The following is a 48,890-nucleotide window of genomic DNA, read 5'->3' on the forward strand; positions in this document are numbered from 1 at the left end:
CCCCCCAGCGCCGTGGCGCTGGCGGTTTCCATGGTGTTCACCCGCGGCTGGGCAGCACGACCACGCCGCCGCCCACGGCGGACTGTTCGCCGTCCTGGTTCTGCGCTTCCTGCTCGATCTCCACCAGGTGCTTGCCGTTCTCCACGAACTTGCGCGTGACCCGGCCCTTGATGAACACCATGTCGCCTTCGGGGTTGTGGCGGCGCACCTTGCAGGTGGCCTTGTGCAGGAAGCCGGCGTCGCCCATCCAGTTGGTGAGGTGGTGCGTCATCCACGAGGTGCGCTCCGGGCCGTAGTCGTAGGCGCCGGGGGCGCCGACTTCGAGGGCGAAGTCTTCTTCCCAGTGCACGCGCTCTGGCACGTCGGGGATGCCGAAGCGGTTCTTGATGCCCACGCCCGGGTGGGCGTCGATGAGCTTCCAGGCCAGCTTGTTGGCGCGGATGTACAGGCCGCCCCAGCCCTGTGCGTAGGCGACGAAGCCGGTCACCGTCATGGGGCCCTTGAACATGGTGGGCAGTTCGTCACCCACGTTCACGTCTTCCCAGTAGCGGGGCACGGCGCCGCGCACCTCTTCGTCGCGGTAGAGCTTGTAGGCTTCGGCCAGCTCTTCGTCGGTGTAGCGGCGCACGCCGCGTGCGCGTACTTCGCTGTACTTGGTGCCGCTTTCACGGGCGTGGTCGCGCTCGGTGCGAAAGCACCAGCTGTCGGCCTCGGCCACCTTGTCGCCGCTCTGGTTGAAGAAGTCCACGTGGTAGATCTGCTGGATGGCGCGGCCGGCAAAGCGCGTCTGGTGCTCGACCAGGTCCTTGAGGTAGGCCTCGGTGGAGATCACGTCGTTGCGGCGCACTTCCTTGTGCCAGGTCCAGTCGGCGCCGGACCACATGGCGTGCACGCCCGGCAGCCCGCCGACGTAGCCCGAGATGATGCGGCTGGTGGAGAACAGAAAGCTGGGCAGGGCGACGATGCCGCCATAGTGGCTCTTGGCCGCGTAGTCGGGGTCGCACCACAGGGGGTTGTCGTCGCCGATGCCATGGGCATAGTGGCGGATGTTGTCGCGCGTGGCCTCGTAGCACCAGGGCTCGGCGGTCTGGCCGATCTTCATGCCGATGCGCTGGCGCAGGTCATCCAGCCCGCTGTCGGTGATCTTGGGAAAGGTGCGCTGTGTTTCGCTGGACATGCTGTCTCCTTTTTTACAGGTGGTTGAAAGTGAACTGAAAAGGGGCGGGGGAAGGGAAAGGGGGCGACGCCGGACTCAATGCACGGCTGCCGCCAGGGCTGCGGCCTCGCGCTCGCGCAGCACCTTGCGGTGCACCTTGCCCGCGGGGGTCTTGGGCAGCTCTGCCACGAAGGCGATGTGGCGCGGGTATTCGTGCTGGCTGAGCTTGGTCTTGACGAGGCTTTGCACCTCGTCGGTGAAGGCGTCGCTGTGGGCCCGGTTCGAGACCACGAAGGCCTTCACGACCTGGCCGCGGATGCCGTCGGGCACGCCGATGACGGCAGCCTCGAGCACGTCCTCGTGCATCAGGATCACGTTCTCGATCTCCACTGCGCTCATGGTCCAGCCGGCGGAGATGATCACGTCGTCGGCGCGGCCGCCGTGGTAGAAGTAGCCGTCCTCGTCAGTGCGACCCAGGTCCTTGGTGGGCACCCACTGGCCACGGCGCAGCACCATGAGCTGGCCGGTGGTGCCGGGGGGGCAGACCTTGCCGTCGGCGTCGTGGACCTCGACCACCGTGCCGGGCACGGCCTTGCCCAGCGAGCCGCGCTTGACCGGGAAATCGGTGGCCCCGGGGTAGCTGGCCAGCACCACGCCGATCTCGGTGGTTCCATACATGCTGCACACCGGCAAGCCGAACTGCTGCTGCACGAAGTCGGCGGTATCGTCGTCGATGGGCTCGCCGGTGAACGACAGTTTCTCGAACTGGTAGCTGTGGTCGCCCGCCTTGCCGCAGTTCTTCATCATGCGGTAGTGGGTGGCGGCAGCGGACATGTTGGTGAAGCGGTGTGCCGAGAGCGCCGCGAGCAGCCGTTCGGGGTTGAAGCGGCCGCTGTAGCAGCCCACCGTGAGGCCCAGCGCCAGCGGGGCCAGCGTGCCGTGCCACAGGCCGTGGCCCCAGGCAGGGGAGGAGGGGCACATGAAGCGGTCACCCGGGCGCAGGCCCGTACCGTACAGCGCGGCCACCATCAGCGTGACCAGGGCCTTGTGCGTGTGCTTCACGGCTTCGGGCAGCTCCCGCGTGGTGCCTGAGGTGTACTGGAACACCGCCAGGTCTTCCGGGGCCGACTGGACCTGGTACTCGCCGGGAAGGGCCGCCAGCTGCTGCCACAGCCCTTCGTTGAACACCTGGAACGGCGTGTTGCCCAGGTTGGCGACCACGTCGCGCTTGTCCTGGTTGGTGACCAGCAGGCTGGGCTTGCAATCACCCACCCGCAGGCGCACGCCGTCGGGGCCGAACAGGGTGAACAGCGGCACGGCGATGGCGCCGCGCTTGATCACGCCGAACATGGCTGTGTAGAACTCGCGCGAGGGCTCCAGCATGATCGCCACGCGATCACCCCGGTCCACCCCCTGGGCCTGCAGGAAGTGAGCGAAACGCGACGAATCGCGGGACAGTTCGTCGAAGCTGATCTTCTCGTCCACGCCGTCCGCGCGGCAGACGATCACTGCATCGCGGCCCTGGCCTGCATGGCGGTCCACGCACTCGTGGGCGATGTTGAAGGACTGGCGGTTTCCATCAAATAGGTCCCACAGCCGCTCGCTCGAAAAATGGCTTTGTGCGTCGGCGTAACTCGTGTTGTCGGTAAGTCGGTTCATGGCTGCATGTGCTCTCTGTGGCGGTGCATGCAGTCTCGGCATTCGTCAAATAATTGTCAAATGACACTATTGATTGTACATAGACAAATAAAAATGGGATTGATAGAAGGCCGCATGGGGGGTATCCGGGTGCGCGAAGGGGCCTGCCGGGCCTGCCGGGCGAGCGGGGCGAGCGGGGCGAGCGGGGCGAGCGGGGCGAAGGGGGGCGGTGGTGCGCAGGGGCGTGGTGCAGGCGCATGCCGGTGCGCAAGCAGGCGCGCATGGCGACCCTGCCTCTGGCCGCTGTCCCGCCCGGCGGGCGCACTGCAGCTGGCCACGCAGGCCAGATGTTGCGCCGGGTGGCGTGGGCACTGGCCGGTGAGGCCTGGGGCTTTGTCGAGAATTGTCTATAAACAATTCAAATCTGATTTTGACAATGTTGGGCCGGGCTTCCGACAATGGTGGATTCTTCCCACCGACACGGCCTGTCCATGAACCGTCAACTGAAAACCTTTGAACAACTCCGCTCGCTGCTCGCGCAGGAGGTGCTGCAGCAGCAGAAATTCGGTGCCGTCCAGCCCCGCCTCATCGCGTTGTCCGAGCGCGATGCCAGTGGCTGCAATTGGAGCGTGGGCGGCTGGGTCGCGCCGCGTGGCCCTGAGCGCCAGTCTTGCCCCGAGCTGCTGCAACTGGTGCGAACCTACCAGTCGCGCTTCAACGCGGTGGGCCGGTCACCGGGCAATGCCACGGCCTTGCTGCCGCCCGCTGCGCAGCGCGCTGGCAAGGCGCCGCTCAAATCCGGCGCTTGAGCCAGGCCGCGCCTGCAGGCCATGGAAGACTGGGCAAGGCCGTGTGACCCCGCAGTCCAAGGCACTGTCTCAGGAGAACTCGATCCCCTTGGCCGTGAGGCCTACGAGGTCGATACGCACGGCATTGGCATCCAGATTGGCCGCCATCACCACCAACTCCCCGGCCGACACCCCACCGGCCATCAGGTCGGTAAGCAGCTTGAGCTCGCCCTCCGTGCCCGCCCGGCCCACCACATTGGTCCACAGCGTCTGCGCAATCTGCGTGGGCGTGTTCGCCCCCAGGAGCTGCAGCCCCAGCCCCGCAATGGTCTGGCTGGTGGCCCCGGCATCGAGCAGGCGAATCACCTCGCCCACCACGCCCTTGTTGGCCAGCATGCCAGGGCCGCCCAGGGCGCCGAGCAGCTTGGCCGCCTGGCCGGCGTTGCCATCGAGGTCCAACGCCAGTTTGGTGTCGTTGAGGGTCAACCGCTCCACCCGGGACGTGTCCAGCATCGCGCCATCGGTCAGGCGCTGCAGGGTGAACGATCCATTGCCGTGGGCCTGCACATGGGTCTGGCCCAGCGTGGCAGGGATCACCACCGTATCGGTGCCGGCACCGCCGTCCACATACCGGGCCAGGCCCAGCGTGGGGCTGATGGTGTTGTTGCCCGCATTGCCCGTGACGGTGACCTCCCGGATGGCATCCACGCGCACAGCGCCTGCGGCGCCCATGCCATCGAGCAACTGCGCTGGCGTCTTGCCCGCGCTTTGCTGCGGGAAGAACTGGGCAAACAGGGTGGCCACCTCCAGCGCCGACGTGCTGGTGAAGGGTTGGATGATGGCCCCCTCGCCCTGCGTGAGATCGCGCCCCAGCCACTTCTGGAACAGGAAGGCGGCAGCCTCCTCGGCGGCACTGTGCGCCACCGTGAGGCTTGGGCCCGTCGCAAAGCGCACCTGCTCGACATCGACCAGCCAGTCAGACACGCCACTGGCGGTATGGGTCAGCTTGATACCGGCTCCTTCCAGAGTCACGGTGTAGTCGCTGCGCGCCCCTTCCTGCATGGCCACATCGAAGCCCGTGCCGCCATTGAGTTTGTCGCTGCCCGTGCCGCCCGAGAGCAGGTCATTGCCCGCGCCCCCAAACACGATGTCGTCCCCCGCATCGCCGTAGACCTGGTCATCATCGCCCTCGCTGCCCACGGTGTCATTGCCCCCACCGCCATGGATGGTGTCGTCATCGGGCCCGAGGACGATCCATTGGTTCGCACTGTCACCGCTGGCCGCATTCTGGCCCGCGCCACCAATGATGCGCACGGCACCCACGACCGCCAGAAACTCCACATCATCCACCTGGATGACCGTGCCCGAAGGCAGGCTGCGCGCATCCACGATCACCGCCTGCTTGCCATCGGCGGGGTTGGCGCTGCCCGTGATCACCAGCGGCACGTTGGGGTCGAACCCCGCGCCTGCCGTGGGCTTGATGATCTGCACCGACAGGGGCTCATTGGGCGCCAGCGTGGCGTAGAACACCTGGCCGGCGTTGGTCAGCTCGGGGTTGTCGCCGGCAATGCGCTCGATGCGAAAACCCAGTTCGACCAGCGCTGCGGCACCGCTGGTGCTGGAAGAAAGGCCCTCGGCCTGCAGGCCTACGCCGGGAGGTACGCCGACCTGCAGGATGGGGCGGCCGTCCGGCGCGGTGACGATGGGGATGTCGGCCAGCGGGCTGGGCGTGCCCGGCGTATCGGGCCGGGTGGGCGGCACCACCGGGATGGTGATGATGGTGGAGCCACCGGGGCCGGGCTCGGTGACGACGGGCACGCCGTCGATGGGGGTGGAGGGCGGTGTGCCCGGGCCTGGATCGGGGGGCGGGGTGTTGTTGGTGACCGCCGTGGCCGCCAGCGTGGCGGCGTCGTTGCCGGCTGCGTCCTGGATCGCGCTGGCATCGTTGCCCCCCGTGGGGTCGGCATAGGCCACGGTCACCACCTGGCCGTTGGCCACCTGCGTGGTCAGGGTCAGCGTGACCGTTCTGGAGGCGGCATTCACGGCCACCGCCGTGACCACGTTCGGGACCACACCCACCATCACCGTGAACGCGCCGGACGAAGCTGCATTGACCGCATCGAGCGCGCCCGCATCGGTATAGGTCAGCACCAGCGTGCTGCCGTTGACGGTGGCCGAGGTGAACACCGGGGCGGTGGGATCGATGGTCACGCCCAGGGACAGCGATGCCGTGCTGAAGTTGCCCGCCGCATCCGAGGCCTTGGTGGTCAGGGTATGGGTGCCTGCTGCCAGCGCGGTGCTGGTGATGGACCAGTGGCCCGCGCCATCGGCCGTGGTGCTGCCCAGCACCGTGGTGCCGTCGGTGTCGTACAGCGTCACGCCCGCGTTCAGCCCCGCCGTGCCCGAGAAGGTGGGCGTGGTGGCGCTGGTGATGTTGTCGGTGCTGGAGGCGCCGGTATCGCTGGCGGCATCGAGGTCGGGTGGGGACGAGGCTGCGGGGGCAACGGTGTCGATGGTGTAGGCCTCGCCCGCGGTGTAGCCGCCCGTGATGGCCATGCCCAGGCCGTTCTCTATGCCCGTGCCGCTGGCGTTGAGGTCCAGGCGCAGGGTGCCGTCGCCGCTCACGCTGCCGACCGTCACGGTGTAGGTGCTGCCCGCGCCGCTGATGCCGGTCACGGTGCCGGCGGCGCCGACGCCTGTCGCGGTGAAGTCGCCGATGTCCACGCCGCTCACCGATTGGCTGAAGGTGACGGTGTAGTCCACGCTGGGGGCATTGGTCAGCGCCGAGCCACCCGTGCGCACGATGCTGCTGACCGAAGGGGCGGCAGTGACCACCAGGGCAAAGGTGTCGCTGGTGCTCAGGCTGCCATCGCTGGCCGTGACCCGGACCTGCAGCGTGCCCGCATCGCCCACAGCCGGGGTGCCGCTGAAGCTGCGCGTGCCGGGGTCAAAGGCAAGCCATCCGGGCAGGGCGCCACCGCCGTCGAGCGTGGCCGTGTAGGTCAGCGTGGTGGCGGCATCGGGATCCTGGAAGGCATTGGATGCGAAGGTGAAGTTGAAGGCCTGCGTGGCCGTGGCTGCCTGGTCGGCCAGCGGGGTGGCCACCGTGGGCGTCTCGTTGACGTTGCTCACTGCGACCGTGAAGGCCTTGTCGGTGAACAGGCCGCCGCTGTCGGTGGAGCGCACGGTGACGGCGTAGCTGGCCTTGGCCTCGTAGTCCAGCGTGGTGCCGGCCTTGAACTGCAGGTTGCTGCCGCTGATGGCAAAGTCGCCCGCGTCCGCGCCGCCAAAGATGCTGTAGGTGAAGCTGTCGCCCGCATTCACGTCGGTGGTGGTGAGTGCGCCAATGCTCAGCGGCGTGGCGGTGGAGGTGTTCTCTGCCACGCTGGCGGCCGAGAGCGCGATGTTGGTGGGCGCCTCGTTGACCACGCTGACGGTGCTGCCCGCGCCGTTGGTCACCGCCGCCTGCCCGCTGGCCATGCGCGTACTGCCCGCGGCGAGCGTGAGGTCGGTGTCGCCATCGATGGACAGGATGTAGGTCTGCCCGTTGGCGAGCCCGGTGCGGTCGTTGTAGAAGCCGCTGACCTTGTAGGTCTCGTTGCCACCGCTGGCCACCGAAATGGACAGCCCCGCGAAGGTGATCTCGTTGGTGCCGGCGTTGTAGGTGCCCACCACGTTGGTGGCGTCGGGGCCGCTCAGGCGCCAGGTCACCTTGCTGAAATCGCCGCTACCCGAGGTATGCACCTTGAACTGCGACACCCCGAGCGCCAGGCCGTCGCTGCCGCCCCCGTCGGTGAGTCGGAAGTCGAACACATCGACCGCTTCTGCCGCCGTGTCTGCCGTGCTGGGCAGGCCCACGGGCTCGCTCACCCCCGTGCCCGCAGTGAGCGTGCCATCGGTGTTGGTCGCCGGCACGGCATTGTTGAGCAGCAGCTTGACGGCCCCCGCGTAGATGGGAACCGTCCAGTCGCCGGCATAGAAGGCCACTGCCATGTCGAGGTCGCCGTCACCGTCCACGTCGCCGGCCGCCAGGGCTTGGCCGGTCACCGGCGTGCCCTGGTACATGAAGGCCGGGTCCTGCAGCACCACCCCGGAGTCGGTGAACGCGCCGGTCCCGTTGTTGAGCATGATCTTCTGGCCCAGGCCGTCGAGGTCGCCATCGCCATCCACGTCGGCGAAGGCGCTCGGCGCCTCGGCCCGGGTGAAGGCCTGCAGCTGGGTTCCCAGCGCGCCGCTGCCATTGTTCTGGAACAGGATGAGGTTGGCGGCAACGCCGTTCACCCCGCTCACCAGGGCGTCGGCATGGCCATCGCCCGTCAGGTCCGCAGACAGGGCCGCGCCGCCGAAGGCGTCGCCAAAGCTGCTGTGCTGGGTGAAGCCGCCGCTGCCATCGTTGGTCAGAATGCGCACGGCGTTGTCTTCGACGAGCACGGCATCCTTGTCTCCGTCCCTGTCCAGGTCCACCAGCGTGGCGGCCTGGGGGTCCGAGACCTTGGCCGGGCTGGACGACAGCGTGAACGCGCCGGCGCCATTGTTCTTGTAGACCGCGTAGTTGCCCTGGAAGATGCCGACGAAGACATCCAGGTCGCCATCGCCATCGAGGTCGGCGATCTCGGCGGTCTGCACGCTGCCGCCGATGGTGCTGCCCGCCGTGAAGGTGCCGGTGCCGTTGTTCTGCCAGATCTGCAGTGGCTCCTGGTAGGAGCGGGTGACCAGCTCCAGCTCGGGGTCGGCGTCGAGGTTGAGCAGCCAGGACTGGACGATGCGCGCCGCCGGCAGGCTCTGGTGCAGGCTGAAGTTGCCGGCGCCATCGTTCTTCCAGACCTGGCTGGGCTGGTTGCCTCCCGCCTTCTCCACGCCGATGAAGATGTCCAGGTCGCCATCGCCATCGAGGTCGGCGAACCGGGCCGTGCTGGCGTTGGAGTTGTCGCTGGTGTTGGAGTAGGACCAGAGGCTTTGGCCGGAGGTGTAAGCAAGTGCCATGGGGGCTTTCCTGGATCAGTTCGCGGTGGGCTTGATGACGCTGGCCATGCTGCGCGTGTCAGTACGCCAGAAGGCCATGTCCTGGTACTTCTCGAAGATGTCGGGCGGCAGGATGGTCTGGCGGTCGCGGGGCGCCACCTTGCGGTGCACCTGGTGCATGCCCGGCATGCCCAGGGCTTCGTCGAATTGCGGTGCGTCGTACTCGACGTTGTCGAAGTCATGGCCGTCGTACCAGGGCTCACCGATGAACCGATAGACCAGCTCAAGCACCTTTTGCGGTGCACGCACCATCAGGTCGTAGTCCACCAGCAGCAGGTTGCCTGCATGCGGTCCGTAGTACGCCTCCTTGAGGGCAGCCCAGGGAAAGCCGATGAGCCGGTCGTGCCGTGCCAGCGCGGCCATGCGGCTGTAGATGGTCAGGCGCTCGTTTTCGCTGGAGAACAGCTTGGTGTTCTCGAACGGGTTCTTGTGCAGCTGGTTCTCGATGCTGTCCATGATCCAGGGGATGTCGCGCACGCAGGCAATCATCTTGGCCTGTGGAAACATGTCGGCCACCAGCGGCATCTTGGCGCACCACATGCGGTTGGTGTCGAAGACGACTTCCTTGCCGACGTCGCCGTAGAACGCGTCGAAAAGGCCCTGCAGGATCTTCTTGCGCAGCGCTGGGTCGATCAGCAGCGACAGCTCGCCGCCCGCGCTCATCAACCGCAGGATGGCCGAGACCAGCCCGCCCACCGGGCTGGTCATGCCTGCATGGAAGCGCGGGTTCTGCAGCAGCAGTGCGGACAGCAGGGTGGAGCCTGCGCGTGGCAGGCCGGTGATGAAGTGGTACTTGTGCACAGATTTCCAGGGGCCCAAAAAACGCAGCGCACCCGCGCAAGTGCCGGCGGGCGCCGCTTCGTTTTTTTCACGTGTGTGATCAAGGCGCCAAGCCTGGCGATGCGGTGCCAGGCCTGCCGACAGCGTCGCCAAAGATTGGCAACACATGACACGGTTTGTAGCCGGGCCTTACCAACTGGTAAACCCTACCGAGGTAGGGAGCCGGCTGGGCAGGGGCCTGTGCAGACCGGTGCCGCCTGCGCCCCTGGCGGGCGTGACAAGGGAAGGTGTACCCGGCAGGGAGTTGCGCTTGCCGGGGGCGGGGCAGGTCTCAGGTGAAACCTGAAGCGCTCACTTTCACGCGAACTCGATCCCCTTGGCCGTGAGGCCTACGAGGTCGATACGCACGGCATTGGCATCCAGATTGGCCGCGATCACCACCAGCTCCCCGGCCGACACCCCACCGGCCATCAGGTCGGTGAGCAGCTTGAGCTCACCGTCCGTGCCCGCGCGGCCCACCACGTTGGTCCACAGCGTCTGCGCGATCTGTGTGGGAGTGTTCGCCCCCAGGAGCTGCAGCCCCAGGCCTGCAATGGTCTGGCTCGTGGCCCCGGCATCGAGCAGGCGGATCACCTCGCCCACCACGCCCTTGTTGGCCAGCATGCCAGGCCCGCCCAGGGCACCGAGCAGCTTGGCCGCCTGGCCGGCATTGCCATCGAGGTCCAGCGCCAGTTTGGTGTCGCTGAACGTGACCCGCTCCACCCGCGTGGTGTCCAGCATCGCGCCATCGGTCAGGCGCTGCAGGGTGAACGATCCATTGCCGTGGGCCTGCACATGGGTCTGGCCCAGCGTGGCAGGGATCACCACGGTATCGGTGCCCGCACCGCCATCCACGTAGCGCGCCAGGCCCAAGGTGGGGTTGATGGTGTTGTGGCCCGCATCCCCGGTCACGGTCACATCGCGGATGGCATCCACGCGGACCGCTCCTGCTGCCGCCATGCCTTCCAGAAGCTGCGCCGGCGTCTTGCCAGCACTCTGCTCGGGGAAGAACTGCGCGAACAGCGTCGCCACCTCCAGGGCCGTCTTGCCTGTCAGGCTCTGGATGATCGCCCCCTCGCCCTGGTTCAGATCGCGCCCGATCCACTTCTGGAACAGGTAGGCCCCGGCTTCTTCGGCGGCACTGTGCGCCACCGTGAGGCTCGGGCCGGTCGCAAACCGCACCTGCTCCACATCGACCAGCCAGTCGGAGACACCCGAAGCGGTATGCGTGAGCTTGATCCCGGCCCCTTCCAGAGTCACGGTGTAGTCCGTCTTCTGCCCTTCCTGGATCGCCACGTCAAATCCCGTACCGCCATTGAGCTTGTCGCTGCCCGTACCGCCCGAGAGCAGGTCATTGCCCGCGCCCCCAAACACGATGTCGTCCCCCGCATCGCCATAGACCTGGTCATCACCGCCTTCGCTGCCCACGACATCATTGCCACCACCGCCATGGATGGTGTCGTCATCGGGCCCGAGGACGATCCACTGGCCTGCGCTATCGCCGCTGGCCGCATTCTGGCCCGCGCCGCCGATGATGCGCACGGCACCCACGACCGCCAGAAACTCCACATCATCCACCTGGATGACCGTGCCCGAAGGCAGGCTTCGCGCATCCACGATCACCGCCTGCTTGCCATCGGCAGGGTTGTTGCTGCCCGTGATCACCAGCGGCTGCGATCCGTCGTAGCCTGCACCGATGGTGGGCTTGAGGATCTGCACCGACAGCGGTTCATTGGGCGCCAGGGTGGCATAGAACACCTGGCCGGCGTTGGTCAGCTCAGGGCTGTCGCCGGCAATGCGCTCGATCCGAAAACCCAGCTCGGCCAGGGCGGCAGAGCCCGTGGTCGTGGTGGTCAGCCCCTCGGCCTGCAACCCGACGCCGGTGGGCACACCCACCGAGACGATGGGGGTACCGCTGGGCGAAGTGACCAGGGGGATATCTGCCAGTGGGGAGGGCGTACCAGGGGTATCGGGCCGGGTGGGCACCACCACCGGGATGGTGATGATGGTGGAGCCGCCAGGGCCCGGCTCGGTGACGACGGGCACGCCATCGATGGGGGTGCCGGTGGGCGGGGTGGGGGTGCCGCCCCCGTCGTCCGAAGGAAAGCCCGCAGCCGTGACCGCATTGCCCGTGAGATCGGCGATCACCACGGCCGCATCGGCCCCGGCATTCCAGTCTTCGGCCAGAGCGATGTTGTAGGTGGTGTTGTCCACCGAGCTGGTGCCGGCCTTGTCCAGCAGCAGGTTCACGCCCGCCTTGTCGGTGGTGCTCAGGGTCAGGCTGAAGGCCGTGGCGCTGGTGACATCGGCATTGGCGGTATCTGTCAGCGTGTAGGTGCTAGCCGCCTTGCCGGTAAAGGTCAGCCGGTTGGCGAGGATGTCGTTGGCAGCGCCATGGGCGCCCAGCAGCCCGGTGCCCGTGACCACCAGCACGCCGGTGGCCACGTTGTAGGTGGCGCTGGTGACGGTGGGTGCGGCCACATTGGCCACCGTGACGCCATTGCTGGCGTCGGCCACCGCCACGACGGCATCCGTCCCGGCGGCCCAGTCCTCGGCAGCAGCCAGGTTGTAGGTATTGGCGCTGGTAGAGCTGGTGCCGTTCTTGTTGGCCAGGGCATTGACGGCGGCCTTGTCCGCAGCGCTCAGGGTCAGCGTGAACGACGTGGCGCTGGTGATCTCCACATTGCCGGTGGTGGTCAGCGTGTGGCTGGCGCCGCCTTCGCCCTGCAGGCTGAACCGGTTGGCCACGATGTCGTTGGCGGCCCCGGACGCCCCCGAGAACCCGGTGCCCGTGACCACCAATGCGCCGGTGGCCGCGTCGTAGGTGGCACTGGTGATGGTGGGCGGGGGAACATTGCTGACCGTGATGGCCGACGTGGCGTCGGCGATGCTGCCGCCGGTGACCACGCTGTTCCAGTCGTCGGCCGCAGCCAGGTTGTAGGCGGTGCCACCGGTGGAGGTGCTGCCGTTCTTGTTGAACAGGGCCTCGACGGCAGCGACATCGGCACCGGCCAGGGTCACGGCAAAGCTGGTGGCCGAGAGCACCTCCACATTGCCCGTGGTGGACAGGGTGCGGGCAACACCGCCCTCGCCGGTGATGGACAGGGCACTGACGGTGATGTCGTTGGTGGCGCCCAGGGTCTTGACCAGTCCCGTGCCGGTCACGGTGAGGATGTGGGTGGTGGCGTCGTAGGTGGCACTGGTGATGGTGGGAGCACTGACATTCGATACCGTCACCGCATTGCCGGTGGGGTCGGCACCGGTGGGACGGCTGGCATTCCAACTGGCCAGGGCGGCCAGGTTGAAGGCGGTGGCATCCACGGCAGAGCTGCCGTTGGTGTTGAGGATGCCGCCCACGGCCAGTTGGTCTGCCGCGTTCAGCGTGATGGAGAACGCCGTTGCGTTGGTCGCCGTGGTGTTGGCGGTGGTCAGGGTGTAGGAGCCCCCGGCCTGGCCGACGAGCGACAGTTGGGAGACATCGATGGTGTCGCCCGCGACCATGTTGACGGCCGAGACCGAGAGGATGCCGGTGGCGGCATCGTAGGTGGCGCCCACGATGCTCGGCGCCGCGTTGCTGACGGTGATGCCGTTGCCCGTGAGGTCGGCGATATCGCCGCCCGTGACCACGCTGTTCCAGTCGTCGGCGGCGGCGATGTTGTAGGTGGTGGCGCTGCTGGCCGAGGAAGTGCCGTTCTTGTTGAGCAGCGAGGCCACGGCCGATGCGTCGGCACCGGCCAGCGTGAGCGTGAAGCTGGTGGCCGAGGTGACTTCGACATTGCCCGTGGTGGACAGGGTGCGCGTGGCGCCGCCCTCGCCGGTGATGGTCAGGGCGCTGACGGTGATGTCGTTGGTGGCGCCGATGGTCTTGACCAGGCCCGTGCCGGTGACCACCAGGGTGTTGGTGCTGCCGTCGTAGCTGGCGCTGGTGATGGTGGGGGCAGCCACGTTGCTGACGGTGACGGCGTTGCCGGTGAGGTCGGCACCTGCTCCTGCCTGCCAGTTGGCGGCGGCTGCCAGGTTGAACGGGGTGGGGCCCGTGGCCGAAGAGGTCCCGTTGTTGTTGAGCAGGCCGTTGACGCTGAGCTGGTCGGCGGCGTTGAGCGTGACCGAGAAGTCGGTGGTACTGCTGGCGGTGACGTTGCCCGTGGTCAGCGTGTAGGTGGCGCCGCCCTGGCCGGTGAGGGTGAGGTTGCCGACGACGACATTGCCGCCGCTGGCCAGGTTGACGCCGGTGGCGGTGAGCACGCCCGTGGCGGCATCGTAGGTGGCCGAGAGGATGCTGGGCGCCGCGTTGCTGACGGTGATGCCGTTGCCCGTGAGGTCGGCGATATCGCCGCCCGTGACCACGCTGTTCCAGTCATCGGCGGCGGCAATGTTGTAGGTGGTGGCGCTGCTGGCCGAGGAGGTGCCGTTCTTGTTGAGCAGCGAGGCCACGGCCGATGCGTCGGCACCGGCCAGCGTGAGCGTGAAGCTGGTGGCCGAGGTGACTTCGACATTGCCCGTGGTGGACAGGGTGCGCGTGGCGCCGCCCTCGCCGGTGATGGTCAGGGCGCTGACGGTGATGTCGTTGGTGGCGCCGATGGTCTGGACCAGGCCCGTGCCGGTGACAGTGAGGATGCCGCTGGTGCCGTCGTAGGTGGCGCTGGTGATGGTGGGGGCGGTGACGTTGCTGACCGTGACCGCGTTGCCGGTGGTGTCTGCCGCTGCACCGACGGTGGAGTTCCAGCCCGTGGCACCGGCCAGGTTGAAGTTGGTGGTGTCGATCGCTGTGGTGCCGTTGTTGTTCAGGATGCCGTTGATGGCCAGCTTGTCTGCGGCGTTCAGCGTCACGGCGAACGCCGTGGAACTGCTGGCCGTGACACTGGCAGTGGTCAGCGTGTAGCTTCCGCCCTGGCCCGTGATGGATAGCTTGCTCACATCGATGGTGTCGCCACCGACGATGTTCAGGGCCGAAACCGAGAGGGTGCCGGTGGCTGCATCGTAGGTGGCACTGGAAATGCTCGGCGCAGCGTTGGAGACCGTGATGGCGTTGGTCGCATCCGTGATGTCGCCGCCGGTGACCACGCTGTTCCAGTCGTCGGCAGCCGCCAGGTTGTAGGCGGTGGCGCTGCTGGCCGAGGTGGAGCCGTTCTTGTTGAGCAGGGCATCGACTGCGGCGATGTCGGCACCGGCCAGGGTGAAGGTGAAGCTGGTGGCGCTGGTGACTTCGACGTTGCCCGTGGTGGACAGGGTGCGCGTGGCGCCGCCTTCGCCGGTGATGGTCAGGGTGGACACCGTGACGTCGTTGGTGGCTCCGACGGTCTTGACCAGGCCCGTGCCGGTGACGGTGAAGACGTGGGTGGCGCCATCGTAGGTGGCGCTGGTGATGGTGGGGGCGGTGACGTTGCTGACGGTGACGGCGTTGCCCGAGAGGTCGGCCGACGCCGAGGTGGTGACTTCCCAGTTGGCCGCAGCGGCCAAGTTGAAGGTGGTGCCGCCTACCGCGACCGTGCCATTGTTGTTCAGGACACCGTTGACCGCCACCTTGTCTGCGGTGTTCAGTGTGACCGAGAAAGCCGTGGTGCTGCTGGCCGTGACGTTGGCCGTGGTCAGCGTGTAGCTGCCCGCCTGGCCGGTGAGGCTCAGCTTGCTGACATCGATGGCGCCCCCATTGGTGAGGTTGATGCCGGTGCCCGTGAGGATGCCGGTGGCAGCGTCGTACGTGGCACTGGTGAGGGCGGCAGGGAGGACATAGGCCGTGTTGTTGGTGCCGGTGCCCCCGACCTTGGTGATCGCCGTAGGCACCGTGCCCGTGTCGCCCGTGCCGTTCTCCAATCCGCCTGAGCCGCTGACCCCCACATTGCCTGTCATGGCGGCGAAGTTGGAGGCGGTGATGTTGAAGGTGCCCAGGTTGTACACGCCACCGCCCCCCAAACCTCCAGCGCCCCCATCGTGATCGGTGGCGCCCCCACCGTTGACTGAACCGCCGCCGCCGCCACCACCACCACCACCCGCACCCACGTTGTTGGTAATGGCCGAGGTGCCGATGACGGTGACGATGCCGCCGACGGCGTTGTAAATACCGCCTATGCCGATGCCGCCGACCTTGCCCGTGGCATCCCAACCGGTGGCGCCGCCGCCGCCGCCGACCCTGAGGGTGCCGCTGACCGCAGTTGCTCCATCACCTCCAGCACTGTAGCCGGCGTAAGTCTGGCCTCCTGCTCCGCCGTTGGACGCCCCTCCGCGCCCACCCATCAAGCCTGCGTTTGATTTATAGCCACCGCCCTGTCCGCCAGCCCCCAGGCTTCCAGCCAAGCCCGAGTATTCTCCCGCACCACTTCCTGCACTGCCCCCTGAGGCACCGGTCCCTTTGTCGGCGCCATTGATCAGCGGCCCTCCGCCACCGCCGCCACCGCCAACGTTTGCGCCCGCAACCCCGCTGCCGCCCCCCCCGCCGGCAGCACCATTGGCTGTGACGGTCGTGTTGTTGATGGTCAGGGTACCGGCATTGGCAATGCCAGCGCCCAATGCGCTGCCGCCATTGGTGCTGCTGGTGCCGCCATTGCCTCCAGCGCCGGAGATCGAGCCATGCGTGATGACCAGACTGTCCAAGGTGACCGTGCCAGCCCGGATCTCCAGCACGCGGCCATGGTAGTTTGCGTCTAGCGTGTTCCCGCCGCCCACGATATCCAGTGTCTGGCTATCCGTGATGTTGATGTCGACAAAGGTATTGTGTCCATCGGTGGCACTGGCCAGCAGGTCACCAGACCCGGTGGCGGTGATGTTGGCCAGCAGGGTGATCGTGTCACTCTGGTTATTGGTGGCTGCCGTAGTCAGCGCGGTACGCAACTCGCCAATCGTGCTGGCGGTGAGCGTCGCAAGGTTGCCCTCGTAATTGGAAAGCATGTTCACATCGATCGCGCTGTCATGCCCTACGACCCCTGTGGTGATTTCCAGGTCCCAGTCGCTTCCCCTGACTTCGCCGCCGGTGTCGTCATCCGACGCCGCTACATCGGCCCCGGTCAGTTGCGCCAGCGCCTGCATGAACTGAGCCCCCACCTCCCCAGCACCCACATCGCAGCCATACAGCAGCAGGTCACCGTCAGGCCCGAGGGCCTCGCCGATCGCCTTCAACTCTGCCTGGTGCTGGTCGAGGTTGCCCGCATGCAGCGGCCCATTGCCCAGCAGCAGCACCCCGTCGTCGCCATGCGAGACCACGCTGATGGAGCTCAGGCCGTGCTCGCCCTGCAGAGCCTTGGCCATCTGCGCCACGCCATTCTCGGCAGGGTTGAGCACCACCACCTTCACACCCGGCTGTGCTGCAGCTATGATGGATTGGAGGTCGGGCACCCGGCTGTCGATGAAGACGAGCTGGTGCGTGGCCGTGCCGGTGGTGTGGGACGTGTTGGTCATGGTGCTGATCCGGTCAAATCGGTGTGTTCGCAGCAGATCTGCTGCGTGGGTTGATTGGCACGCACTGCAGGCGGCGCGAATGAACGAGGGCGGTCGCCGTGGTCGGTGGCGCCAGGTGCCCACCGCTGGGGCGGTGGGTCAATGAATAGGCGGCTGGCTGCATGGCAGTGGGGACTTGCGCACACAGACCGGCCCCTTTTGAACACGGACGGAACGCAAGCAGTGCGGGCATGTGGCAGCCCGCATGGCGGTGTAAACCGCTGGATGCGTGCTGGGTCGAGGCGTCTGTTGCGTTCATTCCATGACAAGGCTTGCAGCCGAAATCCCCATTTTGGGGCGACGGTTGAAAGTAGGTGAAACAGGCATGGGGGTCAACAAAAATGCTGCCATGTGGCAGCCCCCGTAACATCTTGATTCCATTGCGTGAGACCCGCTGCCGCTGGGGGCCCCATGCAATGGACAAAGCGGTGCTTCTGGCGGGACGACCTGGCCCGGGTTCACGCTGGCGCGGCTGCCCGCTTGGCCGTGCCGGAACGGCGGCTTGCCGTACTGGTGGTACCGCGCCGTTGCAGGCCTACCGTGGGCCGCACCTTGTGCAGGCCGTGCAGGCCCTGGGGCCCATCGAAGTCGGGGTGCGCGCAGCCCGGCATATATGCCGCGCGTTGTCCGGCGCCCCCCGCCTGGCAACACTGCGGGCATGCGCAATTCACCGCTTTCTCATTCTTCCCATGACCTGGCGGAGGGCCTGCCGGGGCAGGCCGCCGATGACATCACTGCCCTGGTCGCCAGCGGCGCCATGGGGGCCGACGAAGCGGTTGCCTTGTTGGCGGATGCCGCCGAGCTGGACGCTGCGCAGCAGCGCCGCGAGGCCGAGGCCCGCGCCGTGCGCGTGGGCGCGCTGGGCCGGCGGCTCTTGTCGCTGGCGCAGGAGCAGGTGCAGCAGCGCCAGGTGACCGAGGAGCGTTGGTACAAGGACGTGCGCCAGTTCAACGGGCAGTACGACCCGGGCATGTTCGGCGACGAAGGCGAGTACGGCAGCCGGGTCTTCGTGCCGCTGACGCGGCGCCTGTGCGGGCTGGTGGAGGCGCGGCTGTTCGACATGCTGTTCCCCAGCGAGGAGCGCAGCTACGTGATCGAGCCCACGCCCGTGCCCGACCTGGACGAGGCCCTGGACCTGGCCGGGCAACTGCCGCCGGGCACGCCCATGCAGTCGCCCGAGGGGCCGATGCTGACGGCGGGGGCCATCAAGGACGCCATCGGCACCATGATGGACGAGGCCACGAAGCGCTGCGACGCGATGCAGCGCGAGATCGACGACCAGTTGGCCGAGTGCAGCTACCCGCGCCATGCGCGCGATGTGATCCACGACGCGGTGCTGTACGGCACCGGCGTGCTCAAGGGCCCGGTGCCGATGTTCCGCACCACCAAGCGCTGGGCGCGGCAGGGCGATGGCGCCTATGTGATGAGCCTTGCGCGCAAGCCGCTGCCGCAGGCCGCGCGCGTGGACATCTGGAACTTCTTTCCCGACATGAGCAGCACGCACATCCGCGAGGCGGAGTTCGTGTTCGAGCGCCACTACCTCACGCGCCAGGAGGCGGCCGACCTGCAGGACATGCCCGATGTGGACGCCGACGCGCTGCGCCGCCTGCTGGGCGCCGAGCCGAGCACGCCCACCAACAACTACCGCGAGCGGCTGCGCGCCATCAGCGGCGCCAGTGGCGCCAAGGACCGGCGCTACGAGGTGTGGGAGTACCACGGCCCCATCACCGCGCAGGACCTGATCGACTGCGGCTGCGCGGTGCAGGACGACCCGCTCAAGACCTACACCGGCGTGGTCTGGTTCGGCAGCCAGGGCGAGGTGCTCAAGGCAGCGCTGAACCCGCTCGATAGCAACGAGCACCCCTACAGCGTGTTCACCTGGCAGATGGACGAGGCCAGCATCTTCGGCTTTGGCATGCCCTACGAGGTGCGCGACAACCAGGAGAGCGCCGACAGCGCGTTTCGCGCCATGCACGACAACATGGGCCTGTGCGTGCTGCCCCAGGTGGTGGTGGACGACCAGGCCATCGAGCCGGTGGATGGCTCCTGGCGCATGGCGCCGGGCAAGTTCTGGCGCAACAAGCGCCCGGGCTCGGACGCGCGCCAGGGCATCCAGTTCATCGCCATCGATGCGCGCTTGCAGGAGCTGCAGGCGATCTTCGGCATGAGCAAGCAGCTCATCGAAGAGGTGGGCACGCTGCCGGCCTTTATGCAGGGCACCGAGGCGCCCAACTACATGCAGAGCGCCACGGGCGCGAGCATTGCCTACAACGCGGCCAACCTGTGGGTGCGCCGCGCGGTGCGCAACTGGGACGACGACATCGTCACGCCGCTGATCACGCGCTTTTTCGACTGGAACATGCAGTACAGCGAGAAGGCCGAGATCAAGGGCGACAGCCGCGTGCGTGCGCTGGGCATTGCCGCGCTGGTGGAGCTGGAAGGCCAGGCGCAGCGGCTGCAGGCCTTCATGCAGACGGCGCAGGCCATGGGCCTGCCGCCGAGCAACCAGATACGGCTGATGCGCGAGTTTGCGCGCGCCTTCAAGCTCGACCCCGACCGCGTGCTGCCCACCGAGCAGGAGATCGCCCGCATGCAGCAGGCCGAGGCGCAGCAGCCCCCCGGCCAAAGCGGCCCCGACGCCGAGCGCCTGGCCCAGCAGCGCGAGCAGGCCGCAATGGATGGCGAGCTGGAAAAGGCCCGCCTGCAGCTGCGCCGCGACGAGGCCATGGCCCAGCGTGAGCTGGCGCAGCAGCGCATGGCGCTGGACGCCGCCAGCACGGCCGCGCGCGAGCGCATGGGCCAGGCCGATGCACAGAGCCGCCAGGCCTTCGAGGTGCAAAAGACCCGCGCCGTGCTGGCCGACCGCCAGGCCGACCGCGACAGCAAGGCCCAGATGCTCAATGCCGAGATGGCATTCAGCGCACAGATGGGCAAGGGCGTATGACCGGAGGAAATTTCACATGAGCTGGATGGAGCAGATCAACCCCGCCACCGCCGTGTGGCGCGGCGTGCAGGCCTACGCGGCCGAGCGCATCGCGGAGCTGACCACCGTGTGCACCACGGTGCGCTCCAGCGACCCCGAGATACGCGCCGCGCAGGCTGCCATCCAGGAACTGCAGGCCCTGCTGGCCCTGCCAGGCCGCATTGCCCTGCAGGCGCAGCAGCGCGGCAGCACCGACCGCAGCAAAGGATATTGACCATGGCACAGTACACGCAGGATCACGTCAACGCGGCCTATGCGACCGAGCGGGCCAACGGCGCGTCGGACGAGGACCTGGCACGCATAGGCAAATCGCTGGGCGTCACCGACGCGCAGTTCAACCTGGCCAGCCAGGCCTGGGGTGCAGCGCCGTCGCCTGCCCCGGCGCCCTCGTATGCGCCATCGCCGGCGCCCGCCGCGGTCTCCTCCGGTTGGGAGGGCGGGCGCGACCTCACGGCCGACGAGATCAACACCGGCAAGCAGTGGTCGGTGGGCAAGACCAGCCAGGAAGTCGCCGCACAGGCCCAGGGCCTGGGCCTGACGCAAAAGCAGTTCGGGCAACTCTACGGCTGGTCGGCCGAGGACTCGGCCATCGGTGGCTATGGCACCACGGGCGGGCTGGAGAAGCCCTACTACGACTACACCTACGACGCCCAGAAGGGCTGGACCAAGGACACGAAGAAGCCGCCCACCACGGGCATCAACCTGTCGCAGCTGCAGGGCATGACGCGCTGGGACGTGGCGCCCAACGAGACGGTGCGCAGCCAGTTGCAGCAGATCATTGCCGACGACAGCCCGCTGATGCAGCAGGCCCGCGCTCGCGCGCTGCAGACCGCCAACACGCGTGGCCTGCTCAACAGCTCCATGGCCATGACGGCGGCCGACTCGGCGATGTACGACGCGGCCATGCCGATCGCCCAGCAGGACGCCAGCACCTATGCCCGCGCAGGCGAGTTCAATGCCGGCCAGGCCAACACCTTTGCGCGCGACAACAACGCCTTCGTGCGCGATGCCTATATGGCCGATTTCAATGTGCAGGCCAACGAGTGGGCGGCGCAGCAGCAGTGGGACCGCGACTACCGCATGCTGGACCGCCAGCAGCAGCTGACACTGGAGCGCGATGCCGTGCAGAACGGCTACCAGTCGGCGCGCGACCAGTTCGCGGCGCAGAACCAGCTGGGCATTGCGCAGCTGGAAGCGGCATCGCGTGCGGCCAGCATCCAGCCTGACACCAGCATGGCGCGGCTGCAGTTGCAGCTGGATGCGGACGAGAAGAAGACCAATCAGCAGATGGCGCTGGACGGCCGCAACACGCTCACCAACCTGCGCAACGATGGCACGGACAAGATCTTCCGCATCCAGACCAGCGACATGAGCCCGGAACGGAAGCAGGAGGCCATCGACAACGTGGTCGATATGACCAACAAAAGCCTCGGTAACCAGGCCACGTACCTGGGAATAACGCCGGATAGCTGGCTGCTCACGAAACGCACGACAACGACCAGTGAGCCATCGCCAGCGCCCGCACCTACGACTATCCCCGATGGGGATGGGGGTGGCGGCGCAGGAGGTCCCCAATGATCCGCCGCGCCACGCGCGACGACCTGCCCGCCCTGGTGGAGCTGGCCTTGCGTGAGCACGCCGCCAGCCAGTTCGCCCACCAGCCGGTGGACCTGGCCCAGGTGCAGGCCTCGTTCCTGGGGGTGATCCATGGCATGGCTGGCGTCGCGTTCGTGAGCGAAGAGGGCGGCCAACTGCGCGGCCTGATCGCTGGCATGGTGCAACCCGGCCTGTTCAACCGCTACCAAACCGCCTTCGAGCTGCTGTGGTACGCCGAAGACGGCTCTGGCCTGCGGCTGCTGGCCGCTCTCAAGGCCTGGGCCGTGCGAATGCGCGCCGTGCAGCTGGTCGTGCATGACTACGCGGGCATTGCCGACCCCACCCGTTTCAACAAAGTCATGGCCCGCCGGGGCTTTGGCGTCATGGGCACGGCCTACGTGTCCCCACTGGAGAGCTGATCCATGGCCGTCGTTATCCCCATCATCATGGCCTACACGGGCGCCACTGCCACCATTGCCTCTGCCGTGGGCCTGACTGCCGCCATCGGATCAGCGGCAGCCGCCACCGTGGTTTCCACGGTCGCGTCCATTGCCTTTCAGGTCACCGGCATCAATGACAAGGTCAACAAGGCGGCCTCCAAGGTCTTCGGCGAGGACATGGTCAAGGTGATCAACATTGCCGGGGCCGTGTATGGCGCGGTGAATGGTGGCTTCAACTTTGGCGAAGGTGGCGCCGGCCTGACCGAGGCGGGCGGCGCGCTGAGCACGAAGGCCATGCTGGACGGCACCACCGCCTTCGGGGCCAACTCCGCGCAGGGCGCATTCAACCTCGCAGATGCCGCGAACGTGGGCAAGGCTGCCCTGGATGGCACCAACGTGTTTGGCAACCACTCGATCCTGGGCCAGGGAGACCAGGGCCTGCTGCGACTGGGCGGGGACGAGCTGCCGATCAACGACGTCGCCGAAGTGGCCAGGGTTGCCGGGCCTGCTGCCTCGGCGGGCACCAGCGTCGGCGCGCCTGGTCAGCCCTGGGGGATGGACATCGACCCCATCGAGGGCCCCGCGGGTCTGCACACGACCCACCAGACCGGTGCTGCGGCACCGATCGAAGGCCCGGCTCAACAGGTCTTCTCGCGCTACGTCCAGCCCAACGCCTCGGCCCCCGTGACCGCCCCTGCCATGGCCGGAGGATCTGCCACGACACCGGTGGCGCCCGTGAAGGGCAGCTTCTTCGACCGGCTCGGCAACGTGGCGACCAGCGAAAAGGGCCTGGGGGCGATTGTGCAGGGCGTCGGCACCGGCATCACCAACGCATCGAAGGAAAGGCTTGAGCGCGAAAGGATGACCATGCTCGAGCGCAACTACCGCAGCGTCTCTGGCGTTCGCGTCGCATAAGGAACCACCATGAACCTGAACCAAATGGCCCGACAGGGCGCCCCTGCGCAAGACCCGACGGTCGGCAGCACCGGCGGTGGCCAGCCCGCCAGCGCCAGGCAACAAGCCCAGTTCGACATGCTGCTGGGCCGCGCCCGCCAGATGATGGGCGAACAGGCACAAGCGTGGCGCGAGGCCATGGACATCGACCCTGCGCAAGCCGCGGTGCGGATGGGCACGCAGACCCTGCGCTACCTGGCCCAGCAGTCCGAAAAGGCCGGCCAGCCCGTGGACCCGGCCGTGCTGCTGCATGTGGGCGTGCAGTTCGTCAAGGACATCGCCGGCCTGGCCAACGACGCGGGCATGGTGCCCGACGAGCAGCTCGAACCCTTTTTGCAGCAGGTGATGCAGGAGTCCATCGCCGAGTACATGCGCATGGATGCCGACGACGGCCTGATGCCTGCGCCGCCGCGCGGCGCAGGCCCGGCGCGGGTGGCGCCCACGGCACGGCAGCAAGGGGGTGTGCGATGAGCTTCTTTGCCAACCTCCTGGGCGGCACGCTGCAAGGCGTGGGCGCCGGCATGTCGGCCATGGCCGCCGATGAAGAGAAGCTGCAGGCACAGCGCGCGCTGCTGCAGGACAAGCAGCAGGCCGCGCTGGAGCTGCAGCAGCAACGCACGGCCGACCGGCAGTGGCAGCAGGAGCAGATGCGGGTCGGGTCCGCTGGTGGTGCTGGCAGCGGCAAGGGCTTCAACCTGATGGAGGAAGCCGCCCGCGCCCGGACGCCCGAGCAACGGCAGGACCTGGTCAACCGCGTGCGTGCCGTCCATGAAGACGCCGGCCTGCGCCTGGCCGACGTGGGCTTTGGCATGCCCGTGATGAACGCCGTGGCCCCCACGGCCGGCGACTTTGCCCGCTACGACCGGGCCGGCAGCATGGACGCTGCGCCGCCCACCACCACGCTGGAGCGCGCCGCCTACGACCGCGAGAAGGGCGCGCAGGCATTGCAGCGGCTGTACACGCTGTTCCTGGACCCGGGCAAGCTCGACGTGCATGCGCGGGGAGAGCGGCAGTTCGGGCTGAACGACCGGGGGGAGGCCAGTGCCGTGGCCGTGGAGCAGGGCGGCGGCTCTGCCCTCGATGCGGCCGCGGCCTTCCAGCGCAGCAGCGCTGTGCAGCCCGAGCGCCCGAGTGAGCGTCCAAGGCCTGAGCCGGCTTTGCGCCCCACGGCCCCGGTCCAAATCGGCGAGGCCGGCACTGGCTCGCGGGTGGGCGCCAGCACCAGCGCTGGTGCGCGCCGGCCGCTGTCGTCCGCGCCGCAGGACGGAACGGTGGTCCGCGACGCCAGCGGCCAGCGGTACGTCGTGCGCAATGGCCGGCCCGAGCCCCTGGCGAAAGCGCAGTGATGGATTGGTCCCGCTTCGAACTGGTGGAGGAGCCAGAGGTTTCCAATGCAGGCATTGATTGGTCTGCGTTCGAGCTGGTGGCGCTGGGGCCTGGCGATGGTAGGCAGGCGACTTCAATGGCGAATATGGAGCCGGCCGCGCGCGCACAGGATGGCCGCAAGGTGGATGACCCGCGCAGGACGGATGCGCCCAGGCAGGCGTCGATCCTGTCGGACGCTGCAGACCAGGCCTACGGCCTGGTGAAAGGTGCTGCCGCAGCAGTGATGCCCTGGATGAGGCCGGCCATCGAGGCGTCCAATGGTCCGCGCCCGGAGTGGAAGAGCGTGCTGGAGGGCCCCGATGTGGTCGGCGATGCGAGAGGCATGGACCTGGCCGAGGCCGAAAGACTCTCCCGCCGCGACTATGCAGAAGCCGTCGAGCAGCGCCAGCGCATCGCCAATTCGCCACAGATGCGGGCACCTACGCCCTTGAACAGGGTGCAGGCCTATGCCGAAGCCAACCCCGTCAAGGCCGCCCTCAAGCAGGGCGCGGCGAGTTCGCTGGCGGGGACGCTCAATGTTCCGTCGGTGGCGGCTGGGTTGGTCACCGAGGGTGTCAACAAGGTTCTGGTCGATGGCGGCGGTTCTCCCGTTTTTGGCCGTGTACCCAACATGCCCTTGGTGGATGACTTGCGCCAGATGAGCGAAGGCTACGCCTCCACCCTGTCGCGCCAAGGCCCGGCGCAGGCCTGGGACAACGGCGAGTTCGGCCGCTGGATGACGGTCCAACTGGCAGGCGACTCCCTGCCTGCAGCGCAGGCTCTCGCGGCCATGATGGTGCCTGGCGCGCAGGCCAGTCTGTCGGCACCCATGGCGGCCAGCGCGGCGGGGTCGGCCTATGCGGAGGGCGATAGCGCCATGGCCGCTGCGCTCAAGGGAGGGCTGGCCTTGGCATCCGAGAAGCTGCCACTGACCGCGGGGCAGGCGATCAGGGACATGGTGCTCCATATCCCGGCGCCGGTGCGCGCCCAGGTACTGGCCGATGCCGGCAAGCGCCTTCTGGCGACTGGCGCCGAGATCACTACCAAGGGCCTGACCGGGGCCATCCAGGAGTCGTTCAACACCATCGGCGGCAACGCTGTCGACATCCATGTGTCGGGCAAGGACAAGGGCCTGCTCGATGACGCCGGCCGCAGCGCACTTGTCGGGGGCGTCCTTGGCACAGTACCGAGCGGTTCCAAAGGAACCCGGGTGCAGGCTGCACCCCTTCGCCCCGGCCCGGATAGCCCGGTGGGCCACGCGCAGCAAACTCCAAGCGATTCCAGCAACCCCGTGCAGGACATCTTGGCGGGTGCTGCCGGGCGCGGCGGTGGGCGTGCAGATGACTTCCTTGCGTCCATGGTGCTAGCCCAGTCGGTGACCCCGGTCGCTCCGGTCGTGCCGCAGGCGGGGGACTCTCTCTCCCTGGAGAGGGGCACGCAGGCCTTGCCAGGTGGCCACCTGGACGCATCGCTGGCACCCGCCGTGCCCGAGGGTGATGCTGCGACCATCGCGCGTCAGGCAGAGGCTGAAGCTGCCGGTGCACAGCAGACATCGGCCACAGCACCCGACTCGCATGGACCAGGCCCCCAAGGCGGTTCGGCTCTGGATGCGCCCATTGATGTTTCTACAGCGGCGCCTGTCGGTGCAATGCACTTGACCGACAAAGGCACGCTGAGCGTGGAGGGGGATCCTCGCCAGTTGGACAAGCGACTGCGCAATGCCGGGGTAGACCAGGTGTGGATGTGGCTCGACAGCGTATGGGTAGCACCCGAGCAGGCTGCACGGGCCCAGCAGGTGCTGGCGCAGCCGCAGCCTGGCGCTGCTGCCGATGCGGTAAGGCAGCCGCCACCACCGGTGCAGATGACGATGCGCGAGGGCGGCATGCTCGACGTGGAGGGCGGCACCAAGGCGGTGCGCCAGTGGCTTGAGGATGCGGGCGTCCCCCGGGGTGCCATGACAGATGGGCCAGAGGGTGTGATCGTCACAGCGGGGAGTGTCGAGCGGGCGAAGCGGGCCTTGGCAGCACCAGCACCGGTGGCACCCGCACTACTGTCAACGGCGCAAACGGCTGATCACGAGGAGGAGGCTGTGCCAGTGCAGGATGGGCGATCAGCCACTGCTCCGCCCGCGCCGATGGTGGCAACCAAGCTCGAAACGGGTGTGCTCAAGATCAAGGGCGATCCCAAGAAAATCCTCGCGGTTCTTCGCAACGGTGGAGTTACCAATGTGAAGGTGCGAAAAAAGGAGGTCACGGTCTGGGCCAACGAAGCGGCACTTGCTCAAGAAATACTTGCAGACAACAATCTGGCAGCCGATCCGGCAGGGACTGAAACTGCGACAGCCAACAATAGCGTGAAGGAGTTCGATGGTGCGGGACCTGGAGCTGCAGCTGATGATTTCTCCAACCTCGGCCTTTCGGACCTGGGGTCCAAGTTGGGCGAAGGGGGCACCAAGGATGTATTCGCCTATGGCGAAAAGTACGCCGTTGGCGTCTTGCACTCAGGCCGCATCAGTGAATTGGAAAGCGAGTTGAAACTGCTTGGCCAACTAAAGGAGATGGGCCTTCCCGTCGTTAACGCCAGGGGGCCGATCATGGTAGGTGATCTCCCTGCGCTTGTGTACGATCGATTTGAGGCGGGGACTAAAGATGCGGTCAGAATGGTGCGCAATCAACCAACAATCGGGCACCTCTCAAAACCCCGCCCGCCGCATCTGGCGCCTCATACAAATCAATGACTTACAACACCGAAATGTGAATTTTCGGGGGTTTTGAGAGGTCCCCAATCGTTGGAGAGTTGGATTTTTTAAACAAAAAAAGCATATCTGATTTGAATTTTATTAGAAAGAAGATTGTGGATGCGAGATTGCACATAGAAGATCTACAATTTCTTGTGGGGCGTGATGGTAGTTTGGTAATATCTGATCCTTTGGGGGTAAAGGCTGGACCTGGCTACAAGAAAAATGTCCAAATGATTGATGTTTTGATAAAATTGGCTCGTGCAGGAAAGAAAAAATGACGAACAAAGAGTTTCCGCCCTCAATGACCCCTGTTCGGTCGGTTTCACTGCTTCGCAGTTTTTTGGGGAAAAAGCTGGTTTCATTTACAAGATACAGCTTGTTTCCTAAAGAAGAAGCGGCCGCCGAAATAGAGAAACCTACTTCACTTGTTTTTGAAGGGACGGAAGGGCCTGTGGGCCTTGATTTTGAAGGAGCCGGAACTCTTGGGATTGGAGAGGATGATAGCCTGAATAGCGCAATCGTCTGGCTTGACAGGGACAAGGATGGACAGCCTGATTTCAGTCCGATGGACGAGAACGAAAGCGTATTTTTCCCAATCGAAGCTTCAGATCCTGTTTTTTCAAGAACGCAATGGAGTGAATTTATAGGGGATCGATTGATTGGCTTGTCAATAATTAAGGAAAATCCGATTAATCCTCGACTGGAGAATCGGCCGTGTGAGATTGCTTTGTGCTTAGACTGGCAAAAAAATGGGAAATTTGCGGCAATCCTCGGCGGACACGGGGATGACTATTGGGAATGTAAGCTGATGCTGTGGAGCGCAGTGCAGCCCAAGCTGGGCTCTAGGTTTTACGAAATCCATTTGCTGTAGCTTCAGTTGGTAGGTACGCTTTTGCCGAGCCATGGGGGCACCTTTCAATACCCTCAGCTTCCAGCCAACAGCTGAACAGTCGCGCTCTCTGCAGACGCAGATGGCCTGATCCAGCCCTTCATTCGCGAGCTGCAAGCCCGCGCAAGATGGTTGCCGGCAGCCCTGGGCCGGAGTCCTGGCGCTTGGATTGCCCTGCCCCGCTCTGGGGACTCGCGCCTATCGGCTGCGCAGCAAGGCGCTTCGGTCGCCAACGAGTTGTATGCAGAGCTGCAGAAGCTGCCCACGTCCGCCTTTGCGGCGGAGCCTGAGTTCCAGCAACTGGCCCGGGAGCACGGCGAAGACAAGGCCCGAAGCATCCTGGCCGCGGCGGTCTTTCCAAGTTGTTCGCCGACCCCGACATGCTTCGTGCAGCCATGCCCTGCGCGGGCAAGGGCGGGTTGATTGTTGGTGCGCTGGACGCTGCATCCGGCGGGGTGGCTGGCAAAACGCTGGTGCCCAGGGCTATCAAAAACCAGCTCGTGCGCCAGGCCATCAACGCACCGCTGCAGGCCGGTGTGCAGGGCGCCATGGGTGGTGCCGGCGAGGCGGGCAAGCAACTGGCGCAAAGAGGCCAGATCGACCAGCCCGGCCAGGTGTTGGCGGAGATGGTGGGCGAATGGGGCATGGCTCCGGTAGAAGTACTTGCGCTTTCCAAGGATGCCCGGCAGGTACTGGCCGGACGCAATGCTGTCGCCCTGAGCCCCGCAATGCAAGTGGACAGGGGATCCTCCCAATCACCTGTTGGGCGGAAGGCGCCTTCTCGGGCTGAAGTGCCGCCCGATGCGATGCGCGAGGCCGCCTCGTCTAGGGATCAGGCGGAGGGCTTGGCTCATGAAGTGGTGCAAAACGGTGTGACTGCTTCGAGCAGTCTTGCACGCAAGACGAAAACGGATGAACTGCCGGCACGGGAAGACAGCGCGGCAGATGCTGATGTCACTTCAACCTTGCCAACCGGTGACGGCAGCCGCTTGCCCGGTGCTGCTGATGGAAATGGATACCGGCCATCGGGTAACGCTATCTCCACGCTTGATCCTCAAACGGTCAAGAAAGCAAGGATCTTGCAGGGTGAGCCCGTTGCAATCTTGCTAGGCAATGAGGCGCCCCGCGGATTTGCCTTGTTGCGCGCATGGGCCTCCAAGCTCTTTGCGGATGCTGGTGGCGTCGCTGTTCACCCGGAGTTGGGCGAAGTGGTTCTCGACGAGCGAGCGGTGCGAGACTCCATGGCACACGGCATGAATCCATCCAAGGCCGTGTCATTCGCGGCCGTGAAGGCCGTCGTCGAGGGCGGCGCACTTGTGCTCAGTGCGCAGCATGACCGAGGTGCGACGAGTTGTTACATCAGCGCGCCGGTAGAGATCGATGAAAAGGGGAACGTCGTCACCGTGCTGGTCAAGAAAGATCCGAATACTCAGCGGATGTATCTGCACAGTGTGAGTACAAAAGAGCGTCTCCTGAATACCAGGTATTCCGGGACTGACACCAAGGATGGTGTGGAGCGATCCGGCAAGGCTACTTCAGGAGACGTAGCCAGTGTAATTCGCGGGCTGTTGACGGTCAACCTGAAAGACGTCTCTGGGGACGCAAGTCCCCCGGCCATGGAGCCAGAAGTGCCCACGGCGGGTCCGGTGGTAGATGCCCCAACGGCGGCGCCTGTCGGTGCAATGCACTTGACCGACAAAGGCACGCTGAGCGTGGAGGGGGATCCTCGCCAGTTGGACAAGCGACTGCGCAATGCCGGGCGAGGGCCTGTTCACACCCATTTCGGGGATCGCGTTGCGCGGCCTGGGGGCTGGGTGCAAGGCGCCCGTGTGCAGCAAGGTAGGAACCTTGCAAGCGCGGGCAACGCCGCAGACGGCCCCCAGGCCGGGCAACCCGAAGGGAAGGCCCTTGCCGGCGCGCCACTCGTCGTTGCGTTCCTTGCGTGTGCAAGAGCTCACGCGGCGTCGCGCGCCTAGATTGGCACGCCGGCAAGGGCCTTCGCGACCCCGAAATGGGTGTGAGCAGGCCCTGGACAAGGTGTGGGGTGGCTCGACAGCGTATGGGTAGCACCCGAGCAGGCCGCACGGGCCCAGCAGGTGCTGGCACAGCCACAGCCTGGCGCTGATGCCGATGCGGTAAGGCAGCCGCCACCATCGGTGCAGATGTCGATGCGCGAGGGCGGCATGCTCGACGTGCAGGGCGACACCAAGGCGGTGCGCCAATGGCTTGAGGATGCGGGCATCCCCGGGGGGTGCCATGACAGATGTGCCAGAGGGTGTGATCGTCACGGCGGGGAGTGTCGAGCGTGTGAGACAGGCGTCGGCTGGGCATGCGTCTCCGGTGGGGGTCGTGGATACCCTCCCTGCCGAGGGCGCGCCGGTGCCATTCTCACAGGTTCGAAATGGCGGCATTGATTCAGGCCCTGTGGCTGGGGATTTTTCTTCGGAGCGAGGTGATTTCCATGGCAATGCCTCAGGTCGAGCGGGCCGAGGCGTTTCAATGGGGTCGCAGGAACTTCAATCAAAAAATGGAGCTTCTCACGCATTTGGCCGCATTTCATTTCAGCAGGGCGCGAGGCCTGATGCAAATGAGCTTCGCGCTGGCCGAAGCCTGGCTGATTTAGGCTACAACGTCATCCATAAAGTTACAGCGAATGACCTTGGTGTGCCGGAGACTCCCACGGCGGATCTGGAGGTTGAAGGCATTGGGCAAGTGGACGTTTACACACCGAATACGTCTGAAGTGAAAAATATTGTTCGGGAAATTGAACGAAAGAAGGAGCAGGCTACGTCAGTTCTTATACAGACGGACCTCGACGATGCCAGTATCCAAGCGATCCAGGATAGATTTTGGGGAAAACCAAATGCGTTAAGGATTCAGAGCTTGTTTTTTCAAAACTCCGGTGGGAGAATGATTTATGTACCTCGACCAAAGAAAGGAAATTAAAGATGGCCAAATTTCGTTGCCGTTGCGGACATGAAATGCGTTTGACCGGCGCCGATTCGCCGTACGAGTTTTCGCTGATTCCCGAGGCCGCAGTGGTAAATATTTCAGATCAGCTTGAATCTGGAAATGTATCGTCGGAGAACTTCTTTGATGAGATTGATAAGGTTTCCAGGCTTGTTTATCGATGCACGGAGTGTGACCGGTTGTATGTAAAAAATGAGTCAAATGTTTTTGATGTTTATGTAAAAGAGTTGCTGTAGGCTGGATTGTTTTAATATGTGGGCGGTCCCACTTCTGAAGTGCTACACCTGAACCTCAGGTAAATTCCACAGATGACTTCACAATACACGCACTTGCAGACAACAATCTGGCAGGCGATCCGGCAGGGACTGAAACTGCGACAGCCAACAATGGCGTGAAGGAGTTCGATGGTGCGGGACCTGGAGCTGCAGCTGATGATTTCTCCAACCTGGGTTTTTCGGACCTGGGGCCCAAGCTGGGCGAAGGGGGCTCCAAGGATGTGTTCGCCTATCAGGCTGAAGAAATACCTCCCACCCAGCCAGCCCAGCAGCCCAACCCGGTAAGCTCACCAATCCCTCCCACATTGCCAGATCCCATGCGCGGCGCCGACACCTTCACCGAGAGCCTGTTCTCTGTCCGCAAGCTCGACGACTTCGTGCCAGCCTCGCACCCCCTGCGCCCCGTTCGCAAGATGGTCAACACCGCCTTGGCCAAGATGGATGCCCTGTTCTCGCGCATGTACGAAGCAGACATCAAGGGCGGGCGCCCCAGCATCGCCCCCGAGAAGCTGCTGCGCGCCATGCTGCTGCAGGTGCTGTACAGCGTGCGCTCGGAGCGCCAGTTGATGGAGCAGGTGCAGTACAACCTCTTGTTTCGCTGGTTCATCGGCCTGTCCATGGACGATGAGGTCTGGGTGCCCAGCGTGTTCACCAAGAACCGCGAGCGGCTGATCGAACACGACGCCGTGATTGAGTTCTTCAACGAAGTGCTCAAGATCGCCGACAAGAAGCACTGGCTCTCGGGCGAGCACTTCAGCGTGGACGGCACGCTCATCCAGGCCTGGGCGGGCCACAAGAGCTTTGTGCGCAAGGACGACGATGACGCGGGCGGCGGTGGAGATGGTGACCCTGGTGCAGATGCCAATGGCAATGGCGGCAACTTCAAGGGCCAGCGGCGCAGCAACGACACCCATGAATCCACAACGGACGCCGATGCCCGGCTGTACCGCAAAGGCAAAACCGCCAGCGAGCTGCGCTACATGGGCCACACCCTGAACGACAACCGCCACGGCCTGGTGGCCAATGCAGTGGTCACGCTGGCCGATGGCTACGCAGAGCGCGAAGCGGCCAAGGCCATGGTCAACGACGCCCGACAGGCGCAGGCCGATCCCACGCGAACCATCACGCTGGGAGCGGACAAAGGCTATGACGCACGCGAATTCATTGAGGCCTGCCAGGCCATGAACGTCATTCCCCATGTGGCGCAAAACAAGTCAGGCAGAAACTCGGCTGTGCCCGATGCGATTGCGCAAAGCGAAGGCTACGCGGTATCGCAGCAAAAGAGAAAGCTCATCGAGCAAGGCTTTGGCTGGGCCAAGACCGTGGGCGGGATGAGGCAGGTGATGGTGCGAGGCCTTGAGCGCGTGGACCAGATGTTCGTGCTGACGATGGCGGGATACAACCTGGTGCGCATGCGCACTTTGGAGCAATTGGGACAGGTGCGCCTGCAGGGGGCGCATTGAGGGCAAACGAAGGCCAAAGCGGTCTCTGAAGTGCAATAAAACGCTCAATTGGGCACGCTAATCCCGGGATGTGAAAAAGGCGAACCAACCTGCGGCCGTGGGGCAGGACGGGCTTGGAATCTGGGGAGTATTTCTTCAGCCTGCTATGGTGAAAAGCATGCCGTTGGCGTCTTGCACTCAGGCCGCATCAGTGAATTGGAAAGCGAGTTGAAACTGCTTGGTCAACTAAAGGAGATGGGCCTTCCCGTCGTTAACGCCAGGGGGCCGATCATGGTAGGTGATCGCCCTGCGCTTGTGTACGATCGATTTGAGGCGGGGACCAAAGATGCGGTCAGAATGGTGGATGGCCATGCGACGGTTGTCGGCGATCTAAGTTTGTTGAATAAGCGAAGTATTTCTGATTTGATACTCATCAGAGGAAAAATTGAAGGGGCCAAGTTGCATATATCCGATCTGCAGTTTCTTGTGGGAAAAGATGGTGGTATTGTGATATCTGACCCATTAAGGCTTGCGGTGGGTGATGTGGGTTATCGAAAAAACATAAAGATGATCTATTATTTGGTGAAATTGGCTGAAGGAAATAGGGGTTTTAATGATTGACCAATATAAAGATCAACCGACGCCATCTCAATCGATTCCTCTTCTCCGAACTTTCTTGGGGCGCAAGCTGATTTCATTCACGAGATACAGCATATTTCCCAAGGAAGAGGCGGGAGCCGAAATGGAAGAGGCGCCTTCGCGTGTTTTTGAAGGGACTGAAGGGCCGCTGGGTCTCACGTTCGAAGGTGCCGGAACCCTCGGGGTTGGGGAGGATGACAGCCTTAATAGTGCGATTGTTTGGCTTGACAGTGACAGAAATAGGCGGCCTGGCGCCACGCCGATGAGCGAAAAGGAGGGCGTGCTTTTTCCAATCGAAGCTTCGGACCCCGTCTTTTCGCGAGCGAAATGGCACGATTTTGTCGGCGATCAATTGATTGGCATATCGATCATCAAGGAAAATCCTGTAAGCCCTCGACTGGAAAATCGTCCATGTGAGGTTGCTCTGTGCTTGAGCTGGCAAAAAAATGGCAAGCTTGCAGCGATACTGGGAGGGCAAGGCGATGATTATTGGGGGTCCAACAAGCTGATGCTATGGAACGCAGTGCAGCCCAAACTGGGCTCTAGCAGGCTGAAGAAATACTCCCCAGATTCCAAGCACGTCCCGCCCCGCTGGCGCATGCGGGCTCTCTTGTTTTCACATCCCGAGATTGAAGGGGTCTATCGGGCTCTTTGGCGCTTGATTTGAGCCACTTCGGCGTCCATTTGCCCTCAATACGCCCCCTGCAGGCGCACCTGTCCCAATTGCTCCAAAGTGCGCATGCGCACCAGGTTGTATCCCGCCATCGTCAGCACGAACATCTGGTCCACGCGCTCAAGGCCTCGCACCATCACCTGCCTCATCCCGCCCACGGTCTTGGCCCAGCCAAAGCCTTGCTCGATGAGCTTTCTCTTTTGCTGCGATACCGCGTAGCCTTCGCTTTGCGCAATCGCATCGGGCACAGCCGAGTTTCTGCCTGACTTGTTTTGCGCCACATGGGGAATGACGTTCATGGCCTGGCAGGCCTCAATGAATTCGCGTGCGTCATAGCCTTTGTCCGCTCCCAGCGTGATGGTTCGCGTGGGATCGGCCTGCGCCTGTCGGGCGTCGTTGACCATGGCCTTGGCCGCTTCGCGCTCTGCGTAGCCATCGGCCAGCGTGACCACTGCATTGGCCACCAGGCCGTGGCGGTTGTCGTTCAGGGTGTGGCCCATGTAGCGCAGCTCGCTGGCGGTTTTGCCTTTGCGGTACAGCCGGGCATCGGCGTCCGTTGTGGATTCATGGGTGTCGTTGCTGCGCCGCTGGCCCTTGAAGTTGCCGCCATTGCCATTGGCATCTGCACCAGGGTCACCATCTCCACCGCCGCCCGCGTCATCGTCGTCCTTGCGCACAAAGCTCTTGTGGCCCGCCCAGGCCTGGATGAGCGTGCCGTCCACGCTGAAGTGCTCGCCCGAGAGCCAGTGCTTCTTGTCGGCGATCTTGAGCACTTCGTTGAAGAACTCAATCACGGCGTCGTGTTCGATCAGCCGCTCGCGGTTCTTGGTGAACACGCTGGGCACCCAGACCTCATCGTCCATGGACAGGCCGATGAACCAGCGAAACAAGAGGTTGTACTGCACCTGCTCCATCAACTGGCGTTCCGAGCGCACGCTGTACAGCACTTGCAGCAGCATGGCGCGCAGCAGCTTCTCGGGGGCGATGCTGGGGCGCCCGCCCTTGATGTCTGCTTCGTACATGCGCGAGAACAGGGCATCCATCTTGGCCAAGGCGGTGTTGACCATCTTGCGAACGGGGCGCAGGGGGTGCGACTCTGGCACGAAGTCGTCGAGCTTGCGGACAGAGAACAGGCTCTCGGTGAAAGTGTCGGCGCCGCGCATGGGGTCAGGGTCAAGCGATGTGGGAGGGGCTGGTGAGCTTACCGGGGTTGGACTGCTGGGCTGGCTGAGCGGGAGGTATTTCTTCAGCCTGCTAGGTTTTACGAAATCCATTTGCTGTAGCGTCAGGGAATCTCAAAACCCACCCACTCGATCTTGAGTTCCTTGCCCCCGTCCCATCAACCGCATGATCACCCCTCGCAGCGCCTTGAAGTTCGACCTCTTTGCCGACGCATCGCGCAAGCGCAAGATCGACGAAGTCCGCGTCTGAGGAGCGGGCGTTTGTTCACCCTTTGGCGGGAAGTCGTATTGAAAGGTTCCCGAATTTGTGGTCCGGTGTGAAGGCCCCGTGATGATTGGCGGGGGGAAAGTAACCTATCCGGAGTAGCCCGGCGGACCGCTCTGTTCACTGCAACGGCGGTGTATCGGGCGGCGGTGCGATCAGGCCCTGCCAGGTGCCGGCAGGCACGGTGGGCTGACCCGGGGCGGGCGCGGGCGCGGCGCCTTACGCCGCCAGGGGGCGTGTGGTCTGCCAGTCGCTGTGCGACATGCGCAGGGCGTTGGACACGGTGATGTCCAGGCGGCGGGCCCAGGAGTCGAGGTCGTGCCGCTGGGCGGTGTCGTGCCGCTCGTTCCAGGTGAGTTCGGCCACCAGGCGGTCGGGCAGGTCGAGCACCGTGCGGAATGCGCGGTCGTTGGCCATGAGGGCCCAGTTGAGCAGCACGGCCTGGGCGTCCGTGGAGGCGGATACGCTCGGTACAACCTTGCAGACGCCGGAGCGGGTGAATTCGAAAAGTGCGGTGATCACGTTGGGTATGCCACGGTCGCTGGCTTGGCCAGATGTTGTGCCCCGGGGACCATGGCACCAGAAGGGAGTGTTCTCCGGGGCCTGGGATGGCTGGGGGCGAGCATGTCTGCACTTGGCAAAGCATTGCTTGTCAAGGGGCATCGAACGTGATTGGAGTGCAAATTTCTGGCGGGCGGTATCCCCCAAAGGTAGGGCCGCGCCGGGCGCGGCGTGGACTGCGCGAAGGCCGTGGATGCGCAGGCGGTCCCTGCGCATCCATTCGTTTCAAATGTATTCCAGCCCCAGCTGGCTCAGCCCCACCAGGTTGATCTTGCTGGCCGTGAGGTCCGAGCTGGCCACGGCCCAGGTCAGCGATGCGCCGGTGTAGCTGCCCGATTGGAGCAGGCCTGCCAGGTTCTGCACGGTGGCGGCATCGGCCGCGGTGCCGAACAAGTTGGCGTACAGCAGGGCCACCACCTGCTCGGGCGTGGCGGAGGGGCCGGCCACGGCGGCCAGGGCCAGTTCTGCCAATTGCTGGGGCGTGGCACCCGATTCGTCCACGGCCTTGATCACGGCGCCCACCAGGCCCTGGTTCTTCAGCGCGTCGGAGCCCAGCAGGGTGCTGATGAGGCGCGCGGCGGTGCCGGCAGCGCCGTTCAGGTCCAGCGCCACGGAGTGGTCGGCAAAGCGCACGCGCTCGATCTGCTGCAAGGTGTCCAGGCCGTCGTGGCCGGCGCCCCTGTCGTTGAGCTGCCAGCCGCCACCTGGCAGCGGCTGCAGGGTGTAGCCCCCGCGGGCGCCATGGGTCAGCAGCGTGTCTACACCGGCAGCCCCGGTGAAGGTCTCGTTGGCGGGCTTGCTGTTGAACAGGTCGGCGTCGGCAGTGCCCTGGTTGCCCGTGGGCAGGTGGGGGTTGCTGGGCGTCCAGACTGGCTTTTCGGGCGTGGGGGTCGGTGCCGGCGCTGGGGTGGGTGTCGGTTTGGGGGCCGGGGCTGGCGTGGGGGTGGGCGCAGGTGCCGGGGCCGGGCCGGGTGCTGGTGCTGGTGCTGGTGCTGGTGCCGCATCGACGCTCAGCGTCGGGCCCTTGGTCGAATTGAACCCATAGGTGCCGCCCAGGCCGTCGCGGCCATACAGCCAGTCGAGCGCCAGCAGGTCGTAGCCCTGGAAGGTGGTCTTGTTCGGGCCGGCATGCGTGTACGACATGACGGTGTTGTTGGTGTTGTCCTGCCCTGCGGGCAGCGGGTGCGAGGAGTCGAAGGGGTGCGACAGGCCCAGCGCATGCCCCACTTCGTGCAGCAGCACTTCGTAGCCCGAGCCGCCGGCCGTGGGCCGGTTGTTGATGCCGGCGTGCTCCACGTTGTCCAGGTAGACCACGGCTTCGATGTTCAGCGAGCCCACCACCTGGTTGGGGCCGGAGTAGCTGTAGCTGTAGCCCGAGGATGCCAGGCCCGCGGTGGAGGGGCCCTGCAGGTTGGTGGCGGCGAAGTGCAGGTCGGCCTGGGCCGAGGTGGCGACCTCGGTGAAGACGATGCCGGTGACGGCCGCGGCGTGCTGCAGGATCTGCAGGGTCGACTGCTTCTGGTCGGCGTTGAAGGCCGTGACCGCGCTGCCGGTCTTCCTGGCCGCTTCGCTGCCGGCGCCCGCGTCGAAGGTGTAGTAGATGACCTTGCGGCCGTCGGGCCAGAAGTTCCAGATGGGGGTGCCGCCCAGCAGGGCATCGGCCTGCGGGTTGCCGGAAAAGCGCATGTTCTGCAGGTCGGAGACGGTAACGGCCATGGGGTGTGTATCTATTGGCGGTGGATCGGGGGAGTGCTCGGCGCGTGGCCCTGGGAGCCTGTCGGATTTGTAGCCGGCGATTTCCAAGTCCGACAGGCTCCTGGCGACCGGCGAATCTATCACCGGGGTACGGCGCGCACTGTGGCGCGAAACCAAATGTCACGACATGGCGTCGCGCGCCGACGGGCGGTATCGGGGGGGCGCTGGACGGTGCACTGCAGGTGCTTCGCCCCGGGTGGGGCGCCAGCCGAGCGTGCGAGAGATGCCTGAGAGACGGGCGCTGTCAGCGCCTGGCGCAGACGAAAATGTGCGATGCGCCGAAGTCGCTGGCCTGGTAGGCCAGCGCGAGCGGGTAGCGGGCGGCTGCCGTCGTGTCCAGCGACACCAGGTACAGCGGAAAGTCGCGGTTGGCATAGAGGCGATCACCGCTGCTGCCCAGGCCGTCGAAAGGCACGCTGATGCCGGGCACCGCAAAGCCGGGAATGCGGGAGGTGTCCACCACCGCCTGGGCGGCCGTGAAGGTGGCGGTGGCGTCGTAGGTGGCGCCCGTGTTGCTGGAGCACAGGTAGGCGCCGCTGTAGGCCGCATAGGGGTTGCCCGCCACGGGCGGGATGGGGTATTCGGCCAGGGTGGCCACCTGGCGGTAGCGGCCGCTGGCCAGCATCTCCCAGAAGTCGGTGCCATAGCCCACGAAGACGGCCCCGCCCAGTTGCGCGCGGGTATTCCAGTTGCTGACGGCGATGGTCTCGCTTGCCTGGCGGATGGTGCGGTACTCGGGAATCTCGCCGCCCGTGTAGGGCACGAAGCCCCGCGTCTCGGACAGCAGGTAGAACTGCCCGTTGTGCAGCACCACGAAGTACAGCTGGCCCTGGCCCACGAACCGGGCCTCGGGGTTGACGCTGACGGCGAAGTTCAGGGCCTGCGTGGTGCCGCTGATGGTGGTGGTCACCGTGGTGATCTGGCCGAAGGCGGGCAGGGCGCCCAGGCCCAGCGCCAAGGCGGCACCGGCGAGGAGTTTGCGCAGGGGATGCAGGGGGCTTCGGGGCTTGGCGGTGGGCATGGCGGTGTCCGGTGTCAACCCGTTCAACGCGGTGGCGTTGCGGGCGGTTTACGTGGATACAGGCAGGCGCGCCTGCGTTGCTGCTGCTGTTGTTGTTGCGTAAGCAGGCGCGTGCAGTGCATTTTGCCCCTTGCCCGGGCGGCTGGGCACCCGGTGGGCGCATACTGTTACGTTGGATACGCGACCACCCGCCTGCGCGCGGTTGCCATTGCCGTTGACCTTGCCATCCTTCAGCCAGCCGCCCGCCACCATGCCCATCCCTTCGACGCCCACCCCCACCCGCCTGCCCACCCCGTTCGAGTCGCTCGCCGGCGTTGCCAAGTTCCTGGGCACCGAGGAGATGAGCCCGGCCTTCCATGCGCGGCATGCGCAGCCCATCGATGCGGCCTGCGCCTTTTTGCACGAGCTGGTGCGCGAGCACCCGTCGCTGGACATGGCGTTCAACGCGGCACTGCCGCTGCCGGTGGCGGACGGGGGCCATCTGGTGCTGCAGGCGCTGTCGTCCATCCAGTTTGCCGAACAGAAGCTGCACTGGTTCGACAGCCAGATGAACACCACGCTGCGCGCCCTGGCACCTGTGGTGCGCGACCCCGCGCTGCCCACCTGGATGGCAGAGTGCCGCTGGGCGGTGGATGGGGCGGCGGTGAATGTGTAGGGGGACGGGTCGGACGGCCCTCCAAAGAAACAAGAAATCCACCGAAATCGCTGCTGGTGGCAGCGGTCCACCAGCCCGCCCCAGGGCTGTTTATCGCTTGGCGCAGCCGTAGCTAATCTCGGTGCTGTATGCACTGGCCTGGTAGACAATCACCAGCGAGTACGTGCTTCTGCGCGTCAGGTCCAGCCCCACCGCGCGCAGCGGAAAGCTCAGGTTGGTATAGAACGTGACACCGGGCTCGTAGACCAGGTTGGTGACCGGCAGGTTGTACGTGTAGTCGGGAATGGTTGACAGCCGCGTGGTATCGATCACGGCCCGGCTTGCCGTGAAGGTGGCGGTGACGGCGCCCGAGCGGCCATAGTCGTCATAGCACATGTAGGTGCCGTTGTGCGCCGAGTGGGAGGTGCTGGGGGCCGGTGCAGGGGCGGGCGCAGGTGCAGGAGCTGGCGCGGGCGCCGGTGCAGGAGCCGCCGGCAGCGTGGCCACCAGCTTGAACTTGCCGTTGTTGAGCATGTCCATCACATCGCTGCCATAGCCCACGAAGATCGATGCGCCGGCCTGTGCTGCGGTGTTCCAGCCCTGCACTGTGATGGTCTCGGTGGCCTGGGTGATGGTGCGGTACTCCACCGGCTCGCCGCCGGTGTAGGCAAGGAACCCCCGGGTCTCCGACAGCACATAGATCTGCGAGCCGTGCAGCATCACAAAGTACAGCTTGCCGCGGCCCAGGTACTGCGCATCGGGCGTGATGCGAGCCACCAGGGTATAGGCGCTGGCCGAGCCGCTGGTGGTGGCCGATGCGGTGATGTCGGCCCATGCGGAACTGGCGGCGCCCAGGCTGGCGACGAGGGCGGTGGCGGCGGAGATTTTCTTGAATGGGCTGGCGAAGTTCATGGAGGTAGGAATCGAGGTGATGGGGCCGGCGCTGCCGGCCATCCGGTTCGCGGATCAACGGCTGCCGCGGCCTGCAGGCTTGGGTGCGGTGCGGCCCTGGCCTGCGTGTCGCTGGCACGGCCACAGTCTGCGCGGCTGTTGTGCGTCACTCGTCAATGCCATCGGCCGCGCCAGTTGCCTGCTCTGATGGCGCTCAGCGCCGGGAGCAGATGAAAACGCGCGGGGTGCTGGAGCCATTGCTTGCGTAGCCTAGGGCCAGCGGGTAGCGGGCTCCCGCGGTCGTGTCCACCGACACCAGACGCAGCGGGAAGGCGTTGTTGGTATAGATGCGGTCGCCAGTGGTGCCAATGTTGCTGTAGGGCACGTTGAAGGTGTAGTCCGGAATGGTGAGGATCCTGGACGTATCCACCACCGCTTGGGTGGCCGTGATGGTGGCGGAAACCGTGTAGCTGGACCCTGTTTCGCTGATGCACAGGTAGTTGCCGCTGTAGACCGCATAGGGGTTGGTCACAACGGGGGGCGTGGGCGTTGGCGTGGGCGTCGGTGCGGGCGCCTGGGGCAGCGTGGCCACCTGTTTGAACCTGCCGTTGTTGATCATGTCCATCACATCGGTGCCAAAGCCCACGAAGATCGAAGCACCGGCCTGCGCGGTGGTGTTCCAGCCCTGCACGGTGATGGTCTCGGTGGCCTGGGTGATGCCGCGGTAGGCCTCGGGCTCGCCGCCGGTGTAGGGGATGAAGCCGCGCGTTTCCGACAGCACGTAGATCTGCGAGCCATGCAGCATCACGAAGTACAGCTTGCCCCGGCCCAGGTACTGCGCGTCGGGCGTGATTCGGGCCACCAGGGTGTAGGCGCTGGATGAGCCGCTGGCGGTGGCCGATGCCGTGATGTCGGCCAAAGCAGGACTGGCGGCACCCAGGCTGGCGACGACGATGGCAGTGGCGGCGGCAATTTTCTTGAGCGTGCAGGTAAGGCGCATGGCGGTGATGGATCGAAGTTGCGCCGGCGTGGGATTCTTGGGGTTGTGGTGGCCGGCAGGGGGTGACAAGGAAAACGCGCACGAAGCGCATGTGTCCACATGGACACACTTGTATCCATTGGTTTCTTGATTTCAAAGCAATGGAGCGATCACCACAATCGCCAATATGGGTGATGCCGACTGGGCGGGTCAGGAGGGCCCCACTGGGTGGAGCGACAGGATGGGGCAGGCGCTGTTCGCGCGGGCCTGTCTGTTACAAAAACCTCTGCGCCAAATACGGCGCCGGGTCCACCAACGGCGCCTCACCGCTGATCAGCTCGGCCAGCAGGCGGCCGGTCACCGGGCCCAGGGTGAAGCCCTGGTGCGCGTGGCCGAAGTTGAACCACAGGCCCGTGTGGCGCGGCGCTTTTCCCAGCACGGGGAGCATGTCGGCGGTGCAGGGGCGGGCGCCCAGCCAGGGCGTGGCCTCCACGGGCTCGCCCAGGGGCAGCAGTTCGCGCGTGGAGATTTCTGCGCGGCGCAGTTGCACGGGGGTGGCGGGGGCATCCAGCAGTGCAAACTCGGCCCCGGTGGTCAGGCGCAGGCCGCGCGCCATGGGGGCCAGCATCACGCCGCGCTCGATGTCCAGCGCGGGCATGGTCAGGCTGGGGCCGCCGGCAAAGTGGCGGTGGTAGCCGCGCTTGCTGAACAGCGGCAGGCGGTAGCCCAGGCGCGTGGTGAGTGCGCCGGCCCAGGGGCCCAGGGCAATGACGGCGTGTTGCGCGCTGACGTTGCCAGAGTCCACCTGCACGGCCCAGCCGCTGCCCTCTTGTCGCAGCGTCAGCGCATCGCCGGTGGCCAGGTGCCCGCCGCGCTGCACGAACAGCCGCGCATAGCGCGCCACCAGTTCGCCGGGGTCGCGCACGCTCCATGGGTCTTGCCAATGCACGGCGCCGGCCAGCGGCATCTGCAGCACGGGCTGGGCGGCGGCCAGGGCGGCGCTGTCCAGCACTTCGCAGGCCAGGCCGTGCGCTGCCGCGGTGGCCCGGGCCTGCGTGGCGGCCGCATCGAACACGGGGGCGGTGCGGTACAGCTGCATCCAGCCTTGCTTGTGTACCAGGTCGGCGGCGCCGGCGTCTGCTATCCAGCCGCCGTGCTCGGTCAGGCAGTGGGCGATGAGGCGGCTGTAGGCCTGCGCAATGGGCGCGTAGCGTCCCGGCGCCGATGCGGCCCAGTAGCCGAGCAGCTGCGGCGCCAGGCGCAGCACGGCGCCCCAGTGGTAGTGGGCGTCGTTGCTCAGCCCGGTGGCGATGCGTGCCAGCGTGGCGATGTTGCGCGGAAAGGCGTAGGGCTGCACGGCCTCGCGCTGGATGATGCCGGCGTTGCCGTACGAGGTCTCCTGGCCCGGGGCCTTGCGGTCGATGAGGGTCACGGCGTGGCCGCGCTGCTGCAGTGCCAGGGCAGTGCTGACGCCGACCATGCCGGCGCCGAGAACAATGGTTTCCATGGGGTGATTATTGTGCGGGCCCGCGACAGGAACACCCACCGCATTGCGCTGTTTTTCGAACCCTGGATTGCCGTATCGGCAATCGCTGCCGGCGGCCACCGCGCCCTGACATTGCCCGCTTGCCATGGCACACCAACGCGGTACAGTCGGCGCGGATAGGACCTGTCCTACAACACCGGGCGGCAAGACCGGTTAACTTTCTCCCACGGGCCCGCGCCGCGCTGGGCACGACTGCTGCGGTCCCGGCCCCCGGGACAAAGGTTGCGTATGAGGACGGCTCCTGTTGTATTGAGAGGCCACTGCGCTTGCCGCCGCGTGGAATACGCCGTGCACGCGCTGGAGCTCGATGCCACGGTGTGCCACTGCGAGACCTGCCGCCGGGCATCGGGTGGGGCCGGCATGGCCTGGATCGCCGGTGACCGGGCGACCCTGCGCCTCTATGGCGCGGTGCACACCTGGCGCTCGTCCGGGCATGCTGCGCGCCAGCTGTGCCCCGAGTGCGGCAGCCAGCTGTTCCGCCTGGAGGACACCCGGCCCGAGGCGGTCGATGTGGCCCTGGGCACCCTCGACGACGCCAGTGCAGTGCGCAGCACGCGCAGCGCCTTTGCCAACCAGCGCCCGCGCTGGGATGCGCGCGGGCCGCTGGGCAGCCAGCCGCTGGCACCGGTGCCCGGCCTGCTGGCCAAGGGCACCCTGCACAGCGATGCGCCAGATGGGCCCGCGCGCGACGAGACGCTGCAGAGCATGCTCGCCAGCACGCAGGACGCCTTCGTCAGCATCGACCCTGGCGGCTTCATCACCGAGTGGAACCCGCAGGCGCAGGCCGCGCTGGGCTGGAGCTACGACGAGGCCATCGGGCGCCCGATGCACGAGCTCATCATCCCGCCCGAGATGCGCAGCGCCCACCTCTATGGCATGGCGCGGCTGCAGCGCACCGGCGAGGGCCCGGTGCTGCGCCGCCGCTTCGAGGTGGACGCGCTGCACCAGGACGGGCACCGCCTGCCGGTGGAGCTGTCCATCGCGCCGCTGCGCATGGCCGGCGGCATCGGCGCCACGGCCTTCATCCGCGACACCAGCCAGCGCCACGCGGTGGAGCGCGAACTGCGCGCCAACCAGGACCTGCTGCAGCGCACGGGCGAGCTGGCGCTGGTGGGCTCCTGGACGGTGGACCTGCCCACCAGCACGGTGCACTGGTCGCCCATGGTGCGGCGCATCCACGGCGTGGACGATGGCTTCGTGCCCACGCTGCCCGGTGTGGTCGGCTTCTACGAAGAGGGCGCGCAGGAGCGGCTCATCGCCGCCTTCGAGCAAGGCATCGAGGACGGCCAGAAGTGGGAGATCGAAGCCCCCCTGCGCACCCCCGATGGCCGGCGCGTGTGGGCGCGAGCCATCGGCAACACCGAGTACGACGAACATGGTGCGCCGCTGCGCGTGGTCGGCGCGCTGCAGGACATCACGGGCCGCAAGCGGGCCGAGGAATCACTGCACATGCTCACCCAGATCCTGGAGGCCACGCCCGACTTCGTGGTGCAGGCCGACAAGGACGGCCGCGTGACCTACATGAACCCGGCCGCGCGCCAGGCCCAGGGCTACGACGCGGGCTACGACGTCACGCAGCACCGCTTCACCGACTTCAACACCCCCGAGACCACGCGCCGCTACCGCGACGAGGTCATGCCCTCGGTGCTCAAGAGCGGGGTGTGGATGGGCGAGAGCACGGTGCTCGTGGCCGGCCAGCCGATTGCGGTGGACCACTCGGTGCTGTCGCACAAGGACGCCACCGGCCAGGTGGTGCGCTACACCGCCGTGATGCGCGACATCTCGGCGCAGCAGCGCGCCCGCGCCGACCTGTTTCGCCAGCAACGTACGCAAGAACCTGTTCAAGGTCTTTTTGAGGCCGCGCAAGTCCCTTTTCGGGATGGGATGCAAGGCGCGGCGCGCAGCCGATAGCCCGTGCTATCGGCAAGCGCCGCAACGCCGCAGACCGCCCGAAAAGGCACTTGCCCGAAGGGTTGGAGTGAAATCGGGCGATTGGACGCCCCGGCTGCTTACATGGGCGCGAGCCCATGCGGCGCATCCGAAGCATCCACTCATCCCGATTGCACTGCAACGCGGCTGCAAAAAGACCTTGAACAGGTTCTTTGCTCGATTGCCGAGGCCATCCCCGACGTCATCGCCGTGGTGGACCGCGAGGGCCGCTACGAGTTCGTCAACTCCGCGTTCGAGAAGTTGGTGGGCCCCTCGCGCGCGGAGATCGTGGGCCACAAGATCGGCGAGGTCATGCCCATCCAGGAGCTGCAGGGCAGCATGGCCCATATCCACAAGGCGCTGGGCGGCGAGCCCACGGCGTTCGAGCTGGACTTGCAGTTGGGCGGGCGCCAGCGCAACATGGCCATCACCCTGGTGCCGCGCCAGTCCGAGGGCGGCACGCCCGATGGCTTCATCGCCGTGCTCGACGACGTGACCATCCACCGCCAGCGCGAGTCGCGCCTGATCGGCCTGAGCGAGCGCGACGGCCTCACCGGCTTGGTGAACCGCCAGGGCCTGGAGGCCTACCTGCAGCGCATACCGCTTGGCGAAGCCCACGGCGTGGCCATGCTGTACGTGGACCTGGACCGCTTCAAGCCCGTCAACGACACATGGGGCCACCCGGTGGGCGACCAACTGCTGCAGGCCGTGGCGGCGCGCTTTCTGGCCCTGGTGCGGCCCATGGACCTGGTGGCGCGCGTGGGCGGCGACGAGTTCGTGGTGGTGCTGGGCGGCATGCCCGGTCGCGCCGCCGCCGAGCAGGTGGCTGACAAGCTGGTGGCCACCGCCGCCAGGCCCTTCGACCTGGGCGGGCGCAGGGTGCTCATCGGCGCCAGCGTGGGCGTGGCCTTTGCGGGCGACGACGGCTGGCGCGGCCTCATGGAGCGGGCCGACGCCTCGCTCTACCGCGCCAAGGCGGCCGGGCGGGGAAGACGGGCTTGACCGTCCATCACCACCACTGGTAGCCGAACGTCGCCGTCACGCGCCGGGGCTCGCCGCAGGAGCCATGGCGCAGGCGTGGCACACGCATGGCGGCGCCTGCGGCAAGGTGCTGAGCCACCCAGCCCCTGCGGTTTTGGGTAGCATGGTCTCTACAGTCCACCCCGTGGCACTTTCCTGCGAAACCCGCGATCCCGACGAAAGACCACCCCCATGCCAGTTGCTCAATCCCACCCCGCCTGCGTGCGGGAGTTTCGCCAGGTCCTGCTGTGGCCCCTGCGCCTGATGCCGGTGCGCGGCTCCGAGGGCCAGCACGCCAAGCCCTGGCAGTTGCTGGCGGACATGGGCGAGGCGGCCTCGCCCTGGCGCGAGGTGGTGGACGAATTCACGGGCGACAGCAGCCGTTTTCACGAACGCCACTACAACGAGTTCGTGACCTTTTTGCCCTATGTGCAGCGCTTCCTGTATGGCGAAGGGCGCAGCCGGGAAGGCAGCCGTGCCACCGGCTCGCCGATGCGGGTGTTCCGGCGCAGCGACGTCAGCGCCGTGCGGGCGGTGCTGCGCCCCGGCGATGCGCCGATCACGCTCGACATCGTGCATGTGGACCTGTACTTTTTTCTCGACCTGGACCTGGTGCTGCTCAATGTCGAGGTCAGCGCCCGCGACCTGCAGCTCGCCCAGGCGCAGGAGCTGCTGTACCGCTTCGGCCGTGGCTACCCCGCCGGCTGGGATGCAGAGGGCCATGCCCAGCACTGCCTGTACAGCGCCGAGTGGCTTGGCGCCGCCGGGCAGGTGCTGGCCGCGTCCGACGCCAACCAGCGCGACCTCTTCATGGCCCACGTCAGCAGCCACCGCGCCCCGCGCATCTCGGCCCACTGGGCCTGGCTGCTGGAGCCGCTGGTGAGCGACCATTCCGAGCGCAGCGGGCCCCTGCGCTACCGCCAGATCGAGTACTACCGCATGCCGCAGCTGGCCTTTTTGGCGCTGGACGACCCGCGCGCGCTCAGCCGCAGCGACTTCATCCGCTTCGGCCTGGTCACGGGGGCGGCCCCGCCCAGCGACGACGACACTTGCCTGCCTTATTCCGAAGAGCACCTGGCCGATTTTGAAAAGCGGTTCTGTTACGACCGCTTCTGGAGCAGCAGCGGCGCTGCCCCCAACACGCGCTACCTGTGCAGCGGCCATTCGCTCCTGGTGCTGGGCAATGCCAGCAGCCCGTTCTATGTGTGCCGCGACCGGGGCGTGCTGGCGCAGTTCAGGCACCAGCACTTCCTGCTGTTCTTGATTGCGCACTTCCAGAAGGCGGCGCTGCTGATGTTCTCGGACCGGCTGGCCGAGGCCCTGAAAGACCTGGACATTGCCGACGCCGCCAGCGTGCGCCGCTTCAAGCGCACCATCCGCGACAGCTTTGCCGGATTTCTGCGCTTCACGCACCGCTACTGGTTCCACGAAGTGTCCGAACAGGCCCAGGTGCGCGCCCTGTTCCGCATGTGTGCCAACCACCTGGGGCTGGACCCGCTGTACACCGAGGTCAAGGAGCGCATCGGCGAAATGAACCAGTACCTGGACGCCGACAGCCTGCGCCGCCAGGCCAACACGGTCGTGCGGCTCACGGTCGTCACCATCTTCGGCCTGATCGGCACCGTGACCACGGGCTTCCTGGGCATGAACCTGCTGGCCGAGGCCGACGCGCCTTTGGGCCGCAAGCTGGGCATCTTCGCCCTCGTGTTCGTGCTGACCACCGCGCTGACCATTTACACCATGGTCAAGTCCAAGCGCCTGTCGGACTTTCTCGACGTGCTCTCGGACGAACGCGCCACTGCCTGGCAGAAATTCAAGGCGCTGGGGCTGGTGTGGCGGCGTGCCGGGGGGTGAGGAGGGCGGGCAAGCGGTACGCCATGGCCGCAGCCGTTGAACGGCCGGCAGGCACAGCTGCTCTGGCGAATTTACCCGTTCACCGACGAGGGCTTGGCTGCCGGTAAGCTCGACGCGCTCGGAGATTCCAAGTCCCACGAGAGAGGCGGTTCTAGGCGATACGGCATCACCAGTCCCCCGCACAGAGTCCAGGGAGGTAGCACGCGAGCGACCAGTCGTGGGTCCTCGGCCACCATCAGGTTGGGTGGGTTCTTGAACGCGTCCATTGGCAACAATGTAGCTGCTGCGGTAGCTCTCTGCAACAAAGTCGCTTTGGCTTGTTGCGACCTCCCGCCGCGTCAGTGCAGACGTTGGGGGCGCAGTTCTGCTGCGATCTTGTGTGGGCTGCGGGTTACTCAACAACTGCCGCGCCTTGCCCACCTGGTCAAGCCCGACGAGCACGCCCCCTTGCGCCGCAGCACGCGGTCCACGCCGCCTTGGCGCAGGCGCTCCTGCAGCTGTGCAGGGTCGCCTTTGACCATCAGCGTGCCATCGCGCTGCATCTCCATGACGGGCACGGGCTGAAACGCTCCAGCATTCGCCAGCGATCCATGACCTGTGCGAGGTGCACCGGCGCCCACTGCAGCTGTTAGAGAGCTTGGTACTTGCGGCGTAGATGGGTTGTACTTTGGCAGACCAAGCAAGCTACCTTCACGGCTGCGGAGAATCGACCTTCTGCCACAGTCCTTCGAAGGGGGGGTCCGGCTCTACCAATCGCCACATCGTCGCGCAGGCCGAACATTGGTACCAACGTTCGACCAGGCCCACATAGGAGTCGGGTTGAGCGACACGTGCAGGGACTAGCGAGGGTTCCCCGTTCAAGACGGTGATAAATTCGTCAAAGTCATCCCAGCCGTCAAAACGACCCACTTGGCGGATTTCGCATTGGCACATTGCATCTTTATTCATCTGAGCTTTCCTCCATCGATTTTCCAAACTTCTTGAGGGCCGCCTTCAATGAGTATCTGGCTGCCGCCTCCAACCCACTGCCCGCCCTGACTTCCTACTTCCCCGGCGTGCACTCTGGTACCTGCAGGAACCTTGATGGTGGTGAAGTCGGTGGCTTGTGAACGAAAGCCGGTTCCGCGCAAGACACTCCATTCGGGCAGCAAGGCGGAGTCAATCCTGGTCTGCAGAGATCCAACTGGTTTGTCCAATGACCAGAAGCCTCCAAACTCCCTCGATTGCCCTGGAGTCCAGGCACGATACAGCACCAGGTCTTCGAGAAGGTCCATGGTCGCATAGCGCCCTCCTGAAAAGGTCGCGGCAACAGAGTCCAGGGTGCTTCCAAGGCTGTCTGGGTGAAGTGCATCGGCACGCAACACCACAAGGCCAGGGACCTGCGTGACGATCCTCTCAAAATTGGCCCCGGCGCTGTTTGCCAAGGTCGCCAAG

35 protein-coding genes and 1 pseudogene (1 of these 36 cut by a window edge) are annotated in these 48,890 nt (G+C 65.7%); 21 read left to right on the forward strand and 15 right to left on the reverse strand.

The window, feature by feature from the left end:
* From U5N23_RS10320 to U5N23_RS10330, 3 genes are all read right to left on the reverse strand, one after another.
* Positions 1-32 carry the 5' end (the start) of a CoA transferase gene (locus U5N23_RS10320; RefSeq protein WP_322592717.1) on the reverse strand. It extends 1,174 nt beyond the left edge of the window, so 32 of the gene's 1,206 nt are visible here — the first part of the coding sequence; the start codon lies at positions 30-32; its stop codon lies off the left edge, out of view.
* 5 nt (positions 33-37) lie between these two features.
* Positions 38-1,177, reverse strand: coding sequence for an FAS1-like dehydratase domain-containing protein (locus U5N23_RS10325; RefSeq protein WP_322592718.1), 1,140 nt, complete (start codon positions 1,175-1,177; stop codon positions 38-40).
* 75 nt (positions 1,178-1,252) lie between these two features.
* Positions 1,253-2,815, reverse strand: coding sequence for an acyl-CoA synthetase (locus U5N23_RS10330; RefSeq protein ID WP_322592719.1), 1,563 nt, complete (start codon positions 2,813-2,815; stop codon positions 1,253-1,255).
* Between the two features lie 470 nt (positions 2,816-3,285).
* Between U5N23_RS10330 and U5N23_RS10335 the strand changes: the two genes are divergently transcribed.
* Entirely contained in the window at positions 3,286-3,603 is a 318-nt protein-coding gene (locus U5N23_RS10335) for a hypothetical protein (RefSeq protein WP_322592720.1), read from the forward strand.
* 69 nt (positions 3,604-3,672) lie between these two features.
* On the opposite strand, the gene U5N23_RS10340 is transcribed toward U5N23_RS10335, so the two are convergent.
* The 3 genes from U5N23_RS10340 to U5N23_RS10350 form a co-directional block, all read right to left on the reverse strand.
* Positions 3,673-8,565, reverse strand: coding sequence for an FG-GAP-like repeat-containing protein (locus tag U5N23_RS10340; protein ID WP_322592721.1), 4,893 nt, complete (start codon positions 8,563-8,565; stop codon positions 3,673-3,675).
* Between the two features lie 15 nt (positions 8,566-8,580).
* Positions 8,581-9,405 carry a sulfotransferase gene (locus U5N23_RS10345; RefSeq protein ID WP_322592722.1) on the reverse strand — a complete coding sequence of 275 codons (825 nt, stop codon included), beginning with the start codon at positions 9,403-9,405 and terminating at the stop codon, positions 8,581-8,583.
* A gap of 336 nt (positions 9,406-9,741) precedes the next feature.
* On the reverse strand, positions 9,742-16,815 hold the full coding sequence (locus tag U5N23_RS10350) for a DUF4347 domain-containing protein (RefSeq protein WP_322592723.1): 7,074 nt from the start codon (positions 16,813-16,815) through the stop codon (positions 9,742-9,744).
* 697 nt (positions 16,816-17,512) lie between these two features.
* On the opposite strand from U5N23_RS10350, the gene U5N23_RS10355 reads away from it, so the two are divergent.
* The 16 genes from U5N23_RS10355 (at position 17,513) to U5N23_RS10430 (ending at position 33,814) form a co-directional block, all read left to right on the forward strand.
* Positions 17,513-19,798 carry a hypothetical protein gene (locus U5N23_RS10355; RefSeq protein WP_322592724.1) on the forward strand — a complete coding sequence of 762 codons (2,286 nt, stop codon included), beginning with the start codon at positions 17,513-17,515 and terminating at the stop codon, positions 19,796-19,798.
* A 16-nt stretch (positions 19,799-19,814) separates the two neighbouring features.
* The gene (locus U5N23_RS10360) at positions 19,815-20,051 is read left to right on the forward strand and encodes a hypothetical protein (protein WP_322592725.1); all 237 of its coding nucleotides are present in this window, start codon (positions 19,815-19,817) and stop codon (positions 20,049-20,051) included.
* A gap of 2 nt (positions 20,052-20,053) precedes the next feature.
* The gene (locus U5N23_RS10365; protein ID WP_322592726.1) at positions 20,054-21,415 is read left to right on the forward strand and encodes a hypothetical protein; all 1,362 of its coding nucleotides are present in this window, start codon (positions 20,054-20,056) and stop codon (positions 21,413-21,415) included.
* The gene (locus U5N23_RS10370) at positions 21,412-21,852 is read left to right on the forward strand and encodes a hypothetical protein (RefSeq protein ID WP_322592727.1); all 441 of its coding nucleotides are present in this window, start codon (positions 21,412-21,414) and stop codon (positions 21,850-21,852) included. The genes U5N23_RS10365 and U5N23_RS10370 overlap by 4 nt, the downstream gene beginning before the upstream one ends.
* A 3-nt stretch (positions 21,853-21,855) precedes the next feature.
* On the forward strand, positions 21,856-22,788 hold the full coding sequence (locus tag U5N23_RS10375; RefSeq protein WP_322592728.1) for a hypothetical protein: 933 nt from the start codon (positions 21,856-21,858) through the stop codon (positions 22,786-22,788).
* 9 nt (positions 22,789-22,797) lie between these two features.
* Positions 22,798-23,298 (forward strand): hypothetical protein, encoded by a 501-nt coding sequence (locus tag U5N23_RS10380; RefSeq protein ID WP_322592729.1) that lies wholly within the window; start codon positions 22,798-22,800, stop codon positions 23,296-23,298.
* Positions 23,295-24,173: a hypothetical protein gene (locus U5N23_RS10385; RefSeq protein ID WP_322592730.1), complete on the forward strand. Its 879-nt coding sequence runs from the start codon at positions 23,295-23,297 to the stop codon at positions 24,171-24,173. Before U5N23_RS10380 ends, U5N23_RS10385 begins: the two co-directional genes overlap by 4 nt.
* Positions 24,173-26,929, forward strand: coding sequence for a hypothetical protein (locus U5N23_RS10390; RefSeq protein WP_322592731.1), 2,757 nt, complete (start codon positions 24,173-24,175; stop codon positions 26,927-26,929). The genes U5N23_RS10385 and U5N23_RS10390 overlap by 1 nt, the downstream gene beginning before the upstream one ends.
* 59 nt (positions 26,930-26,988) lie before the next feature.
* Positions 26,989-27,210, forward strand: a complete 222-nt coding sequence (locus tag U5N23_RS10395) for a hypothetical protein (protein ID WP_322592732.1) — start codon at positions 26,989-26,991, stop codon at positions 27,208-27,210.
* Entirely contained in the window at positions 27,207-27,803 is a 597-nt protein-coding gene (locus U5N23_RS10400; protein WP_322592733.1) for a hypothetical protein, read from the forward strand. The genes U5N23_RS10395 and U5N23_RS10400 overlap by 4 nt, the downstream gene beginning before the upstream one ends.
* Before the next feature lie 380 nt (positions 27,804-28,183).
* The gene (locus U5N23_RS10405) at positions 28,184-29,797 is read left to right on the forward strand and encodes a hypothetical protein (RefSeq protein WP_322592734.1); all 1,614 of its coding nucleotides are present in this window, start codon (positions 28,184-28,186) and stop codon (positions 29,795-29,797) included.
* Between the two features lie 373 nt (positions 29,798-30,170).
* Positions 30,171-30,767: a hypothetical protein gene (locus U5N23_RS10410; RefSeq protein ID WP_322592735.1), complete on the forward strand. Its 597-nt coding sequence runs from the start codon at positions 30,171-30,173 to the stop codon at positions 30,765-30,767.
* 2 nt (positions 30,768-30,769) lie between these two features.
* Positions 30,770-31,027 (forward strand): hypothetical protein, encoded by a 258-nt coding sequence (locus U5N23_RS10415; protein ID WP_322592736.1) that lies wholly within the window; start codon positions 30,770-30,772, stop codon positions 31,025-31,027.
* 356 nt (positions 31,028-31,383) lie between these two features.
* On the forward strand, positions 31,384-32,529 hold the full coding sequence (locus U5N23_RS10420; RefSeq protein ID WP_322592737.1) for an IS5 family transposase: 1,146 nt from the start codon (positions 31,384-31,386) through the stop codon (positions 32,527-32,529).
* A gap of 48 nt (positions 32,530-32,577) precedes the next feature.
* The gene (locus U5N23_RS10425) at positions 32,578-33,129 is read left to right on the forward strand and encodes a hypothetical protein (protein WP_322592738.1); all 552 of its coding nucleotides are present in this window, start codon (positions 32,578-32,580) and stop codon (positions 33,127-33,129) included.
* Positions 33,122-33,814 (forward strand): hypothetical protein, encoded by a 693-nt coding sequence (locus U5N23_RS10430; protein ID WP_322592739.1) that lies wholly within the window; start codon positions 33,122-33,124, stop codon positions 33,812-33,814. The genes U5N23_RS10425 and U5N23_RS10430 overlap by 8 nt, the downstream gene beginning before the upstream one ends.
* Before the next feature lie 23 nt (positions 33,815-33,837).
* Here the strand turns inward: U5N23_RS10430 and U5N23_RS10435 are convergent, their stop codons facing one another.
* From U5N23_RS10435 to U5N23_RS10450, 4 genes are all read right to left on the reverse strand, one after another.
* The gene (locus tag U5N23_RS10435; RefSeq protein ID WP_416208577.1) at positions 33,838-34,983 is read right to left on the reverse strand and encodes an IS5 family transposase; all 1,146 of its coding nucleotides are present in this window, start codon (positions 34,981-34,983) and stop codon (positions 33,838-33,840) included.
* Positions 34,984-35,485: 502 nt separating this feature from the next.
* Positions 35,486-35,788: a hypothetical protein gene (locus U5N23_RS10440; protein WP_322592740.1), complete on the reverse strand. Its 303-nt coding sequence runs from the start codon at positions 35,786-35,788 to the stop codon at positions 35,486-35,488.
* A 264-nt stretch (positions 35,789-36,052) separates the two neighbouring features.
* Entirely contained in the window at positions 36,053-37,543 is a 1,491-nt protein-coding gene (locus tag U5N23_RS10445) for a M12 family metallo-peptidase (RefSeq protein WP_322592741.1), read from the reverse strand.
* Positions 37,544-37,826: 283 nt separating this feature from the next.
* On the reverse strand, positions 37,827-38,603 hold the full coding sequence (locus tag U5N23_RS10450) for a hypothetical protein (RefSeq protein ID WP_322592742.1): 777 nt from the start codon (positions 38,601-38,603) through the stop codon (positions 37,827-37,829).
* A gap of 250 nt (positions 38,604-38,853) precedes the next feature.
* Between U5N23_RS10450 and U5N23_RS10455 the strand changes: the two genes are divergently transcribed.
* Positions 38,854-39,258: a hypothetical protein gene (locus tag U5N23_RS10455; protein WP_322592743.1), complete on the forward strand. Its 405-nt coding sequence runs from the start codon at positions 38,854-38,856 to the stop codon at positions 39,256-39,258.
* Between the two features lie 90 nt (positions 39,259-39,348).
* Here the strand turns inward: U5N23_RS10455 and U5N23_RS10460 are convergent, their stop codons facing one another.
* The 3 genes from U5N23_RS10460 to U5N23_RS10470 form a co-directional block, all read right to left on the reverse strand.
* The gene (locus U5N23_RS10460; protein WP_322592744.1) at positions 39,349-40,149 is read right to left on the reverse strand and encodes a hypothetical protein; all 801 of its coding nucleotides are present in this window, start codon (positions 40,147-40,149) and stop codon (positions 39,349-39,351) included.
* A 193-nt stretch (positions 40,150-40,342) separates the two neighbouring features.
* Positions 40,343-41,128: a hypothetical protein gene (locus tag U5N23_RS10465; RefSeq protein WP_322592745.1), complete on the reverse strand. Its 786-nt coding sequence runs from the start codon at positions 41,126-41,128 to the stop codon at positions 40,343-40,345.
* A gap of 253 nt (positions 41,129-41,381) precedes the next feature.
* Positions 41,382-42,614, reverse strand: coding sequence for an FAD-dependent oxidoreductase (locus U5N23_RS10470; RefSeq protein ID WP_322592746.1), 1,233 nt, complete (start codon positions 42,612-42,614; stop codon positions 41,382-41,384).
* A 315-nt stretch (positions 42,615-42,929) separates the two neighbouring features.
* Between U5N23_RS10470 and U5N23_RS10475 the strand changes: the two genes are divergently transcribed.
* The 3 genes from U5N23_RS10475 to U5N23_RS10485 all read left to right on the forward strand — a co-directional run bounded on the left by U5N23_RS10475 (position 42,930) and on the right by U5N23_RS10485 (position 47,456).
* Entirely contained in the window at positions 42,930-44,564 is a 1,635-nt protein-coding gene (locus U5N23_RS10475; protein ID WP_322592747.1) for a PAS domain S-box protein, read from the forward strand.
* A gap of 102 nt (positions 44,565-44,666) precedes the next feature.
* Complete coding sequence (locus U5N23_RS10480; protein WP_322592748.1) at positions 44,667-45,584, forward strand: GGDEF domain-containing protein; 918 nt, start codon at positions 44,667-44,669, stop codon at positions 45,582-45,584.
* 210 nt (positions 45,585-45,794) lie between these two features.
* Positions 45,795-47,456, forward strand: a complete 1,662-nt coding sequence (locus U5N23_RS10485; RefSeq protein WP_322592749.1) for a hypothetical protein — start codon at positions 45,795-45,797, stop codon at positions 47,454-47,456.
* A 395-nt stretch (positions 47,457-47,851) separates the two neighbouring features.
* Here U5N23_RS10485 and U5N23_RS10490 read toward each other — a convergent pair whose 3' ends face one another.
* Complete coding sequence (locus tag U5N23_RS10490; RefSeq protein WP_322592750.1) at positions 47,852-48,013, reverse strand: hypothetical protein; 162 nt, start codon at positions 48,011-48,013, stop codon at positions 47,852-47,854.
* Positions 48,014-48,400: 387 nt separating this feature from the next.
* Positions 48,401-48,890, reverse strand: a pseudogene (locus U5N23_RS10495) (hypothetical protein); the annotation flags it as partial.

The sequence above is a fragment of the Acidovorax sp. genome (genome assembly GCF_034519795.1).
Classification (GTDB): Bacteria; Pseudomonadota; Gammaproteobacteria; order Burkholderiales; family Burkholderiaceae_C; genus Acidovorax.

Bases quoted from the DNA above. Each gene is read 5' to 3' on its own strand.
- U5N23_RS10325 (WP_322592718.1), bottom strand. From the start codon at position 1,177: ATGTCCAGCGAAACACAGCGCACCTTTCCCAAGATCACCGACAGCGGG.
- U5N23_RS10330 (WP_322592719.1), bottom strand. From the start codon at position 2,815: ATGAACCGACTTACCGACAACACGAGTTACGCCGACGCACAAAGCCAT.
- U5N23_RS10335 (WP_322592720.1), top strand. From the start codon at position 3,286: ATGAACCGTCAACTGAAAACCTTTGAACAACTCCGCTCGCTGCTCGCG.
- U5N23_RS10340 (WP_322592721.1), bottom strand. From the start codon at position 8,565: ATGGCACTTGCTTACACCTCCGGCCAAAGCCTCTGGTCCTACTCCAAC.
- U5N23_RS10350 (WP_322592723.1), bottom strand. From the start codon at position 16,815: ATGACCAACACGTCCCACACCACCGGCACGGCCACGCACCAGCTCGTC.
- U5N23_RS10355 (WP_322592724.1), top strand. From the start codon at position 17,513: ATGCGCAATTCACCGCTTTCTCATTCTTCCCATGACCTGGCGGAGGGC.
- U5N23_RS10360 (WP_322592725.1), top strand. From the start codon at position 19,815: ATGAGCTGGATGGAGCAGATCAACCCCGCCACCGCCGTGTGGCGCGGC.
- U5N23_RS10365 (WP_322592726.1), top strand. From the start codon at position 20,054: ATGGCACAGTACACGCAGGATCACGTCAACGCGGCCTATGCGACCGAG.
- U5N23_RS10370 (WP_322592727.1), top strand. From the start codon at position 21,412: ATGATCCGCCGCGCCACGCGCGACGACCTGCCCGCCCTGGTGGAGCTG.
- U5N23_RS10375 (WP_322592728.1), top strand. From the start codon at position 21,856: ATGGCCGTCGTTATCCCCATCATCATGGCCTACACGGGCGCCACTGCC.
- U5N23_RS10380 (WP_322592729.1), top strand. From the start codon at position 22,798: ATGAACCTGAACCAAATGGCCCGACAGGGCGCCCCTGCGCAAGACCCG.
- U5N23_RS10385 (WP_322592730.1), top strand. From the start codon at position 23,295: ATGAGCTTCTTTGCCAACCTCCTGGGCGGCACGCTGCAAGGCGTGGGC.
- U5N23_RS10390 (WP_322592731.1), top strand. From the start codon at position 24,173: ATGGATTGGTCCCGCTTCGAACTGGTGGAGGAGCCAGAGGTTTCCAAT.
- U5N23_RS10400 (WP_322592733.1), top strand. From the start codon at position 27,207: ATGACGAACAAAGAGTTTCCGCCCTCAATGACCCCTGTTCGGTCGGTT.
- U5N23_RS10415 (WP_322592736.1), top strand. From the start codon at position 30,770: ATGGCCAAATTTCGTTGCCGTTGCGGACATGAAATGCGTTTGACCGGC.
- U5N23_RS10420 (WP_322592737.1), top strand. From the start codon at position 31,384: ATGCGCGGCGCCGACACCTTCACCGAGAGCCTGTTCTCTGTCCGCAAG.
- U5N23_RS10430 (WP_322592739.1), top strand. From the start codon at position 33,122: ATGATTGACCAATATAAAGATCAACCGACGCCATCTCAATCGATTCCT.
- U5N23_RS10435 (WP_416208577.1), bottom strand. From the start codon at position 34,983: ATGCGCGGCGCCGACACTTTCACCGAGAGCCTGTTCTCTGTCCGCAAG.
- U5N23_RS10445 (WP_322592741.1), bottom strand. From the start codon at position 37,543: ATGGCCGTTACCGTCTCCGACCTGCAGAACATGCGCTTTTCCGGCAAC.
- U5N23_RS10450 (WP_322592742.1), bottom strand. From the start codon at position 38,603: ATGCCCACCGCCAAGCCCCGAAGCCCCCTGCATCCCCTGCGCAAACTC.
- U5N23_RS10455 (WP_322592743.1), top strand. From the start codon at position 38,854: ATGCCCATCCCTTCGACGCCCACCCCCACCCGCCTGCCCACCCCGTTC.
- U5N23_RS10460 (WP_322592744.1), bottom strand. From the start codon at position 40,149: ATGAACTTCGCCAGCCCATTCAAGAAAATCTCCGCCGCCACCGCCCTC.
- U5N23_RS10465 (WP_322592745.1), bottom strand. From the start codon at position 41,128: ATGCGCCTTACCTGCACGCTCAAGAAAATTGCCGCCGCCACTGCCATC.
- U5N23_RS10470 (WP_322592746.1), bottom strand. From the start codon at position 42,614: ATGGAAACCATTGTTCTCGGCGCCGGCATGGTCGGCGTCAGCACTGCC.
- U5N23_RS10480 (WP_322592748.1), top strand. From the start codon at position 44,667: ATGGGCGCGAGCCCATGCGGCGCATCCGAAGCATCCACTCATCCCGAT.
- U5N23_RS10485 (WP_322592749.1), top strand. From the start codon at position 45,795: ATGCCAGTTGCTCAATCCCACCCCGCCTGCGTGCGGGAGTTTCGCCAG.